Consider the following 57,671-nt stretch of genomic DNA (forward strand, 5'->3'; position numbering starts at 1 on the left):
TATAGAAGAATGTGAAATAAGCAAACTAGAACAAGCCACTCAAATTTGGGCTCATCTTACCCGCGTTGAATCTACGATAAGCACGATTTATTCTGACATTGAAAAAAGTTATCAACAAAAACCTAAAACCCTTCTAGTTACGCCTTTCATAAGAATAAAAACCAAAGAAGGTGTTGAGTACTCTCCAGATGCAGCTATTGAAAGACAAGTCTCATACCTATCTTTAACATTGAGCCTATTATCATATAAAAACAATTGGTTTAAAGATGGTAAAGTGGTTCTACCTAATAGAGTAATCCCAAGCGAAGAAGACTTATTTAAGGCAGGCTCCATTGAACTTCTTGCTCTTTCTTGGAAACAATTAGAAGATAACGCACTGCGTAGCATTCTATTTGGAGGAGATATATTTAGAGATTTTGGTGATGATGTACCAAGCGACGCAAGGGAACATGGAGTAAAAACTGCTTATTACTTTTCAAGAAGTGAGTCAGAGTTTGAGATGTTTGACTCTATAGCATGCGAAAGATTTAGAAAAAGATCATTACAAAATTTCATGGAAATTATGTCCCACAAGGGTATTAAGCCAACAATTTCAAATGACTTAATCAGTGTAGGAAAATTGAGTGAAAGAAGCTTTATTAGTGAAGATGAGATACATGCATGTGGTAATCTACAAGATGTTTTCTGCACCAATGTATTTGAAGATGACACAGATTACAATGGGCTAACGCTTCGAGACTGGATAAGAGGTTACTTTACTTTAAGATATTTATCTGACCAAGTCATGTCAGGAGAGAAACTACCTATATTTTCATTTAGCGACATGCTCAAGTCGTTGTTAGATTCAGGCCTAACAGAAGTAAATGCATTGACTTTCATTGAGTTGGCAAGTTTTGGAAAAAACTCAAGAGACCTATTCGATTGCCCTCTGATTAAATTAGAGGATAGCAACTTATATCTCGCCTACCATTGCACGGTCAATTCAAGTGTTCCAAATTTAATACTCTCTCGATTTTCATCACTAGAATCAGAGTCAGGAAAGAAAGGTTATCGTTTTGAAAAGGAAGTAATAGAGGTGTTTACAAAACATCTCTCTCCATGCAAAAGCTTTAAGTTTAAAAGAGAGCTTGAGGAGTATGAGTATGATTGTGTATTTGTTTTAGATAAAAGAATATTTGTTTTTGAGTGTAAAAATAGGTCTCTTTCTTGGTCTAGTGCAGTAAAAGCCTATAGAACAAAAGAGTACTTATCAAAAACTGTTAAACAAGTAAATCGACTTAAAGACGCTTTAATTGAGTATCCCGAGGTTATACGAGAACATTTTGGCGTTGATGTAAATAGTTATGAAGTCATTCCCGTTATATTCAACTGCATGCCATTTTCCTGGTTAGGAAAGTTTGATGATGTCTATATATCTGACTTCTCATCATTAAGCCGATTTGCTAAAAGCTCTAAAATCAACATCATAATGACTAGCAAAGATGGACAGGTCAAACAGAGTTCTAGTAAATCTAAACAGTGGACTGGTAGCACACCAAACTCAGATGACTTAATTAGACATTTAGAAAATCCGATACAATTGAGGCCATTTCTTAACTCAAGAAAGAAAGTCGAACAATGGTGGATCGCAAATACGGAAGTAGCTTTTGTCTCAACAGATTATGAAGTAGACTCTGAAAAATATAAAAAGGCCGAAAAAGCAATGTTTTCTCCGCCGGCTCCAATAAGAAATGAGGCCAATAAAAGAGCTAAGGTAAAAAGAAATATGATTAAATCTTCAAAAAGGAAAAACCGAAATAAAAAATGATGCATAAAGAGCTTGAACAACAGCGGTTCAAGTGATTTCGTTTAGTTTGGTGTCAACTTTAGCTCACCCCACAATCCCCAACACTCTGCGCCGTGACAGTCCATACTTCACGGCCAGGGTGTCGGCCCTACTCCCCTTCCCTCGTATGCTGAAGTACTCAGCCCTCAGCGCCCATCGCCTGCCCTAACCTCAACGCCGCATCCTGACTAATCACTTCCCTCACACCAGCCAAGTTCTTCAAGGTGCAAGTCGCTGGATATTAGACATACCAGCTCTACTGCCTTCTGCAAGCTTCTCTCAACAGGATTAGAAAAGGGGTCAAACTCTGACGCTAAACATCCCTTCCAGCTCCTCATTAGAAGTCTAATAGCCTTTTCTTCCAATAGATTACGGCAAAACTATCGGTATCCTAATAGGTTAGCTCTAGATCAGTCCTTTCATATCCCAAACTGGCAGGAAAAATCCATGCACATTGTCATCATGCTTGTTCTGATCATTGTCGGCTACATGGCCGGTAGTAAAATCAGCTGGTTACTGGGGTTGCCTATTATGGCGCTTGGCGCTTTAGCTGCCACACTCATGGGTTCAACCAGATGGAAACACCAACAAGAGGATGTTTGGATACTTCTGGGCTTACTTTCAACCGTAGCGGTCATAGTGGCGGCGACATTTGGGTTGTGATGATGACAGTCGCCAGAAGACTGCTGCCAAGCCTTGGGTCTTGGTGCGAGCAGCAACTCAATACTAAACTCGATTTGATAACAGCTCGGTAGTGCCAGTCATCAACATTGGGAGGGGCAATGAGGGACCAACTTGTAAAATTAAATTCACTGGTGGGTTGGGACTGCCACTTCTCTTCATTTGATGGGTACAGGTTGGTATTAAGCTCTGGTATCAGTAACGAGTATGCCACTCCTCTTGTCGCATTTTTAGGCGTCTCATATATGCATTGCCCTTTCGAGTTTAGCCACCCTGTATTTAGACTTGGCTCCGAAAAAGAAAGTTTACAGGTTGAACAGCTATCGACAATCGAGGAAGGTGAGAGACTTTTTGTTATAGAAGCAGAGACTCAGGCTACCCTTGATAAGCAGCTGTTTTTCATTGTCGCTGAGGGGCTTGACCTTATTGGCATGGCTTAAAAAGTCACAGCAACTTCACACGTTGGTTTATTCCTGAAGTTGTACGATGAGCTTATCAAAGAAGAAGCGCCGACCCGACACCGTAAATGGAGATGCCCCCAAACTTCAGGTTCCTGCGTCTAAATTGGATGAGGCTCTTTAAGCCCCAGCTTTGGGTGCAGGAATATCAGGCCTGACGGGAATCCCTGATGCGAGCACATCAGAAGCGCAGAGCTTTATCTTTCAAACTGCCTGCCATTGCACACAAAAAAAAAGCGCCGGAAGTTTCCGGCGCTTAAGATGTGTTGGAACTTAAATAATACCGCCATCTCCCTGGAGATATTGATTACATCTAACAGTAATGGATCTGAAGTTACTCCAACCTACGCTGTTCTTCGCACGGGCCTTAAGATTCACGTAGCTGGGGCTGTAATTGAAACTACGGAAGAAGTGTTGACTGGAGCCGGAGTAAATCAATGAGCTTCCCATATAGACTTCATATTGGGTAGGCGCATTGGTAGCGTTGACGGTACCGGAAAGCCACATTCCATCTCGAGGAATCCTCTTTGTATCCAGCTGACTTCCTTTCTGCACATATGGATGTTCACCATCGGAAGAACACTCAGCAACTGCAGAGAAAGAACTGACTACAGGTACTGCAGTAACGCCAGCTACATTCACACTGCGATTGGTCGCTGCGCCATTACGGTGCCTAACAGAAATTTGATAAGTGCCTGAAGAAGAATAGTTATGGCTCAGTGTTCTGGTACCGCTCAGGTTATGAATGCTGGAAGAGCTACCATCCCCCCAATAAACGGTGAAATCCTGATAACCCTGATCTGCAGATTGAATACAGGAGCGCAAGCTAACCGGTAGAGTCACGGTATGGTTGCTTACTGAAGGACGGATAATGGGTGAAAATGCGGTGCTATATGGATTCACCAGATCAGCAAAATAAACATCGGTACGGTAAATCTCCCAGTATCTTTCATTGAAGTACTTAACCTGCGCGACAACCCCGGCTCGGAAGTCGATATCCAGTACACCTGCCGCTACGGTTTCATTACCACTTAGGCCATCACCGTTACCACACATATTGCCGTAGTAACCTGACAGCTTGATCGGCAGTGAAGGTTTGATACCCACCTTAGCCCAGATAAGTCCCCAATAAATCCGCCCCTTAATGGCAACCTCCGCCCAGGGCTCAATAGTGGCTGATGCCAACAATTGATATTGGATGTTATCCATTCTCAGGGTGCCGTTATCATTAAATGAACTGGAAACCTTGGCACAATTGTTTTTGTCACAGGCATATTCATAGTGACCAGTGATATCGAGCATTTTTTCCAGCCCCACATCACCGCTGGCGCTAAGGGTTAGATCACCGGTACCCGCACGGATAGGCAGTTTAACGTCATATTGCACCGGTATAACACCGATCATAAACCAGCCGTTGGCAATATTGGGCTCAGCGATATTCCAGGTGTATCCGGTAAAGGTGTGAGTTGCTTCACCATGGATTTCTATATCACCCGTCACACTATAATCGGCCCGGGCGTTAAGCTTTTTCATACGTACTTTATAAGGCACACAAAAGGCACTCTTATACTTGTAATCCAATGTTGCTTTACCAGAACCCGCCGTCGTTGCATTAATTTCGACCTCAACAAACGCGTTACCACTGCCAAAACGCTTGGACTTATTGAAGGTTTCATTAAATGATTTTTGCCAGTTTTTACTTCTGTGGTTCCAGCCAAAACATCCTTTGGCAGCATAATCGGCCTTACCGAGATCAGCACCTTCAATCTTCAATGAGCGATATTGCTCTTGCTGAATACCACCCCAACCCCGCTTGTCTACCAAAGCTTCCATTTTACTGAAGGTATTGGCGTTGGCAGCATCCCGGTCGACAACAATAACATCGAACTCATCATCAGCTGTTGCGGCCTGAGGGTCCGGAAGGCAAGGCTCCTGTGCTTTGCCACATGGAGTGGGTGAGCTTCCCTCAAACTCAGATACGATATCATTACGCTCGCTAAGTGGGAGCCCAGCATAAAGATACGCATTGTTGGCGCCTTGAGCTGAATAAAGGAAGTAAAAGTCTGACTGCTGTGGAATACCCCGTCCATCGGTATAACTTAGCTGTTTTAACTCATAATCTTCCCCAGCCATTAATACCAGGGTTTGGACGTCGGTTCCTTTCGCCGGGCCATATAAATCCGCAGCGGTCGTATTTGCCAGGCTCATAGGTGAGGCGACCACAAGCCCCGCCAAGCTGACTCGTTTAACAACGTTTATCAAATTCATTGTATTATCCTTATACGAGTTCATCCTCTGCTGGATTTAGCGCCGGGAAATTAAACCTTGTTGTTTATTCATTGTATTTAATTGCATTCAATATCAACAATTGAAGTTACTGAGAAACTCTATCGCTTCTCAACCAACAAACAAACTCAATAACATAACGTCTATATCCCAGACCTTACTTCTAAGATAGAAAGTATATAAACCTTCCAATTACATAAAAACAAAGTCACGCTCACAATTACAAATACGGTCAAACATAAAAACCTGCAGTTATGAATTTCCGCAAGTAGAACGCTCATAAAAAATTGAGAACTGCATTAATTTTACGAGTGTTCATAACGAACTCAGTATTTGAAAGTTAATTAATTGGGTTATAACGCGGTTACTATCTATTTTTGATACTTAGTTCAGGAAACAGGAACATCTGCAGATACCCCCTACCACACGGTTCATTCAAATAAATATCTGCACCTGTTAAATCACCGAAGCTAAGTTGGTGGAGCTTCTATCTTTTCAACTTTGTATTGAGTATTCACAATGAAATCCTCATGAGTTCATTTAAATAAATTTGCAGTTAAGCTTTATCATTTCAGCCTTAAGGTTTCCCTGCCAGCTGAGTGTATTTAGCGGGTGTTAGATTTTTAATAACAGGTTATTTCTGGGGTAGACAGGGGCATTTGGAGGGAAAACACAGCGGTAGCTTTAACATACAAGGTATTGTATTGGATGGACTATTTAACAAACTTCTCCCCAAAACACCCCTGACTTTGAAAGCATTTTGGGCGAGTATTTGAGGAACAGACTGGGATGGTTTTCTACAGTTGGTTCCACACAGGTAGCAACCTTTCAGTTGTCAGGAAACACCCATCAATCTAGAACAGAATCAACGAGGGATTTTAAATCCCTTGTGTCCTTTAATTGACATAACCAGCCTGATACAACCAGTTTTTCTGCCAGGCTATCTCTTAAAGCGGCTTCGACTTAGTGTTGAAACTGACCTAAGAGACAGGCTTTGCTACTCAAGCCAACAAACGCTCAGACAGCCTGAAGATATCGCTTCTTCTCACTGTTAAAGGTTGCTAGTCTCCACTTATCTCCTTCTGACAAGCCCATAAAAATGAATAAGATAAAGCAGAATATCGCGCAAGTAGCCCTGGTCGTCCGTGACTATGACGAGGCAATTAGCTTTTATGTGTCTTCCCTTGGCTTTACCTTGATTGAAGATACAGACCTTGGTGATGGTAAACGCTGGGTGATTGTCTCTCTTACTGGGTCAACCGGCACTGCATTACTGCTGGCCAAAGCGGATGGCGAGGAACAACTGGCTGCTGTCGGGAATCAAGCTGGAGGACGGGTATTTTTGTTCCTGCAAACTGACGACTTCTGGCAGGACTATCACAGTATGGCGGATTAAGGCGTCAGCTTCTGCGAGACACCAAGGGAAGAAGTCTATGGAACAGTGGCTGTATTTGAAGATCTCTACGGCAATAAGTGGGATTTAATCGAGCGTAAAAACGCCTAAGTGAGCTGAAGAAAAGTTGCGTGTGCAGGATTTAGTCCTTGAGATACACAAGCCTCAGGAGTTAACATTTATTAAACAAATCGCAACCAATGTTAGAACAGCAGCTCCGTCCGGTTTTCGGACGTTCCTACAAAAAGGTCGTTGATTGCAAAATATAAAGTTCAATTCCATTTTGTTACAGCTGTCATTGCTGTTTGGGCTTATCGGATACCTGATTAATCTGTATCCCATACCGCTGTTTGCCAATGTCGAGCTGATTGTGGGCAATGTCTGTTTGGTCATAGTCGCCGCTATTGCCGGTCCTTATTATGCCCTGCTGACGGCGTTGATGTGCGCCACAGGCCTTTACGTCAGTTGGGACTCCTTGTATCCGTTCCTTATCTTTATGATGGAAGCTCTCTGGCTGGGGCTAGCTGTTCGCCGCGGCTATTATCTGTTCTACTCCGCTATCGCATTTTGGTTCTTAATCAGCCCTGCGCTGTTTATGCTCTACGCTTCGTTATATACCGAACTCAACGAAGAACACATACTGTTTATCGTCATCAAGCAGGCAATCAATGGCATGCTCTATGCCAGTGTTGCCTGTCTGCTGGTCATGCTGATTCGGCCGCTGTCAAAACTGGCGCTGAAGCAAAATACGCATAAGCGCAGCTTCAAACAGCAACTTAATTACCTGTTTGCACTGCTTATTACTTCAGCCATGCTGATCTCATCCCTGCTGTACAACCATACTTATCTGAGCGACCAGCAAGTGATGGTGCAAAACAACTTGCAGGACTCTATGGGGTCGATGAGCAAGGCTGCTGAACGCTACCTCAAGACCCACCAGCAGGCTATACGCAATGCTGCGCGTTGGCTGAGTCTGGCCAATACCGATAAAGATCACTGGCAGTCGATGTTGACCCGGTTGAATCAAACCTATCCCAACTTCCTGACCATGCTGATCGCCGACCACAAAGGGAATATTCTCCATGCCAGCCCGGCGTCTATGCTGGCCGACAAGCCAGTGCATAAATTGAATGTGAGCGACCGCGATTACTTCCGGGAAGCCCTGTACAACCAGAATGACTATATTTCTGATGTGTTCCTTGGCCGTGGATTCGGTAATGATGTGATAGTGGCCATGAGCTCCCCTGTTTACCTGAATGAGAATTATCAAAGGCCCCAGGCAATTATTGAAGGCTCGCTGGATCTCAGTGGGTTTGCCCAGATAGAACATGGGGCAATGCAAAGAGAATCCATGAGCATTGTGCTGACCGATGCCAAAGGGAATATCATCTACGCCTCTGACAATCTAGGACTTCCGGCCCTTTCCACCTTCCTGTTCAGTCGCAGCGGCAGCTACTACAGCATGTCCATGCCGATGATGAACCTGAAAAATACCGCCAGTGAAGTGCCCGAGTATCTATACAGCCAGCAAGAGCTCAGCAACCAGTGGCAACTTTATCTGCTCAAGCCATTTGTCCCTATGGTCACCATGGCACAGCGTCAGTACCTGACCTCGGTGGCAATGCTGGCGCTGTCATTGCTGGTCACTCTCGGCCTTTCCTCACTGCTTGCAAAGACCCAAACCCGGCCGCTGGAGCTGATTGCACAGCAGTTCAAATACTCAGATAAAGACAGGGCAAGACCCGAGTGGAATGAAGAACAGATATCCACCGAAGTGGAGCAACTTTATGACCAGCTCAAGCTGTCGCAGCAAGAACTGATCCGGCAACAATTGCAGCTTGAGGAGCAGGTAGCCCTGCGCACCTTTGAACTGGAAAAAGCCAATGGTGAACTGCAGAAACTGGCGGAAAGAGACTCTCTGACCAGCCTGTATAATCGCAGATACGCTGAGAACCAGTTCAAACAGGCTCAAACGCTTTGTCAAAGGGGCGAACAGGCAATGGCCGTGGTGCTGCTTGATCTTGACCACTTTAAAATGGTGAATGACGAGTTTGGCCACCTTGGCGGGGATGCCAGCCTCAAAACAGTGGCAGGTTTGCTGTCCAATCATTTCGTGCGGGAGACAGACATAGTTTCCCGATACGGCGGCGAAGAGTTTTTGCTTATTCTGCCTATGTGCAACCCGCTGAAAGTGGAAGCGCACTTGAAGGATTTTACCGCCAAGCTGAGAAACACTAAGATCACCAACCCAGAAGATGGCAGGCTGTTTTCACTGTCTGTGAGCATAGGGGCGGTTATCGCCAATGCAGGTTATTCCAGCAGGATAGATACCTGGATAAAACGGGCCGATGACAACCTTTACCGCGCCAAGAGTGCCGGGCGGGATAAGGTGATTGCCACCATTATTGAGGATATCTGAAGCTTCCCCAGCTCTGAGGGGTCAGAGGTACAGGCTGTGGAACTTCAGTTGTTGACCGATAAAGCTGGCCACAAAACCAGTAGAGGCTGTGTATTCCCGTAATCCTACCAATTCTAGAGGATAGCCCCGCGCTTTAGCGGCTTCCAGTACCTGTTTTTGTCCTGCCGCCAGCGCCGGAGTCAGCGCAATTTCTGCCTGATGTAAAAGCACCGGAAGTTGCGAGATCCCCAGAGTCAACAACTCAGCAATATCGTACTGACGCCTGGCATCCTGACTCTCCCCCATCAACAGCTCCAGCATAGCGGCCACATGGGTATCAGCCTGAGGCGCAAACTCAGGATTAAAGCCGGATATGCTGGCATATTTCTGCGGCTGGCTCAGGGCCAGTACCATGGCACCATGAGCCCCCAGCCCGAGACCACTGATTGCTTTGCGATCACTTACCGGAAAGTGGGATTCAATTAAGGCCGGCAATTCAGACTGCAGATAGTCGAACATTCTGAAATGACGTTGCCATGGCATACAGGTGGCATTGAGATATAAAGAAGGGACAGTGTCACAGCCAAGGCGGGATGCCAGATCCGGTACATATTCCCCTCTGGGCAGCACATCCGGACAGATTAACGCGAGTCCCAGTGATGCCGCATGGGATTGAGCCACGTATGCATCAAACAAACTGGTATCTGTCTGCCCTGAGTCCCCAAGCCAATACACAGCAGGAACAGACTCAAGATCAGCCTGTGGAGGCAAATACAGGCTGAAGGACATATCACAATTCAATACTGAGGAGCGGTGGGAAAAACGCTTAACCCATCCTCCGAAACACTTCTCGGCAGACAGCTTGGCAGTAATCATTATCCCTCCATCCTTGAACTACGACTCTATTGGCAAGTATAGCCAGACTGGTGTCCGGTTTTCAGCCCGCTTTCAATAAACTGGACATCAAAGCCCTCAGCGCTGCCGGTTTCACCATTTTCGCCATATAGTGATAGCCACGTTGCTGAACATCTTCTATCAGGGTTTTACGGGTATTGGCGGTAATTAAAATACCCGGGATATGTTCCCCGTAAAGGCTGCGGATCCCGTCCATAGCATCTACACCATTCTGACCATCATCCAATTGATAATCTGCCAGCACTATGTCCGGAGCCATTCCCTTGAGGCCCAGCTTAATACGGGCGTCAGCCAAATCCTTTGCACAGACGACTTCGCAGTGCCATCGACTGAGCAGACTTTCCAATCCTGCCAGAATTGCTTCTTCATTGTCGATACAAAGCACCTTGACGCCGGACAGAGGCTGCAAGTTACCGGGACGACTGCGCTGGGCAATATAGGCCTGCTTTTCGCCCAGGGGTACCCGTACTGAGAATACCGACCCTTTGCCCAATACTGAGCTGACACCAATAGGATGATGCAGCACCCGACTTATTCTGTCGGCAATGGCAAGCCCCAGTCCCAGGCCTCCCGCCTCTTTTGAGCTGGGGGTATCAAGGCGACGAAACTCTTTGAAAATCTCCTGAGTTTGCTTTTCATCGATACCACATCCGGTATCCAATACCTGGATCTCCAACTCTTTACCCCGGCGACGACAGCCCAGCAGCACATTCCCGCCTTTGGCGTAACGATAGGCATTGGTCAGGAAGTTCTGCAGCACTCTGCGCAGCAATGAAGGATCGGTATACAGGGTGGCACCGCACTGCTGATAGCGGAAACTGATTTTGTGATCCTCGGCCATGGCGTCAAACTCGACCGCCAGACTGTCCAGCACTTCAGATACTGCCACCTGCCTGAGGTTGACATCCACCATACCGGAATCCAGCTTGGATATATCCAGTAAGTCCGTCAGTAGTTCACCGGCCGTTTTCAGCGAACTGTTGATATGGGAAAGCGTGGTTTGAGACTCATTGTCCAGCGCCGGATATTGGGACAGCGAGGCGGTAAACAGGCGCGCCGCGTTCAGGGGTTGCATCAAGTCATGCCCCACGGCCGCCAGAAAGCGACTCTTGGAGGCGTTGGCCATCTCCTCCTGCGCCTTGGCCTCCAGCAGTTCGCTGTTTAACTTGGCCAACTCAAAGGTACGCTCTTTAACCCGGGTTTCCAGCATCTCATTGGCTTCCCGCAGCGCCTGCTCCTGCTGCCGATACTGGGTAATATCGGTAAAGGTCATCACAAAGCCGCCGCCGGGCATGGGGTTGCCCTGAATCTTGATCACCTTGTCATCATGACGATAACGCTCCGACACATGCGGGGTTCCCCGGCGCATATGTTCCAGACGGCGGCTGACCTTCTCTTCCACCTCGCCGTCACCGCAATAACCCCGTTTGGCATTAAAGCGAATCACATCAGCAATAGGCATACCCGGCTGCAGGAAGTTATCAGGGTACTGGTAAAGCTCGATATAGCGGTTATTCCAGGCCACCAGATTCAGATCCTGATCCACCACACTCATGCCCTCATAGGCGTGTTCAATGGCTGCTCTCAACATATCCTGGCTGAGAATAATCTTGGATGAGGCCTCATCCACCAAAGAGAACACTTCATCCAGCGCCAGATCCCTGCCCCGCAGCACTGAGTCCATTACCAGTGCTGCACTGGACGCTCCCAATACACCTGCCAACAAGTGCTCGGTATGGGCAACCAGTTCCGGCGTCGCCGCCCGGTTGCGGTTATCCGCGCCCACCGCTTCAGGCATAAAGCGGCTGAAACTTTCGTAAGCGCGTCCGGGAGACACGAAGCGACTGGCCAGAATTAAAAGGTCTTGCTGACTCACACCGCCGGTTTTACGGTTGCTGTTATCCTTAAGGTCGCCCGGGCTGACAAAGCTGCTGGCCTGAATACGCTCTGCCACGCCCGCCCTGAACCAAAGTGAGCCCAACACATAACAAAGACTGTTCACCAACAACGCCAGCAGGGCATCGTTCACATCGGGATTGATAAACTCCAGCACCATCACGCCATCAGGAAGCAGTCGTCCGCTGGCCATCACATCCTGCGCCAGAATGTAGCACCAGAGCCCAAAACCGACTACAAGTCCCAGGTATACCCCGCCCCGGTTGCCATGCTTCCAGTAAAGACCACCCACCAGCGCGGGAGCCAACTGGGCAAAAGCCCCAAAAGACAACATGCCCAGATGGGCCAGTGAGTCGCTGTCAGCAAAGATCAGATAACTTAAATAACCCAGCCCGAGAATAATGACGATGGACAGTCGTCGGGCATTGAGCAGGAAATTGGAAAACTGATTGAAGTTCTTACGGCGTATTTTGCCTGAGCGCAGCAATACAGGTACCAGCCACTCATTACTCACCATAATACTGATGGTCACCACGGCGACTATGACCATACCTGTGGCCGCCGACAAGGTTCCCAGCAGGGCAATGACCGCCACCACAGGCATATCCAACATCAGCGGCATGTTAATGACATAGGTATCTGCCGGGACTGTATCACCCAGCATGAGTCTGCCCGCCTGCCCCAGGGGGACAACAAATAGCGTAAACAGTGCCAGATAGATGGGCAGCATCCAGCGCCCTTTGCGCAATGTCTTCTCATCGGCGCACTCCACCACCATCACGTGGAACTGCCTTGGCATACACAAAAAGGCGGCAATACCTACAATCAACTCAGGCAGCAGTGACGCCCACCTGAGCTCAGCCCCCTGAATCAAATCCGCCTGCTGCGCCTTTGACCAGATATCACCAAAGCCATCATATACGCCGAAGCTGATCACCAAGCCCACCAGCAAAAATGCCCCTATCTTCACCAAAGATTCGAAAGCAATGGCCACCATCATGCCGGGATTATGTTCAGTGGCATCCAGCTTACGGGTACCAAACAGAATGGCGAACACCGCCAGAATACAGCTGATAAGAAGAGGAAGTGTGGTATCGCCAAGGGAGCTTTCAGGTGTTTCAAACAGCCCAAGGGCCATCACCATGGCTTTTAGCTGCAGTGCGATATAGGGCATGATGCCAAACAGGGCGATCAGGGTAACCAATGCGGCCAATAGCTGGGACTTGCCGTAGCGGGCAGCAATAAAGTCAGCCACAGAGGTGATGTTCTGACTCTTGGACACCACCACCATTTTGCGCAGCATGCCAAAGCCCAGAGTAAATATCAGTATGGGGCCAACAAATATCGGCAGATAGGACCAGAGATCGGTAGAGGATTGACCGACCGTTCCCAGAAAACTCCATGATGAGCAGTAAACCGCCAGACTCAGGCCATAAATGATCACTTGCAGGCCCGGCTTGATACGGCTGACATAACGTTCAGCTCCCCAGGCAAGCAGAAACAGCAAAAACACATAGCCGATGGCAATCACAGCCACCAAAAGGGTCAGATTCATGAAGGTTCCGATTTTTTGATTTTATTGTGCGTTATTTCGGCAATATGATCCAGCCTAGATAACTTGTGCAACCCATTAATCCATAAAGCAATTTATGACATATACCAAGGTCTAATGGAGGCAAGTGGCTTTTCCCACGCATACTCATGCAACGCATTGTAATTATTTTCAAAGAAAGGGAAGCCACCCATGAGCACGCAGTCTCTCTATAAAGTATCGGATTCCATCGCTGCCGATGCCCATATCAATAATGAAAAGTACAAGCGCATGTATCAGGAGTCCATCGTTAATCCCGAGGGTTTCTGGCGTGAACATGCACAGTGCATCGACTGGATGACGCCTTTCACCAAGGTTAAAGACACCTCTTTTGATGACCACAATCTGTATATCAAGTGGTTCTACGACGGCACTCTCAATGCCTCAGCCAACTGTCTCGACCGCCACCTGGAAATCCGCGGCGACAAGCCTGCCATTATCTGGGAAGGTGATGATGCCAGTGAGCAGCGTACCCTCACCTACGCTGAGCTGCACAAAGAAGTGTGTCAGTTTGCCAATGCCCTGAAGAGCCAGGGCGTGCGCCGCGGTGATGTAGTCACACTGTATATGCCTATGGTGCCTGAAGCCGCCGTCGCCATGCTGGCCTGTGCCCGTATCGGAGCCGTCCACTCAGTGGTGTTTGGTGGTTTCTCCCCCGACTCCATTGCATCGCGCATTATCGATGGTAAATCCAAGGTGGTAATTACTGCCGATGAAGGTGTTCGCGGCGGACGTATCATTCCACTTAAGGACAACATAGATCAGGCCCTGAATAACCCCAATGTAACCACGGTTGAGCGGGTTATCGTACTCAAGCGCACCGGTGGTGATATCAAGTGGGAAGATAACCGTGATGTTTGGTGGCACGATGTTGCTGCCACTGCCTCCGAGCACTGCGTGGCCGAAGAGATGAACGCGGAAGATCCACTCTTCCTGCTGTATACCTCAGGTTCTACCGGCAACCCTAAAGGTGTGTTGCACACAACCGGCGGTTATATGGTGTACGCCTCCATGACCCATGAGTATGTGTTCGACTACAAAGAAGATGAAATTTACTGGTGTACTGCCGATGTAGGTTGGATTACCGGTCACTCCTATATGGTTTATGGCCCTCTGGCCAATGGTGCCACCATTCTGGTACATGAAGGTGTTCCAAACTATCCAAGCCCTGCCCGCCTGGGCGAGATGATCGACCGCCATAAAGTCAACATCCTTTATACCGCTCCGACTCTTATCCGCGCCCTGATGGCAGAAGGTAAAGAGCAGTTTGAAGGTTTTGATGGCAGCTCCCTGCGTGTGATGGGTTCTGTGGGTGAACCAATCAACCCTGAAGCATGGCGTTGGTACCATGAGGTGATCGGTCATGAAAACTGCCCGATTGTCGATACCTGGTGGCAAACCGAAACCGGCGGCATTCTGATTACCCCACTGCCGGGCGCGACAGATACCAAACCCGGCTCTGCCACCCGTCCATTCTTTGGTGTTCAGCCGGCTCTGGTGGACAACATGGGCAATATTCTGGAAGGTGCCACCGAAGGTAATCTGGTGATGCTGGACTCCTGGCCCGGACAGATGCGCAGCGTATATGGCGACCATGAACGCTTTGTGCTGACCTACTTTAAAACCTTCCGTGGCATGTACTTTACCGGTGACGGTGCCCGCCGTGACGAGGATGGCTACTATTGGATTACTGGGCGTGTGGATGACGTCATCAATGTGTCTGGCCACAGACTCGGCACAGCAGAAGTAGAGAGTGCACTGGTTGCCCATGATCTGGTTGCTGAAGCCGCTGTGGTGGGCTATCCCCATGACATCAAGGGTCAGGGTATCTATGCTTACGTCACTCTGACCAAAGATGCCCAGCAGTCTGAAGAACTTCGTCAGGAACTGCGTCAGTGGGTTCGTAAAGAGATTGGCGCACTGGCAACGCCGGATCTTATCCAGTTCGCCGGAGGCCTGCCCAAGACACGTTCCGGCAAGATTATGCGCCGCTTCCTGCGTAAGATTGCTGCCAACGAGATCACCAATCTGGGTGATGCCTCTACCCTGGCAGATCCTGCGGTTATCGATGTGCTGATTGAAAGCCGTCTGAACCGCAGCTAACTGTAACCTGCTTCCCAGCCGAGGGGATAACACCGACAAGTGTTATCCCCTTTTTTCTGACTGAATCCCCAAATAAAGTTGCGAATGACTGACGACTCTCAACCTCTGGACTGAATCTGGCTAAATCCAACCAATGGACCATTGGACCGGACCATTAACCCGGTAGAGTGGAATGTGGAAGCCGGGTTATACCTGCCACGTTGACCGGCCTCCTAAGAGTTAGAACTACAAGTCTCTTATGTTTCAATGTTTTGGCCTTAGGACAGGGATGCAGTCCTCCCGGGTTCAACCCCACCCTGTCCGGGGCCGTTTTCTTATATGCTTTCTGGTACACTCCCCGCAATAGATTTCCCCGTCATTCAAACCACAGTGACCAAAATACAGCTTAGAGATTATCAACAGCAGGCAGTCGATGCCGCGGTCAGCCACTTTCGCCAATCCAGCGAATCTGCCGTACTTGTGCTGCCTACAGGAGCAGGAAAGAGTCTGGTTATTGCTGAACTTGCGCGGGTTGCAAGGGGGCGGGTATTGGTGCTGACCCATGTCAAAGAGCTGGTTGCCCAAAACGCGGAAAAGGTTGGGCTGCTCACTGAACAAGCAGGTATTTACTCTGCCGGGCTTGGACAGAAAGCCACTGATGACAAAACCCTGGTAGCCAGTATCCAATCGGCGGCCAGAGCACCAGAAAAATTCGACAAGCCTTTCTCACTGGTGGTCATCGATGAGTGCCACAGGGTCAGTAATGAGACCGCGAGTCAGTATCAGCAACTGCTGTCACACTTGAAGAGCATCAACCCCGGAATCAAAGTGCTGGGGCTGACAGCGACGCCCTACCGGCTGGGGACAGGTTGGATATTCAGAACTCACTACCATGGCAAGGTGGGTAACACTGAAAAGCCTGTGTTTGATAAATGTATTTTTGAGCTGCCGTTGAGGCCGCTTATCCGCAGAGGTTACCTGACTGAGCCAAGGCTTTATGATGGTTTGGCGGCGCAGTATGACTTTGACCTTCTCAGCCGCGACGCGTCCGGCCACATCACTGAAGCTCAGATTGACTCCCTGCTGTCCCAATCCGGCCGGGCCACCAAATCGATTGTCAAACAGATACGTCACCTCGCCGAAACCCGTCAGGGCGTCATTATCTTTGCTGCCACAGTCAGACACGCCAAAGAGATTATGGGTCTGCTGGATGAAGAATCATGTGCCCTTATCACTGCCGATACGCCGGGAGATGAGCGGGACAGTTTAATTGCCGGGTTCAAGGCTCAGCAGATTAAATTTCTGGTGAACGTGGCGGTACTGACCACGGGCTTTGACGCTCCCCATGTGGATTTCATTGCCATATTAAGGCCGACTGAGTCTGTCAGCCTGTATCAGCAAATGGTGGGGCGCGGCCTGCGTCTGGCTGAAGGTAAGACCGAATGTCTGGTGATTGACTATGCAGCCAACGGCTTTGACCTCTACTACCCTGAAGTGGGCCACCCCAAGCCCAACTCAAAGTCAGTACCGGTACAGGTGCATTGTCCAGTCTGTGACTTTGCCAATATTTTCTGGGGCCTGACCGATGAAGATGGCGACATTATTGAGCACTTTGGCCGCCGCTGTCAGGGCCTTGATGAACATAACCAGCAGTGCAGCTTTCGCTTTCGTGCCCGTCTGTGTCCAGATTGTGGCGCTGAAAATGATATTGCCGCCAGAGTCTGCCAAAGTTGCAGTTCGACTCTGGTCGACCCTGACACCCGGCTAAAGCAAGTGCTCAAGCAGCAACACCATCACCTGTTCCGCTGTCAGGATATGCTGCTGACGGTGGACAAAGGCATGCTGAAAGTCAGCTATCTGGATATTGAAGGCAACGACTATGTTCAGCGTTTCCGTATGGACACCCAGGCGCAAATTCGGGCTTTGTATGCCCTGTTTATCCATACCCACAGCAAAACGCCCGGATTAAAGTTGCCAAAAATCAACAAAGCTGAGGATATATTGGCCATCGCAGACCACTTCCGGCATCCGGAGCTCATCTTGCTTAAGAAGGGAAAAAAGGGCTGGGATATGGTGCAGCAATTCTTCGACTATCAAGGCCGATATCAGACTGATAATCGTGAGTATGTTTCTTAGAAAGTGTGTGGTATAACATCGGCCATGCCAACGTAAAGGAGCAATTATGCACGTAGTAATTTTTGGCCGTCCTGGCTGTCCATATTGTGTTCGCGCCGTACAACTATCAGAACAACTTGCGGAAAAGCGCGACGATTTCAAATTCAAGTATGTGGACATTCATGCTGAAGGCATCAGCAAGGCAGATCTGGAAAAAACCGTCGGTAAGCCGGTTGAAACTGTTCCTCAGATCTTCGTAGACAAAGCCCACGTAGGCGGCTGCACTGAGTTTGAACAGTACGTTCGTGATAACGAGCTGCTGGGTTAATTCCAATTCAAAATCAGACTTATCAAGACTGATTTGGGATTAGAAATGAAAAGGCTGCCATTGGCAGCCTTTTCTTATTGCGATACAAACGCTCAGTCATAAATGGTCGGTATTGCCTGACGCTTATGCTGGGTAGCCAGATAGATGCTCACCAGACGCTTTTCAACTTCAGGCGCCACATCTTTACCTTCCAGGAAATCATCAATCTGGTCATAGGTCAGCCCCAATGCCACTTCATCTTCCAGTTGAGGCTTATCATCTTCGAGATCTGCCGTCGGCGCTTTATGCACCAGAACTTCCGGCGCGCCCAGGTGTGAAGCCAGCTGTCTGACCTGACGCTTGTTGAGACCAAACAGGGGTGCCAAATCACAGGCTCCATCACCCCACTTGGTGTAAAAACCGGTAATGTTTTCAGCACTGTGGTCGGTTCCCACTACCAGGCCACCGACCAATCCACCAATCTCATACTGGGCAACCATACGCATACGGGCCTTAACATTGCCTTTGACGAAGTCGACATTGGCGTTGGCCGCCAGATCAACTCCGGCATCTGCCAGCGCATTCAGAGTTTCAAAGTGAATGCCATCCACTCCGGCATGAACGTTCACGGTCACCTGACGGCTGGGTTGGATAAAGCGACAGGCCAGCTGGGCTTCATCTTCATCTTTCTGCACGTCATAAGGCAGACGTACCGCAATAAACTGGTACTCTGTGGTTTGCTGCTCACTGTTGAGTTCATCCACGGCCAATTGGCACAGTTTACCCGTTACCGAAGAGTCAACACCGCCGCTGATCCCCAGCACCAGTGACTTACAGTTTGCCTGCTGTAATTTACTCTTGATAAAACTCACCCGACGTTGCACCTCCAGCTGAGGGTCTATTGTCGGCTGTACCTTCATTTCACTGAGAATATGTCCTTTCACGGGCAAAGCTCCAAAGTGGTTTCCGCTAATATTCGCTGAGGCTATTATGGGATAAAAGCCGATGAAACATAAGTCTTTATCGAGCATTACCGGCATGCTGTTACGTTTTGCTCAATTCAAAGGCGATTAATTTGTTAATGTGATAATTCAGCACGGTGCAACCATTTACTGGTCGCAGAATAATGAATCACAGTAACATTTGACCCAGGTTCAGATTATAAGGAAAACAGCTTGGCGATACAGGAGAGCATGGAATACAGACATCTGCCGCAACTGCCGGATGTTGAACTTAGTCTGGGGAAGTTTAAACACTTCAGCTTTGCGCCTCATGTGCACCTGGATTTCCACATAGGAGTGGTCACCCGGGGTGCCCAGCGCTTTGCGCACAAGGGCGAACAGTTGCTGCTGACCCCGGGCTCACTGGCCACCATGAATCCGGATATGGTGCACACAGGTCAAAGTGCTGATGCGTCGGACTATGTCACCCGGGTCTTATCTGTGCCTGTAACCCTGGTTGAAGAGCTGGCAAATAATCATGGACACAGTGAATGGTTCTTCGGCTCGGGCCTGTTGCAGGATGTGCAGGTATTCAAGGATTTCGTTCAGTTGCACCAGCAACTGAGTCAGCCCGGGACTGCCACGCTGGATGGTGAATCGGCACTGCTGGGATTTGTCGACACCCTGATGCAACAGCACGGCGAGCGTTGCACTCAGCCAAAAGAGTACCGGCTCTGTTCTGACGCGCTGGGCAGGATACACGAGCTTTTCCATCATGCGCCCGGCGACGATTACAGCCTGCAAACCCTGGCGGATCTTGTTGGACTGGGGAAATACCAATTGCTGAGACAGTTTAAACAGGCCACAGGTATGCCGCCATTCGCCTATCTGCAGCGTATCCGACTTGAGTATGCCAAGAAGGCACTGCACAACGGACATAGGTTGTGCGATCTGGCCTGCTCACTGGGCTTTTTTGACGAAGCCCACCTTAATAAAGCCTTTAAGCAGGCTTATACTCTGTCGCCCTCTGCCTATCGGCAGACGCTGGCCAGCTAACTCCCATCTTCCAACAATAAAAAGAGACTATGGAAACTCAGTTATTTATTACACTTGCGGGTATCCACCTGCTCGCCCTGATGAGCCCAGGACCAGACTTCGCGCTAATGCTGACCAAAGCCACAGGGCCAAGGGCTACCGCAGTGGCGGCTGCAGCCGGGATCAGTGCTGCAATCCTGGTGCATACCCTGCTCAGCCTCAGTGGTATCAGTTTGTTGATCCAGAGCAGTCCAGCCCTGTTTACTTTGGTCAAAGTCGCAGGCTCCCTTTATCTGGGCTGGATGGGGATCAGTATGATCAGGGCCGGGATGACACCGTCTGCAGCAACCACAGACGACCCGGCTCCCGCCGCCGAGATATCGGGTGGCAGCGGCTTTATGCAGGGCTTTTATACCAATATGCTTAACCCCAAGGCACTGGTGTTCTTCCTGACCCTGTTCTCCTCACTGGTCAGCGTCGATGCCGGTTGGGGCGATAAGCTGATTATCTGCATTATCATGTTCGGCCTGTCGTTTGCCTGGTTTGGATTGCTGGCGTTTGGGCTTACCAGTGGCGGCCTGCATACCTGGCTTAAACGCAAAGCCTGCTGGCTCAACAACCTGTCGGGTATCCTCTTTGTGGTTGTCGCCATCAGCATACTCGCCAATCTTCTTTATTACTGATTTACAGAAATGTGAACTTGCAAACTAAATGCTGCTTTAAGCTTTGTTAATCTGCCGCCATATAACAAAGGAGACAGATTTATGTGGTGGCGAGTCATTTTGACGGTTTTGGCATTCTGGCTGATTGGAGCCCACTTCCTGCGATATGGTGACACCCTGCTGTGCGCAGCTGCGGCCGCGCTGCCATTGCTTATGTTGTTCAAGCACTCAATGGCACTGAGGTTTTTACAACTGGCTCTGGTCATTTCGGCTATTGGAGTATGGGGGATCAGTGGCTTCGATTATGTGCAGATGCGTTTGGCAGTCGATGCCCCCTGGATGCGACTGGCAGCCATTATGACAGGTGTCGCCCTTTACACTCTGGCAGCCGCTTACTGGGTTGAAGGCATAGGCCGTCGTCGTAAGCTGTTTGCATAAATGGATATCAGCAAAATGCCCCGAGTGATTCCGGGGCATTTTTTATGGTGACAAGCTAGAACGGTGAAGCCGTCAACTACACCAAAGCATGCTTCTCCAGTCGATACAGGAACGCCTTATAACTCATACCCAGCCATTTGGCAGCCTGGGTTCGGTTGGAATCACACCTTTGCATTGCCTGCTGTAAGCATTGCTTTTCAAATTCGTCCCAATTCACCCCTGCATCCGGTAACTGCAATTGACCCGATACTGCCAGCGTCGATTGCGCCGACAATTTAAGTTCGTGAAGCAGTTCCTGCTCATCTCCCAGCAATACAAAACGTTCGATGCGATTTGACAGCTCCCTGACATTGCCTGGCCAGTGAAAATCCAACAGCTGTTTCATTACTGGCTTGTCCAGAACCGGAACCTCAAGGGAATAGGCTCTGGAGTGTAGCTTAAGGAAATACTCAATCAGCCTGCCGATATCCTCCCGACGCTCTCTTAAGGCCGGCATTCTCAAGGGAACAACATTCAGTCTGTAGTAAAGATCCTCTCTGAATCTGCCTTCCGCCACTTCAAGCTGCAGGTCCTTGTGAGTCGCCGCAATCACCCTGACATCAACAGACATTTCACCATGCTGACCCAGTCGGCTAATCACGCCTTCCTGCAAAAACCTGAGCAACTTGGTCTGTTGCAGCTGAGGTAATTCAGCGACCTCATCCAAAAACAGCGTACCGCCATTGGCGGCTTCGAGCTTGCCGATTTTTAAACTGGTGGCGCCGGTAAAGGCCCCTTTCTCAGCACCAAAAAGTTCAGCCTCAGCCAAAGACTCGGGAATTGCCCCACAGTTAATGGCAATAAAAGGTTGCTCATGTCTGTCTGACAACTGATGCAGGGCTCTGGCTGCCAGCTCTTTACCTGTACCGCTCTCGCCGCCAATCAGCACGGTCACATCAGTGGCGCTGACCCGCTTAATTCTTTCATAGACCTTCTGCATGCAGGGCGCCTTACCCACCAGCCCCACCAACTCCCTTTGTTCACTCAAAGCACTGGACAAAGCTTTGTTCTGCCGCCTCAGCTCCTGAGTTTTAGCCACCTTGTCTATCGCCAACAGCAGCGCCTGTCTTTGGTAAGGCTTGGCCAGATAGTCATCAGCACCGGCCCTTATTGCCTCAACAGCATGACTGATGGTGCCGTAGGCCGTTGCAATAATAAACCCAATATCTCCCTGCTCCCGCCGCACATAATTGAGCAGATCCATACCTGATAACTGTCCCAGCTTCCAATCTGAAAAAATCAGATCCGGCTTCGATTGCTTGATAGCCAAAATCGCCTCTTCCACACTGCCACAGTCCGACACCTGATAGCCTTCACCGGAAAGCATGGCGCAAATCAACTCCCGCTGTTCCTGTTCGTCCTCCACCACCAAAATGTGGGGCATCCGTTCCTGTTGCGGGGATTTCACCGACGTTTTACTCACTGACTTTCCTCCCTGAACTTGATAATTGCCACTGTGCCGCCTTCCGGGTTATCTGCGAACTCTATCTCTCCGCCATAGTGGGTTTCCAGCAAACGCAGTGCGATATATAGCCCCATACCTGTGCCTTCAGCCTTGGTGGTAAAGTGCGGCTCTCCCAGGTGTTGTTTCTGTTCGGCTGTCAGGCCCTTGCCCCAGTCCGTTACCCTAAGTTCCAACCCGGTGCTTGTCCGCATGCCCTCCACTTTTATCCGGGTGTTATCCTCAGGGCTCGCCTCACAGGCGTTGACTATCACGGCGTGGAGAATACTGCGAAGTTCTGACTCGGCACCGGTCAGAGTCAACCCGGTCTCCAGTTCAAGTTCTGATGAGACTTTTTGCCCGGTCACCGACAGCTCCAGCAAGATATCCTGCACTATCGCCTGTACAGGTAAGGCATCGGTGCGAGACAACCCATTGGCAGAGAGCGTCAACAGGGATTGGATCTGCTTATCCATCATCTCGATTTTTTTGCGCATCTTCTCCATTAGCCTGGCTTTGTCCTGCTGAGTGTCACATTGCTCAACCGAGTCAGACAGCATTCCCAGGGTCTGCAATGGATTCCGCAGGCTGTGAGCGATCCCCCGGGTGATTTGCCCAAGCTCAGCGAGATGCTGCTGCCCTGCCATCAGTTGCTCTTTCTGGCTCAACTCAGCCAGTTTGCGACTCATATTGTTGAACCCTGCCAACATACGTTTGAGCTCTCTGACACCCTGCTCACGGATCTGAACCCCCAGATTGCCATCCCCCAATTGTTTATGACCATCAGCCAACTCCGTCAGCGGCCGACTGACCCAGGTGATCACCCATGAGGCAAGCAAGATAGCGCCAACACCTGTGACTGAGATCAGTACCAACATCCACTCAACATAACGACTGAGCAGATCATCAGTATGGCGGCTGGTCAAATCGACCTGATGCACCACCCCGGGTGAAGCAATAAACTCAACCCGGCCTTTGCTCATATTGACCTCCTCCAGGCGCGCCAGCACTTCATCGGCTTTTTCGCGGTAACGCTCGGCTGTAGCCCTTTGTACCTCTTCCGCCCAAAGCTGTTGTAACTCCTCCAGCTCCCGCTCTTTCTTCCTGAGCGTGTCCACCTGAGAGGACCTTGCCTGCAGCAGCGCTTCCTCTATCTCCTTTTGAGCCTGGGCGATCGCCGCTTTTTGCTCAGCCAACGCCTTGGTACTGGCATCTGCTGAATCAAGATTAATTGAATACTGATCGCCTCCCGCGCCCTGAACTATGGTGAACACTTCACTGAGCTCACCATATTGCTCCCCCAGCTTTTCCAGCTCCATCACCAAAGCACGGTTCTCCTCTCGTGCTATCCACTCCAGTTCGGGAGCCGGTGGCGGACCGAACTCAACTGTGGAGTCAAACACCACACTCACCAGTTCCCGCGATAATGCTCTGGAGTCAGCCTGTACCTCCTGCTCCAGCTGCCCCTTAAAAAACCAGGCCAGGAACAGCTGGCTGATGCTCAACAGAACAATCACTGCACTGAGCAGTAAAAACAGGTATCTCCTGATCGACATTGATTTCCCTCAATTCCACACTTGGACTCCTGCATTGACCAATTCAATTTTCAGGCCACAAATCAATTACCGCCATCAAACCAAATAACAAGGAGTTAGCCCCAATCACAGGCAACATTTCATTAACCTTCAACGCTAAGCGGCAGATCTGTCAAGGGAATTTCCGCATATGGGGAATCCCGACTGCTGATTTCAGTAAGGCATTGTGGAACACCACCAGGTACAACCAACCAAACCATTACATTTCAAGCATTTAGATTGTTGGCACGCTTCTGGCTCTACCCTGGTTGACCTACAACTCGATGATAAGGAAACCACAATGAAAAATTTAGCTATGGCCATGGGCCTGACTGTCGCAACCGCATTAAGCATGGGATCTGCTACAGCCGTCGATGTTCGCACCCTGCATATTCAGTCGCTGGCTGATGAGCAAAGCGGTGGGACTACCAGGGTGAAGGTTAGTCATGACGGAATTGAGGTGGACGAGAAGTTTACCGAAGAGGAGCTGAAAGACAGGGACCTGCTTGAAAATCGTCTGGCGGCACTGCCTGAAGATAAGCGCAATAAAATCATTGATATGCTCCAAAGAGCCAGCGACGGCAATTTAATGTTTAACTTCGATTTTGACCCCGAGCTCCACAAAGAGATGATTTTCCTCACGGATGAATTTCACCGTGAACATGCCGACAAGCTACGCGACATGGATGTGCTGACTGAAGAGATGGAAGCCAGAACCGAAGAGATGGAGCTCAGGGCCAAAGAGCTGGAAGAAAAAGCCCGTGAAATGGCAGGTAAAATTGAGCAGCACGTGGAATTTGTTACTGCCGGGGTCGACGATGGCTTCATTATAGAAATGAATCAAGATGATGATGGCAAAGTAATGATTATAAAAGAGATTGAAACGCCTTCCATGTCCAATCACATTGTCAGAATGCTGGAAAACAGCAAACTGACCGATGAGGAAAAACAGGCGATACAGGACGCTCTGGACAAAGCGGACGAAAAGTAACAGCCAGGTAAAGTTCTTTCTGTCAGCAGTGTAAAGACTTGTCGGTTCGGGTAAGGAACGCCCTGCCGACAGCATCCACCACAATATTCAGGGCCGCCACAGCCAGTAAGAGTATCAGGGCATTTCCATACCTGAGTTCTGAAAACGCGCTGTCGACATAAAAGCCCAGTGTTGCGACACCAATAATGCCAAGGATGGCGCTCTCCCTGAGTATCACTTCAAAGCGATAAAACAATAGTGCCATGGTATTGGGATAAATCGCTGGCAGCACTCTGAAATGCCAGTCATCCATTGCCTTCTTCTGAGTCACCTCTGCTGGCAAGGTATCGGCCTGACGGGATGAAAGAAATACCAACAGGGCTGCATTGTGCAGGGCCAGCGCCAAAATTCCGGGCAGCATTGACGGCCCAAACAGCAGCACGAAAATAAATGCCAACAGGTATTCAGGCGTCGATCTCAGCACCAGAGACATTCCGCGACCAACAAACCAAAGTCGCCAAAAACGGCGACAGGCTAAAGGCAACCACAGCAAAGTGAGCAAATGGGTCAACACCAAAGCCGCCAATGCCAGCAATAGAGTTGCCATTAACCCGGGCCAAATCTGTTCAGTAAACAAGGGCAACAGCCAGGTTTGCAGCGCACTCAACACCCCATCTCCCCCGCTGGCATTCACTACCGCCGAAGGCACCAGATCTGAGATAAAACCGGCAAGTAATGTCAGACTGTCCAGTTGCGGGGCCTGGGGCAACCAGATCAACGCCAGTAACAGCATCAGCGGAACAAGCATGCGGCGGCACCAGTATTTCAAGGTACCAATCAGCAGAATAAACATCAGCAATAAGGCGCCACCAAGATGATAGTGCCCCTGGGAATAAGCAGACTCAAGATAGAAGCCCAGCGTAGGCAGGCCAATAAATCCCAGCACGGCGCTGCTTCTGAGAGCACACTCAAACCGGTACCGGATATAACTTTCCATTTGCGGCCACACATTGGCCATCCGGCCATAAACGTAGCGGCTAAGTCTGTCACCAGGGATAGACTGCTCCAGTGATGAGGAGGTCAGCCTTAACATGTCATGAAAAACCCGGGCAAAGGTCGCGGCAAAAGGCAGGGTTATCGCCAAAATTCCGGTTAATGGAGATAAGCCAAAAACCTGCATCAACAACAGCGCCCAGAAGAGCTCATGTATGGCGCGAACAAAAGCACACACAGCCGCAACCAAAGGGTGATGGTAAACCAGCGCCAGAGGTAAACCGATAAACAGGGAAAGGGCCACACCCAGCAGCGCAAAAGCCACTGTCTGCCAAATCGCCGTCAGCAGATACTCCATTTTGCCAAGCTCGGGTGTCAACAACCCCGCCGCCATCAACTTCAGTTCGTGCCAGGGATCGATGGCAAGCACGGCAATATCCGCCAGCCACCAGGCAAGCATGCCAATCAGATAGAGCCACATTGCCTGCTTTTGCCAAAAGCCGGGGCGCCATCCGGCGGGTTTGACGGTCTCAGCCATTAAGACGCTCTGAGCTGTTTTCCTGTTTATACAGCCTGGCCAGCACAGACTCGTTCACCTCAGCGGCCGGCAGATCAAACACAACCCTTCCCTGAGCTATCCCCACTACCCGGTCAAACGCCTCACGGGCCAGGTTGGCATCATGCATCACCACGATTTGTGTTGAAAATGACGCTTTGAGCGTAGCCAACAGGCGCCGACTCATCTCACCGTCAAGAGCTGAAAAAGGTTCATCGGCCAGCAGAACCGGCGCCTTTTGATAAAGGGCTCTGCCGATGGCGACACGCTGACGCTGGCCGCCGGAAAGCTGGGTGACGGGTTTATGGAGCGGAAGGTCCAGCTCCAATTCCTGACACAGCAGGTTGATTGCGGAACCTTGTTTGGGGAGTGGCCAAACCAGATTAAGCAGGTTGTAAAGCCATAGATGGCGGTCCAGTGCGCCCATATAGATGTTATGAAACACACTCAGATTATCTACCAGCGCTTTGGATTGAACACACTGTGCGGTGCTGCTTTTGGGCAGACTTTGATAAATGTGGTGCAGCAATGTGGTTTTACCGCCACCGGAAGGTCCAAGGATAGCCAGCCTCTCTCCCTGTCTGAGCTTAAGGTTAACGCCTGTCACTACAGGCGTATCACCATAACTCAGCTTAAGATCAACCAGCTCAAGCATTAATCCAGCAGGCCTATGCTCTGGGCCAGCTCTTCGATGGGCAGGTAGTCCTGATTAACTGCGGGGACAAATGATTTGCGCGGGAAACTGGCCAACAGCTCAGGATCATTCATATCCAACAGGGTTTGAGTCAGTCTGGTTTTAAAACCGTCACCATAAACATCATTAACGCCGGCCCTGACTGTCCACTGATAATCCGGGTAGGAAGGGGTTTCCCATACAATCTCCACCTTGCTGGTATCGACTTTGCCTTTGGCTACTGCGGTTTCCCATACCTTATAGTTCACGGCCCCAACCTGATAAACACCAGACTGCACCAAAGCGATAGTGCGGCTGTGATCACCGGAAAAACCGATACGACTGAATATCTCTTTCGGCCTTTTACCCAGATTACGCTCGATATAAAACTGCGGCATCAGGCGACCTGAAGTTGAATCTTTGGAGCCAAAAGTGAAAGTTAGCCCACTCATACCGGGGAAACCCGTGGTTGGCGTAAGTCCTGCACTTTTGTGGGCGATAAAGTAGCTTTTAAAGAACTGATCTTCGAAACCCTGAGCAATCGCGTCGGAACCCGGCACCAAACGTCTGGCCTGCACGCCGGACAATCCCCCGAACCAGGCAAGTTGCACCTGATTATTACGAAACGCAGTGACAGCTGCAGAGTAGGATTTCACCGGGAGATACTTAACCTCAACCCCGAGTTCCTTTTCCAGATAACGTGCCACCTTTTCAAAACGCAGTTTCAGCTGTGTTTCGTCCTCATCCGGAATGGCAGTAAAGGTAAACACCTCTCCCCGGGCGATTGAAGCAAAGGCAATCAAAGCTATAAAAAGACAGCGTTTAAACAGTTTCATCACATGTTGACCGTATAATTTTTTACGCAACTTTAACCACCACGCCATCAAACTCAAGCAATTTTTTCTCAACTTGGCTGTTTATTCTCGATTCAGCCCGGGTTCAGCCCTTGTACATTAAGCTAACAACTTGTTTTTACAGCGTCTTGTTCAAGATGTAAGATGACGGCTAACTAGAAGGCGTGGAGTATGACAATGAGAATCCTGGTAGTAGAAGACGATCCTATTTTGTCTCATCATCTGAAGGTGCAGCTCAGTGAATTGGGCAATCAGGTTCAGGTTGCGCCAACAGCCACAGAAGGCCTGTATCAGGCATCCGATTACCCCATAGATGTCGCTATTGTCGATCTTGGCCTGCCTGACGGCGATGGCGTGCAGCTTATTCAACAGATGCGGGCTCAGGGAGTTAAAGCGCCTGTGCTGGTATTGACCGCCAGGGTTAACTGGCAGGATAAGGTGACCGCCCTTAACGCGGGTGCCGACGATTATCTGGTTAAGCCTTTCCAGAAAGAGGAGCTGGTCGCCAGACTCGATGCCCTGGTGCGCAGAAGCTCCGGTTTTGTTCGCCCGGTTATTATCAGTGGCGCGATAAAGTTGGATCTGGCAGCCAAACAGGTGTTCTGGCAAGAAGATGAACTGGAAGTCACCGCCTTTGAGTATCAGATCCTGGAATACCTGATGCGCCACCATGGCGAAGTGGTGGCCAAGCAGCGTCTGCTGGATGTCCTGTATGGCGACAAAGAAGGTGATCCCAACACCATTGAAGTGATGATAAGCCGCCTGCGTAAAAAGCTGACCCGGGATGACATTGAATGCCCTATCGTCACCATACGTGGACAGGGCTACCGATTCACTCAAGCCGTTGAGTAAACTCCTGCCATTGAAGCGACAGCCACTATGCCATTGAAAATGAAAAAGCGCCTGATGGCGCGTATGTTCTTCACCTCTTTAACCATCATCGCTTTGGTTGGCCTTGGCCTGGCTGTCCTTATTAATGTGCTCCATGAGCAGAATGCCTATAACGAAGAGACAGCCGAGCTGATTGCCGAGATCCCCTCAGTGGCGGCAGAACTGAGAGAGAGCAAACAACTCCCCCCCAATGTGGATTGGCTGGAGCGAAACCGGTTACCAAAACGCTATGTTATGGCAGCCTGTGGGCCTGACTTTTCTCAACTTTGGACGTCAGCCAAAGCCACAGAATTAAAGCTTTTTGATGCCTGCGAGAAGTTTGACGAAATACGGGGTGACTCTCCCCCCTACTTTATCGAACCGGCCGGTGGCAAGGGCTACTACGCCTATCTATTGGCTGTCGAGCTGGGTGGTAAGAAATACAGTCTGCTGGTGATGAAAGACGCCGCCAAGATCCAGCAGGAGAATCGGGAGTTCAGTGAACGCACCTATTGGCGACTGGCGCTGGTTATGGGGGCTGCTTTTATCCTGCTGGCCAGCGCTGGCTATTGGGGGCTTCGACCTCTGGTCACCATGCGCAATGAACTACTGGCCATTAACCAGGGCAAATCCAGCGAACTGTCAGCGGACTACCCTACCGAGCTGGAGGGGGTCAGTGCAGCCCTGAACCAGCTGCTCAGGCAATCAAGCGATCAGCAGCAACGGGTTGAACATTCCATGAATGATCTGGCCCACAGCCTTAAAACACGGTTGGCAGCTGTGCATGCGATTACCGATGATAAAAGCCTCTCCCGTGAGGAAGCCAATGACAGGATTATGGCGCAAATTGGCCAGATGGATCAGTTGGTGAAGTATCAGTTAAAGCGGGCCACCATGGGCCGCAAAGGTCTCAAGCAGGAGTCGGTTCTCCTGACGCCTATGCTGTCTCAAATCACCATGATGCTGGACAAGGTCTACCGTGAGAAGCAGGTAAAGCTGACCAGCTGTGTGAGCGAGGATGTGATGTTTCCCGGTGGACAGGAGGATTTGATGGAGCTGCTGGGCAACTTGATGGAAAACGCCTATCGTCTTTGTATCAGTGAAGTCAGAGTCAGCGCAGTCAGCCGTGATGGTCAGTTTGAACTCGTGGTCGAAGATGATGGCCCCGGCATTGAAGAGAGCCTGAGAGATAAGGTACTGCAGCGAGGTGTCAGGGCTGACAGTCGCTCACCGGGCCAGGGCATTGGGTTGGCGGTGTGTGATGAGATTGTCTCCAGCTACCAGGGCACTCTGACCATCGAAAATTCGGTACTGGAAGGTGCCCAGTTCAGAGTCAGACTACCGGTATAACCCCACTACTTGCCTGGCTGACCATATAACTGCTCAGCCCGGTTAAACATAATCCAGGAGGTGGCAATATACTTGTCACCGCTCAAGGGCTTGTTACCTCTGTGGGAGTGGGTAAATGCCGCAGGGGCAATCACCATGGTGCCTTTGGTGGGACGTACTTTACGGCCCTGATAAAAAAACTCGGTCTCGCCGCCCTCTTCCACATCATTGAGATAGAACATATAGAGCACCACTCTGTGCAGGGCTTCGTTGTGGCCTGCCTGGGGAAACTGCTCTGAATGCCAGTGAGGGTAACCGCCCTTTGCCTGCTCATACTTCTGAATATTAATGGTGCCACTGCGATACAGGTAACGGATTAGCGCTTCAGTTCTGGGTCGTCCCAACTGTTCAAAGTTATCCGGCGTGAGGGTCACTGGCTTTCCAGCTTCATCCGCGACCTGAACCGCCACAGCTCCCATCATGGCCAGCGGATATTTATTGAAATAATCTACTGATGTGGCAAGGGTATATTGCAGCAGCTCGTTTCGAACACCATCCAGCTCACGGTGCGCATCCAACATCAGATCCATACTGAGTTTCTTTTCCGGATCGACGCCGTGCCCCGTATGTCCTGGCGTCACCCCCTGATGCTTGTCAAAGGTCTCAATCAAGCGGTCACAAAATTCATCCGGCAGCGCGTTGGGGTAAACTTCAATAAAATCCATGGTGTTACCTGTTTGTTATAGTCCCTGTCTGGCTCCACTATAAAGAGACAACCCCACAGCTGCAATCTCAGCTCAGCAACCACAACCAAAAACTGACGCTCACAACGGCCAGCGTGCTTGACAGTACCACAGCACCGGCGATCTCTTTCTCATGCTGTTTGACCTGGACCGCTATCAAATAAGCATTCACTCCCAATGGACTGGCGGCCAACAGCACGGTAACTGCCCGCTCAAGCGAACTCAGTTCAAGGCTACTGCCAAGCCAATAGACCATAGCGGGCAACAGCAGCAACTTAACCAAAGACAGCGACACAACAGAAGTCATGGCACCGGACAATCGATATTGATTCAGATTGGCGCCGAGCACAAACAGGGCACAGGGAATGGCTGGCTTGGCGAGCATCTCGAGGGCGGCATCCAGAGTGACGGGTAAGCTCAGTCCCAACACATTGCCAAGTAAGCCCAACCCTATGCTGGACACTACAGGGTTAAACACCAGGCTTTTAATCAGCTCCAGCGGCTTGCCAAAGCCACTGATCACAAAAGTCAGCCCAAACAGCACTGCGCTGTGAAACGGGATAATCAGGAAGACATTGGCCATTTGCGCCTCGCCGTATGCGGCGATAATCACGGGCAAACCTACGAGCAGTGTGTTGGAATAACTGCCCCCCAACCCCAGCACTGCACTGTGTTTAACGCCCCTTGTGCCAATCAGCGCAGCGACCGCAAGAGTCAGCAGAAACACGCTGACCACAGGCAGATAAAACGCCATCAACACAGCGGGATTGAGGCTGGACTCAAGTGGCACCTTGAGCATGGCAGAAAATAACAGCGCAGGAATACAGATATAAAAGGCCAGTACACTGACACCTTTGACCATCTCAGCAGAAAACCAGCGACTGCGGGACGCGCCATATCCGCAGGCAGCCACCAGCAGTAAGGGAAGAATTATCTCGACTATCGACATAGGCCTAAAAATCCCACAAAAAAGGCGCTCATCACAGAGCGCCTTTCTCTACTCCGGTTGGATTACCAACCAGTCTTTTCACGCAGTGCGCGACCAATGTCAGCCAAAGAGCGAACAGTGGTTACACCGGCAGCTTCCAGCGCAGCAAACTTCTCGTCTGCAGTACCTTTACCACCAGCAATGATGGCACCGGCGTGGCCCATACGCTTACCGGCTGGCGCAGTAACACCCGCGATATAAGATACCACTGGCTTGGTTACGTTAGCCTTGATGTACTCGGCTGCTTCTTCTTCAGCAGTACCACCGATTTCACCAATCATTACGATAGCTTCAGTCAGTGGGTCGTTCTGGAACATTTCCAGTACATCGATAAAGTTGGTACCTGGAATTGGATCACCACCAATACCGACACAGGTAGACTGACCGAAACCTTCGTCAGTGGTCTGCTTAACCGCTTCATAGGTCAGAGTGCCTGAGCGGGAAACAATGCCCACTTTACCTGGCTTGTGAATGTGACCTGGCATAATACCAATCTTACATTCGCCTGGCGTGATAACACCCGGGCAGTTAGGGCCAATCATGCGTACGCCGGTTTCTTCCAGCTTAACCTTCACGTCCAGCATATCCAGCGTTGGAATACCTTCGGTGATACATACGATCAGCTCAATACCACCGTCGATAGCTTCGAAGATGGCATCTTTACAGAAAGGTGCAGGCACATAGATAACAGTGGCAGTTGCACCAGTCGCTGCAACAGCTTCTTTTACTGTGTTGAATACAGGCAGGTCCAGATGAGTCTGACCACCTTTACCCGGAGAAACGCCACCAACCATTTGAGTACCGTAAGCAATCGCCTGCTCAGAATGGAAAGTACCCTGTCCGCCGGTGAAACCCTGACAGATGACTTTGGTATCTTTGTTGATTAATACAGACATTATTTGCCCTCCGCAGCTTTTACAACTTGCTCGGCCGCGTCAGTCAGACTGGTTGCCGCAATGATATCAAGACCTGAATTAGCCAATACTTCACGACCCAGCTCAGCGTTAGTACCTTCCAGACGAACAACAACTGGAACGTTCACACCAACTTCTTTCACTGCACCGATAATGCCTTCAGCAATCATGTCACAACGCACGATACCACCGAAGATGTTAACCAAAACCGCCTTCACATTGTCATCAGACAGAATGATCTTAAACGCTTCAGCAACACGCTCTTTAGTTGCACCACCACCAACGTCAAGGAAGTTGGCTGGCTTGCCGCCATGCAGGTTAACAATGTCCATGGTACCCATGGCCAGACCCGCACCGTTCACCATACAACCAACGTTACCGTCCAGCGCAACATAGTTCAGTTCGAACTTGGCAGCATGGGCTTCGCGTGGGTCATCCTGAGAAGGGTCGTGCATTTCTTTGATTTTAGGCTGACGGAACAGAGCGTTACCATCAACACCAATTTTGCCGTCCAGACAGTGCAGGTTACCTTCGTCGGTAATCACCAGAGGGTTAATCTCCAGCAGTGCAAAGTCATAGGCGTTAAACATGTTCGCCAGACCCATGAAGATTTTGGTGAACTGCTTCATTTGAACTGGGTTCAGGCCCAGTTTGAAGCCAAGGTCACGAGCCTGGTATGGCTGAGGGCCGACCAGTGGATCAATAACGGCTTTGTGGATCAGCTCAGGTGTCTCTTCAGCCACCTTTTCAATCTCTACACCGCCTTCGGTGGAAGCCATAAATACAACGCGGCGAGTACCACGGTCAACGACCGCACCCAGGTACAGCTCATTGGCAATGTCCGTGCAGCTTTCTACCAGGATCTTGGCAACAGGCTGACCATTCTCATCTGTCTGGTATGTCACCAGGTTCTTGCCCAGCCAATGCTCGGCAAATGCTCTGATCTCTTCCTTGTCGCCAGTCACTTTCACACCACCAGCCTTACCACGGCCACCGGCATGAACCTGACACTTAACAACCCACATATTTCCGCCAATCCGGCCCGCTGCTTCTACCGCTTCTTGAGGGGTATCACAGGCGAAACCTTCTGACACAGGTAATCCATATTCGGCAAACAGGGCTTTTGCCTGATACTCATGCAAATTCATGATGATCTATCCATATACTACTTTGTCAGTTCCAACTGGCCCTGGGGACCAATCACGAGGGGTGGCCCGCCGCTTACGGCAGGCCTTGTCGGCTTGCTTAGAGGTCAAGCAGCAGACGGGTTGGGTCTTCCAGGAATTCCTTAATGGTTACCAGGAAGCCCACAGACTCACGACCATCGATAATGCGGTGGTCGTAGGAAAGTGCCAGGTACATCATAGGCAGGATTTCTACCTGGCCATTTACTGCCATAGGACGGTCCTTGATGGCGTGCATGCCAAGGATCGCACTTTGGGGCAAATTCAAAATTGGGGTGGACATCAGCGAGCCAAAAACGCCGCCGTTGGTCACGGTGAAGTTACCGCCAGTCATATCATCAACAGTCAGCTTGCCGTCACGGCCTTTAATCGCCAGTTCACGGACTGCTTTTTCGATTTCAGCCAGAGTCATGGTATCAGTATCACGCAAAACCGGAGTCACCAGGCCACGCGGAGTCGATACAGCGATGCTCACATCGAAGTAGTTGTGATAAACCAGATCGTCGCCGTCGATTGACGCGTTAACTTCCGGGAAGCGCTTCAGAGCTTCGGTCACAGCCTTCACGTAGAAAGACATAAAGCCCAGACGGATACCGTGCTTCTTCTCGAACTCTTCCTGATACTGCTTGCGGATATTCATAATCGGCTTCATGTTCACCTCGTTAAAGGTGGTGAGCATGGCAGTCGAGTTCTTGGCTTCCAGCAGGCGGTTAGCGATGGTCTTACGCAGACGCGTCATAGGCACACGCTTCTGACTGCGCTCACCCAGAGGCGCAACCGCTGGAGCGGCCGCGGGTGCAGCACCTTTGTTCTTCACAAAGCTTTCTACATCTTCTTTGGTAATGCGACCACCTACACCTGTACCCTTGATCTGGCTGGCGTCAACGCCGTGTTCGGCGATCAGACGACGTACAGACGGGCTCAGAGCGTCATTACTTTCATCGCTTGCAGCTTCTTCAGCAGCTGGCGCCGGTGCGGCAGCCTGAGCTTCGGCTTTGGTCACTTCCTGACCGGCAACGGCACCTGGCGCAAAGGCAGCAATCACTTGCTCCGCCAGTACTGTGTCACCTTCCTGGGCCAGGAATTCTGTGATTTGGCCATCTTCAGGGGCAACCACTTCCAGAACTACTTTGTCAGTTTCAATATCAACCAGGTTTTGATCACGGGAAACCTGCTCGCCGGGCTGTACATGCCAGGTTGCGATGGTGGCATCGGCAACAGATTCTGGCAGGACGGGTACCTTAATTTCGATACTCATGGATCAATATCCTTTTTTATAAATGTCTATTACTTTAGATTCAGTGCGTCATTGACGAGCTGCTGCTGTTGCATATTGTGCAGCTCAGGGTAACCACAGGCCGGGGCGGCAGAGGCTTCACGCCCTGCATAGGTCAAAGTTGCGCCCTTGGGAATGGCTGTCCAGAAATGGTGCTGACTACAGTACCAGGCGCCCTGATTTTGAGGCTCCTCCTGACACCAGACGAACTCCTTCACGTGCTGGTATTTCTCCAGCTCGGCGTCCATTTCTGCATGTGGGAATGGATATAACTGCTCCACCCTGACAATGGCGATATTATTCAGACCTTCCTTGCGGCGACGTTCCAGCAGTTCGAAATAAACCTTACCGCTACAGAACACCACACGATCCACTTTGCTCGGATCTTGCTCATCAATCTCGCTGATCACATTCTGGAAGGTACCGTTTGCCAGTTCTTCCATGCTGGATACCGCCAACGGGTGACGCAGCAGAGACTTTGGTGACATCACAATCAGTGGACGACGCATAGGACGCACCACCTGACGACGCAGCATGTGGTACACCTGCGCCGGCGTAGACGGCACACACACCTGCATGTTGTGGTCGGCACACAGCTGCAGGAAGCGCTCGAGACGGGCACTGGAGTGCTCTGGTCCCTGACCTTCATAGCCGTGTGGCAGCAGCATGGTCAGACCACACAAACGGCCCCACTTCTGCTCGCCTGATGAAACAAACTGATCGATAACAACCTGAGCACAGTTTACAAAGTCACCGAACTGAGCTTCCCAGATAGTCAGACCACCTGGCTCTGCAGTGGCATAACCATATTCAAACGCCAGGACAGAAGCTTCAGACAACACAGAGTCGGTAATGTCGATTGGCCCCTGCTCGTCCGCCACATTACGCAGAGGCAAATAGGTAGTGCCATCATTCTGGTTATGCAGCACAGCGTGACGATGGAAAAAGGTGCCACGGCCGGAATCCTGACCGGTAATACGAACCCGCTTTTTATCTTCCAGAATAGTGGCGTAGGCGAGTGTCTCGGCAAAACCCCAGTCCAACAGCTTTTCGCCACTCGCCATGGCAGAACGGTCTTTGTACAACTTGGCTACACGGGACTGCAGCTTGTGGCTTTCAGGCACGTCGGTCAAACGACTGGCCAGACTCTGCAGGCGCTCCATCGGCAACGTAGGCTCGTAGGCCACATCCCAGTCATGACCGATAAAGGGAGACCAGTCCACTGAGTGCAGCGTCATGGGACGCCACTCTTTGACCACGCACTCTCCCTGATCCAGGGCTTCACGATAGTCATTAATCATGCCGGTAACGTCATCTGCGCCCAGGGAGCCTTCAGCGATTAACTGATCCGCATACAGCTTACGCGGGGTTGGGTGCTTTTTAATCTTGGCATACATCAACGGCTGGGTGGCACTTGGCTCATCAGCTTCGTTGTGACCGTGACGACGGTAACACACCAGGTCAATCACTACGTCGCGACGGAAAGTATTGCGATAATCCACAGCCAGACGTGATACAAAGGCAACCGCTTCAGGGTCGTCTGCATTCACGTGGAAAATAGGCGCCTGTACCATCTTGGCAATATCGGTACAGTACTCAGTAGAGCGAACATCCTGATGCAATGAAGTGGTAAAGCCCACCTGGTTGTTCACCACGATGCGGATGCTGCCACCAATTTTAAAGCCACGGGTCTGAGACATGTTGAATGTCTCCTGCACAATACCCTGACCGGTAATCGCGCTGTCACCATGGATGGTGATCGGCATCACCTGCAGTCCCGTATCACACTGACGACGGTCCTGACGGGCACGTACAGATCCCATAACAACCGGGTTCACAATTTCCAGATGCGATGGGTTAAAGGCCAGCGCCAGATGCAGGTTGCCACCGGGTGTTTCAAAATCTGATGAGAAGCCCTGATGATACTTAACATCACCTGAGCCCAGTTCTGCTTTGTGTTTACCGGCAAATTCATCAAACAGTTCGCCCGGACGCTTACCCAGTACGTTAACCAGGAGATTCAGACGTCCACGGTGAGCCATACCGATAACAATTTCTTTGGTGCCGGCTTCGCCAGCCTGATACAGGATTTCCCGCATCATAGGCACAAGCGCATCACCACCTTCCAGCGAGAAACGCTTGGCACCAGGGAACTTGGCACCCAGGTACTTTTCCATACCTTCAGCGGCGTTCAGACCTTCAAGAATACGGGTCTTCTCTTCTTTGGAAAGTTGGGCTTTGCCCATGGTCGGCTCGAGACGTTGCTGAATCCAACGCTTCTCTTCCGTATCTGTGATATGCATGTACTCGGCGCCGATGGAGCCGCAGTAGGTCGCCTTCAGAGCGTTAATCAGCTCGGAAAGCTTCATGGTCTCGCCGCCGTGAGCGAATGAGCCCGTGTTGAATTCACGGTCCATATCGTCGGCGTCAAGGCCGTGGAATGCTGGATTCAATTCTTTGACAGGTTCACGCTTCCACAGGCCCAGGGGGTCAAGGTTAGCGTTCTGGTGACCACGGAAACGGTGTGCATTGATCATCTGCAGCACCTTAACCTGTTTGGCATCCAATTCTGGATCCGATACCCGGCTTGCGCCGCCTCGGCGAGTATCCAGTGCCAAACTACGGAAGTAGTCGCGAACTTTGGAATGTGCGGCTTCCGGGGCATCTATAGCTGACCCGTTAACCACTGGGAGATTATCGAATACCGCCCGCCAGTCGTCAGTGACCGATGAGGGATCGTCCTGATAGGCCTCATACATCTCTTCGACATAGGTCGAATTAGCACCACTCAGGTGAGATGAATCGAGCCAGGCTTTCATAGTGCCTTGGTGCATTGCTATTCCTTTCAAACTTGATACACGTGCTTAGCTTTTTGGCCCAGCGTAATACTATATTCTGCCGCCCCGGAATCCCATCCAATGGCGCGTGTCATCCCTGACACAAAAGAGTCACTTTCCCATAATGAGGAAAGTGACTCTCAATGAGCTACCTGATTATAGGTTGTTGCTCAGTATCTTGCATCTATACCGCCCGGTTTAACAGCATGGATTTGATATGACCAATCGCTTTGGTAGGGTTCAGACCCTTTGGACATACATCCACACAGTTCATGATGCTGTGACAGCGGAACACACTGTAGGCATCATCCAGATCAGCCAGACGCTCATCAGTTGCAGTATCACGGCTGTCGATCAGGAAGCGGTATGCGTGCAGCAAACCACTCGGCCCCACGAACTTGTCCGGATTCCACCAGAAGGATGGACAGGCAGTAGAACAGCAGGCACACATGATGCACTCGTACAGTCCATCAAGATGTGCACGCTCTTCAGGGCTTTGCAGGTGCTCACGGGCAGGCTTCTTCTCATCGTTAATCAGGTACGGCTTAATACGCTCGTACTGCTGATAGAACTGAGACAGGTCAACTACCAGGTCACGCACTACCGGCATACCGGGCAGTGGGCGAATCACCACCTTCTTACCTTTGAAGGTAGAGATAGGCGTAATACAAGCCAGACCGTTCTTGCCGTTCATGTTCATGCCATCAGAGCCACAAACCCCTTCACGACAGGAGCGACGGAAAACCAGGCTGGTATCCTGCTCTTTCAGCAGTAACAGAGCATCCAGCACCATCATATCGACGCCTTCGTCCACTTCCAGGGTGTAGTCCTGCATACGTGGCTTGGTATCTACATCCGGGTTGTAACGATAGATAGAAAATTCGAGTTTCATCGTTTCATCCCCTCCTTAGTAGGTGCGCTTCTTGGGTGGGAAGGCTTCGCGGGTCTTGGGTGACATGTTCACACTGCGGCGATCCATATCTTCGCTGACAGGGTCAAACAAAGAGTGGCACAGCCAGTTGTCATCATCACGCTCAGGGAAGTCTTCACGGGAGTGAGCACCACGGCTTTCAGTACGGAAGTTAGCCGCATAAGCAGTGGCAATCGCTGTTGCCATCAGGTTGTCCAGCTCCAGACACTCAATACGCTGAGTGTTGAATTCGCGGGAGTTGTCAGACAACTTGGCGTTATTCAGACGCTCACGGATCTTCTGCAGCTCCTGCAAACCTTCCTTCATGGCGTCACCGCTACGGAACACAGAGAAGTTCAGCTGCATACACATCTGCAGATCTTTACGGATAACCGCCGGGTCTTCACCGTCTTTGTTGCTTTCCCAACGCTTAAGGCGCTCAAGAGATTTTTCAACTTCTTCAGTGGAAGCGGCTTTCGGGTCTGGTGTCTCATCCAGCGCCTTACCCAGGTGCTGACCGGCCGCACGACCGAATACCACCAAATCCAGCAGAGAGTTACCGCCAAGACGGTTGGCACCGTGTACTGACACACAGGCAATCTCGCCCACTGCAAACAGGCCAACGACATCAGATTCACTGCCGTCGTTATTCTTACGAACAACCTGACCGCTGACTTTGGCTGGCAGACCGCCCATCATATAGTGACAGGTTGGGATAACCGGGATTGGGCCATCGGCTGGGTCAATGTGAGCAAAGGTACGGGACAGCTCGCATACGCCTGGCAGACGTGCTTCCAGGGTTTCTTTACCCAGATGGTCCAGCTTCAGCTTGATGTGTGGCCCCATAGGACCATCACAGCCGCGACCTTCACGAATTTCAGTCATCATTGAGCGAGCAACCACGTCACGACCGGCCAAATCTTTGGCATTCGGTGCATAACGCTCCATAAAGCGCTCGCCATCTTTATTCAGCAGATAACCACCCTCACCACGGCAACCTTCAGTTACCAGTACACCGGCGCCTGCAATACCTGTTGGGTGGAACTGCCACATTTCCATGTCCTGCAGCTGCACACCGGCACGGGCCGCCATACCAACACCGTCACCGGTATTGATGTGAGCATTGGTGGTCGAAGCGTAAATACGGCCTGCACCACCTGTGGCCAGTACAGTCGCTTTCGCTTTGAAGTAAACAATTTCACCGGTTTCGATATCGATAGCAGTACAACCTACGATGGCACCGTCTTCGTTCTTTACCAGATCCAGGGCGTACCACTCAGAGAACACCTGGGTTTTGTTTTTAACGTTTTGCTGGTACAGACAGTGCAGCAGTGCGTGGCCCGTACGGTCAGCGGCCGCAGCGGTACGGGCCGCCTGCTCGCCACCAAAGTTTTTGGACTGACCACCGAATGGACGCTGATAGATAGTGCCATTATCAAAACGGGAGAATGGCAGGCCCATGTTTTCCAGCTCGATGATGGCCTCAGGGCCGGTCTGGCACATGTACTCGATGGCGTCCTGGTCACCGATAAAGTCGGAACCTTTTACCGTGTCATACATGTGGTATTCCCAGTTGTCTTCGTGGGCATTGCCCAGTGCAACTGTGATACCACCCTGTGCAGACACGGTGTGAGAACGGGTTGGGAATACTTTGGACAGGAGCGCGCAGCTCTTGCCTTCCTTGGAGATTTGCAGTGCAGCGCGCATACCCGCACCACCTGCGCCGATTACCACGGCATCAAATTCGCGAACTGGAATACTCACTTAAACACCCCACACGATAATCAAGCCTGCAGCCAGGTAAGAAAGGGCTGCTACAACAAAGGCGAATTGCAATACGCCGCGCAGTGCAATGTTCTTTACGTAATCGGTGAGCACTTGCCAGATACCGATCCAGGCGTGGATCAGCAAGGCAACCAAAGCTACCAGGGTGTAAATCTTCATTGGCAGCGAGGCAAACAGACCACTCCAGACTTCATAAGTCAGCGGAGAGCTCAGTGCAATAAAAGCAACCAGAAAGATGGCGTAGGAAGCCAGCACCACAGCACTGGCACGTATCAGAATAAAATCATGGACGCCGCTGCGACCAAAGCTTGCTGCATTCGTTACCATACCCAGATCCCCACGATAACTGAGAATACAATCGCCAGAACCATAGCGGCTTTGGCACTTGCTGCACCCGAGTCCAGCTCTTCCCAACGACCAGTGTCCATCACGATATGACGGAGACCCGCCAGAATGTGATAGCCCAGTGCGGTGAGAATACCCCAGACGATGAACTTCACCAGCAGAGTATCAAACAGCGCCTGCACCTCGGCGAATCCCTGAGGGGATGACAAGGATGTGTTAAGCAACCAGATAAGGATGCCTACAGCAAACAACATGATGACACCGGAGATACGGTGAAGGATGGATGCGATTGCAGTCGCAGGGAAACGAATAGTCTGCAGATCTAAATGGACAGGTCTTTGCTTTTTCACGTTCTGCTCACTCAGCTCCATTGAGCACTATTTTTGTTATTTGAATCGTTAGTAAAACTACTTTCCATGACGAACGTCACGAACACTGGCTTTAGATACGATGTTTTTAAACAAACGGTTTACCAATCGGAATATCATCGCCTTCGCTTGTAAAAAAAATGATATTCAGATAAGTGCGTTTGCAACCCTAGATGGGCGCTCAAAGTATACAAGTGCTAAATGTCAAATACAAACATCACATTATCGAAATATTGTTTTTTTTGAGGCATTAACCCGTTAAGTCTAGACTGGGTATAGTAATCCTCAAGCTTTCAGACCAAGGTCTAATCAATTTAAACGCTTATTTAAATTGAAATGTGATCTGTGTTACCTGTAAAGTATGGCTGGTTTGATATGCCGCACTCACATAAGAATGAAGTAAGGAGAACGGGGTATGGCTGATTTGAAAGCCAAATTGGAATTGCCTGAAAATGGCTCAATTGAACTACCGGTAAAACAAGGGACCGCTGGACACGATGTCATTGATATCAGCAAGTTAGGAAGCTCAGGTTACTTCACTTTTGACCCAGGCTTTTTAGCGACAGCATCCTGTGAATCAGCAATTACCTACATTGACGGCGACAAGGGTGTACTGTTACACCGAGGTTATCCGATTGACCAACTGGCTGAAGAGTCCAACTATCTGGACCTTTGTTATTTGCTGTTTTACGGCGAACTGCCTAATAAAGAGCAATATGCCCAGTTTGTCGAAACGGTAAAGACCCACACCATGGTCCACGAGCAGTTGGCATTTTTCTTCCGTGGCTTCCGTCGTGACGCTCACCCAATGGCCATGCTTTGTGGCGTAACGGGAGCACTGTCTGCTTTCTACCAGGATTCGCTGGATGTAAATGATCCCAAGCACCGCCGTATTGCTGCTTTCCGTCTGGTATCCAAGATGCCGACCATTGCGGCCATGTGCTACAAGTACTCTCAGGGTCAACCCTTTATCTATCCGCGTAACGAGCTCAGCTATGCAGGTAACTTCCTGCAGATGATGTTTGCTGTGCCATGCGAGGACTACAAGGTTAACCCAATCGTTGAACGTGCTATGGACCGCATCTTTGTATTGCATGCGGACCATGAGCAGAACGCATCAACGTCTACTGTTCGTTTGGCCGGCTCTTCCGGCGCCAACCCATTTGCCTGTATCGCAGCAGGTATTGCGTCCCTGTGGGGACCTGCACATGGTGGTGCCAACGAAGCCTGTCTGAACATGCTGGAAGAGATTGGTACTGTTGATCGCATTCCTGAGTTTATCGAACGCGCCAAAGACAAGGATGATCCTTTCCGTCTGATGGGCTTCGGTCACAGGGTTTATAAGAACTTCGACCCACGCGCCAAAGTGATGCGTGAAACCTGTCATGAAGTTCTGGAAGAGCTGAAAATTGATGATCCTCTGCTGGATGTTGCTATGGAGCTGGAGCGTATCGCGCTGAATGATGAGTACTTCATCTCCAAGAAGCTGTATCCAAACGTAGATTTCTACTCTGGCATCATCATGAAGGCCATTGGTATCCCAACCAGTATGTTTACCGTAATCTTTGCCCTGGCACGTACCTCGGGCTGGATTGCACACTGGAAAGAGATGCTGGATCAGCCTGGTCACAAGATCAGTCGTCCACGTCAGCTCTACACAGGTAAAGACTCCCGTAACTTTGTTGAACTGAAAGACAGAGATTAATCCGGGGTTGAACCTTAACGAAAAGCGCCTTCGGGCGCTTTTTTATTGCCTTTTCTCAGGCTAACCACCACCAATACAAACAGTTACATTTATTACATTTAAGAAACATGGCAATTTGGTAAGTTCGGATAAATTTAATTCTAATAGCCGGATACCAGCATGCTCAGCATAAAAAACCTCAATAAAACCTATGATAACGGTGTAAAAGCGCTAAACGACGTCAATCTTGAGATCCCCACCGGGCTGTTTGGCCTGCTCGGCCCCAACGGTGCCGGTAAGTCGAGCTTGATGCGGACCATAGCAACGCTTCAATCCGCCGATAGCGGCAGCATCACCTTCGACGGCATTGATGTATTTGCCGATCCCATGGCCATTCGTAAAACTCTCGGTTACCTGCCACAGGATTTCAACGTCTACCCGCGGGTTACCGCTATCGACTTACTTGACCATCTGGCAGTACTCAAAGGCATAAACAACACCAAAGAGCGTAAAGAGATTGTCGAGGGGTTGCTGGCACACACCAACCTCTATCAACACAGATTAAAGTCTGTCAGCGGCTACTCAGGTGGTATGCGCCAAAGGTTCGGTATTGCCCAGGCACTGCTGGGAGACCCCAAGCTGCTTATTGTTGATGAGCCTACTGCGGGTCTGGACCCGGAAGAGCGCAACCGTTTTCACAATCTTCTGGTTAGCCTGGGTGAAGAGCGAGTGGTAATTCTGTCGACTCATATAGTGGATGACGTGGCCGAACTGTGCCCAAATATGGCGGTATTGGCATCCGGCAGCATCTTGCTCCAGGGCAACCCACAACAACTGGTGAGCCAGCTTGAAGGCAAAATCTGGCAACGTACCGTGTCCCAGCAGGATGCGGCAGAACTTGAGAATCAGTTGCCGGTTATCTCAAAACGCCTGTTTGCCGGTCGCACTGTGTTGAATGTGATGGCCGATACCTGCCCGGATCAATTTGAAGCTACCGATGCCGGACTTGAGGATCTTTACTTCTCGACGCTACACAATCATCGTCAACAAGTGGCATAAGGAGCGGCATCATGTTCTTACATACCCTGTCGTTTGAGTGGCGTTACTATCTGCGTCAGCCCTCATTCTATGTCGTTGGCCTGCTGCTGTTTCTGGTGTGCTTCTTTGCGACAGCATCAGATACAGTGCAAATAGGCAGCGGCGGCGAAGTACTGAAAAACAGTCCCTTCGCCATCGGCCAAACCTTGTTGATTACCGGCATCATAGCCATGTTTGCTGTAGTGAATTTTGTCGGCAGCTCCGCCGTGCGTAATCAGCAATCCATGATGGAGGAGCTTCTTTATGTAAAGCCTCTGTCTCCACTGCAATACCAACTTGGACGCTTTTTCGGTAGCTTTCTGGTGGTACTGACTTTGTTCTCTCTGGCCCCCCTGGGGCACCTGCTGGGCTCATTAATGCCCTGGGTTGACTCCAGTCGCTTCGGGGAAATCTCCTTGTGGTTCTATATCAAGCCACTGCTCCTATTGGTTACCCCTACCCTGTTTTTCCTGTCGGTGCTGTTTTATGCCATGGCACAGAAGTTCCGTTCCATGATGGCGCTTTACCTCACCGCAGTCGCTTTGTTTGTGGTCTATGGCTTTGCCGGACAGCTTGCCAGTCAACCTCAATACCGTGAGATTGCCGCGCTGCTGGACCCATTTGGTCTACGAACCTTTGCTCAGGTCGCTCGCTATTGGACCATAGAGGAGAAAAACACCATCAGCATGGGGCTGGAAGGGCTTATGCTGCAAAACCGACTGCTTTGGCTGGGATTGTCTTTGACTGTACTGGCGTTAAGCGGCGTTCACCGCCAACCGGCGATGACACGTAAGACCGAAGCCAAAAAGAGCAGGGCCTACAAAAATCCAACGATGCCGCCATTGCAGGAGCTGGCAAGACAGCCGGTAATCAGCGGCAGCAAACAGTTCTGGACCCGGGTGGGTTTTGAGATCAAACAGGTGTTTTTCAGCGCGCCTTTCTACATTCTTGGGGCTCTCACAGTGATCAACCTGATTGGCCCCATGCTTACCGGAGATTTGGATTGGTATGGCACCAGTAACTGGCCACTGACCCAGGATATGGTAAGCCTGATTGTCGGTTCCACCGGTCTGCTGATGGTCATAGTGCTGGTGTACTATTGTGGTGAAATTGTCTGGCGCGAGCGGAATACCGGGATTGGCGACATCATTGATGCCATGCCTGTGTCCAACAACATCTTTCTCAGCTCAAAATTTGTTGCCCTGAGTCTGGTGATGTTACTCCTGTACCTGTTTGCTATGGCCACCACAATCAGTTTCCAGTTAATCAAAGGGCAGATGGAGCTGGAGTTAACCCAGTACGCTATCAGTCTCGGCTTTTTAATCCTGCTTCCTCTAATGATGTCTGTGGTGCTGGCTTTCTTTCTGCAGGTACTGGCGCCCAACAAATATGCCGGGATGGGGCTGTTCGTTGGCTACTACATCATCAGCCTGGTACTGGCCACCTGGGGTTATGGTCACAGCCTCAATAATTTCGCCGCATCACCCTATATGCCTTACTCAGATATGAATGGCTATGGCTGGCAGCTTGAAACCCATGGACTCTATATGATCTATTGGGGAGCCTTTACTGTCCTCATGTTTGTTATCGCCTATGGTCTGTATCGTCGCGGCCCGGAAGTTGGTCTCAAAGCCAGGCTAAAGCTCCTGGGTTACCAGTTGGGGAATGGTGGCAAATTGCTGGCAATCAGTGCCTCTCTGGTATTTGTCTGCATGGGGGGGTATCTCTTCTACCAAACCACCATACTGAACCATTACCTGACAGATGAAGCCCGATTGGAGCGGCAGGCCAATTACGAGAAACGATATCGCCAGTATCAGGATATGCCCGAGCTGTCTCCCAAGAGTGTCACCGGGTACTTCGATATTTTCCCTGCAGACCGACGGATACAAGCCAGAGTCGAAATGCGTTGGCAGAATAATACCGACGAAAACATTTCCCGTGTGCTGGTCGCCTTACCTGATCATACAGACCCTGAAAGCATCAGCTTTGATATCGCCGGAGCCAGATTCGGCGAGTTGGACCCGGATCTTCCTGTGGGCTGGCTCAGCTTCGATTCGCCCATAGCACCGGGGGCAGAAGTCTCAGGGGAGATCTCTCTGGTCCGGGACTCCAATGGCATAGCGGAAACAGACTTCGACTGGGAAGTTGTCGACAATGGCACCTTTATCAATAACTTCTCGCTGTTGCCCGTATTTGGCTATCAACCAGACTCTGAACTGCTTGACCGTCACGAGCGTGAAAAGCGTGGTCTCGAACCTAAAGACAGAGCCAACAAACTGGAGGATACCCAGTTCCATAATGAGAACTTCTTCGGTGCTCAGGGTACATTTATCGACTTTGAAGCCACAGTCAGTACCGCTGCGGATCAAACAGCCATAGTGCCGGGCTACCTTATCAAGGAGTGGCAACAGGATGGCCGCAACTATTTTCACTACAAAATGGACAGCCCTATGGTGAACTTCTTCTCCATAGTATCGGGCCGGTTCGCAGTGAAAAAAGAGGAGTACAAAGGGATAAACATTGAAGTTTACTACCATGCTGCACATCCCTGGAACGTAGACCGAATGATGGAGTCTGTGCGCGATTCAATCGATTACTTCAGTGAAGCCTTCGGCCCCTATCAGCACCGCCAAATGCGTATCATGGAGTTCCCGGGATACCGCAGCTTTGCCCAAAGCTTCGCCAATACAGTCCCCTACTCCGAGCGTATCGGCTTTATTACCGATCTGCGTGACCCAGACAAAATTGACCCTGTCTACTATGTCACTGCACATGAAGTTGCTCACCAGTGGTGGGGACATCAGGTAGGTGCGGCCAATGTTCAGGGCAGTGCTGTCATTTCAGAATCCCTGTCGCAATACTCGGCCCTGATGGTCATGGAGCGTAAATACGGTGAGCATATGCTGCGCCGCTTCCTGAGGTATGAGCTGGACCGCTACCTCAGTGGTCGCGCGTCAGAGCGAATTGCCGAAATGCCTCTGCTTCGCAGTGAAAACCAGCAATACATTCACTACCAAAAAGGCTCTGTGATCATGATGGCAATTAAAGATGCCATCGGCGAAGCCCGGCTCAATGCTAACCTGGGCGCGTTTGCCGAGCGCTTCCGCTATCGCAGTGCTCCCTTCCCGACCACAATGGATTTGGTGGACTATCTCAAGCGGGGACTGAATGCCGAGCAGAAGGCCTTTATCGATAGTTCATTCAAGGAGATAACCCTTTATGACCTGCGTCTGGAAGATGCAACCCTGACTACTCTGGAGAATGGTAAGGTACGGGTAGATCTGACCATCCACGCAGGCAAGCTGAAGGCTGATGACGAGGGTAAAGAAAAACAAGCCGAGCTCAGCGAGCGGGTTGACATAGGCCTGTTTGCAGCCGACCCGGATACTCTGTCCAATGCGGAGGATGTGCTTGTGCTCGAAAAGCACGTACTGCAAAGTGGTGAGAACAAACTGTCATTCGAGCTGGATAAAGCGCCTACCTACGTTGGTGTAGATCCATTTGTGAAACTGGTCGACCGAGACAGTAAAGACAATATTTTCAAACTCTGAAACCCTGTTGACTCGGGCGCTGACTGACGGCGCCTGAGCTTCACTTCAACCTCTCCAAACTCCGGATTTGTATTGCCGGCCAAACCTTTAAACATGAATTGTTGCAAATACCTCTGCCAACCAACTTGCGTTTTTACGTATAGGGTTATTTAGTCATATTCATCACTTAATCAACATTTGAGCTACATATTTTGCGCAAGCAATATAAACAGCGCTCACGAACAAGCGTCAAGCACATGTATTTGAAGGTTTTTTATATTTGGCACACTACCTGCTAGATGTTACTCAATCGGAACATACAGGTAATCAAGATGGAATTACGAACTATGCGCAAATCACTACTGCCCCTCACCGTTTCATTGGCACTGCTGGGAGGGTTGACAGGATGTCAGCAGGAAGAAGCCAAACAAGAAGAAAAGGAATATGCCATTCCGGTTGAAACAGCTTCTGTCGCCCGTGGTGATATCACCTCTTTTTACAGCACCACAGCTACCCTTGAAGCCCCTGAAGAGGCCAAAGTAGTGACCCGTATTGCTGGCATGATTGAATATCTGCCGGTTGAGGAAGGGATGAAAGTGAAAAAAGGGGACCTGCTCGCTGTGATCGATGCAGACCGCCAGCAGTATTCACTGGACGCAAAAATTGCAGAAGTGTCCATTATTGAGCAGGAATTGGACCGCCTGAAAAAGATCAGTAACAAGAATTTTGTCAGTGCCGAGCAGATAGCTAAGTTGGAGTACAACCTGCAGGCAGCCAAGGCTCAGCGAGATCTGGCCGCACTTCAGGTTGAAGAGAGCCGGGTACTCTCCCCTATTGACGGCACCATTGCTGTTCGCTATGTCAAACAGGGCAATATGGCCAAAGAGTTTGACCCGCTTTTCCACATTGTGAATCAGGAAGAATTGCACGGCATTGTGCACCTGCCTGAAAAGCAGCTGCAAAGCTTAAAACAGGGGCAAACTGCTGACATCTACACCAGCCGCGATCCTAATCGTGCCTATGCCGCCAGTGTCCTGAGGATAAGCCCTGTGGTAGATGCGTCCAGCGGCACCTTTAAAGTGACCCTGAGTGTCCCCAATAGTTCGCGGGAGCTGAAAGCCGGTATGTTTACCCGGGTTGAGCTCAAATATGATACCCATGAAGACGTGATTACCGTGCCCTATCAGGCGGTAATTAATCAGGACAACCGCCAGGCCCTTTATGTAGTGAGTGAAGGGAATGCCGAGCGCCGAGAAGTCGAGCTGGGCTACCGCAATGGCGACACAGTTGAGATCCGCAGTGGACTGGAAGCGGGAGAGCAACTGGTTATCCGTGGTCAACAGAACCTGAAAGACCAATCTTTGGTAGAGATCATTAATCCGCAGGGCATGGCCGCTGTCGCCACTCCTGTTGTTGCCAACAGCGCCGGCAACCAGTAAAGGAGAGGCGGATATGTCAATGATTGAAACGGCTGTAAAAAGACCGGTCGCCGTGTGGATGATGATGTTGGCCATTATGCTGTTCGGCATGGTCAGCTTCTCCCGCCTGGCCATTAAACTGCTGCCGGACCTCAGCTACCCCACCCTCACGATTCGCACCATGTACGACGGTGCCGCACCTGTGGAGGTTGAGCAACTGGTGTCCAAGCCCGTTGAAGAGGCGGTAGGCATAGTTAAGGGACTTCGTAAAATCAGCTCGGTATCCCGCTCCGGGATGTCCGATGTCGTGCTCGAGTTTGAATGGGGCACCAATATGGATATGGCCAGCCTCGATGTACGGGAAAAGCTGGACACCATCATACTGCCCCTGGATATCGATAAACCACTGCTGCTGAGATTCAACCCCAACCTTGACCCCATCATGCGTCTTGCCCTGTCACGGGAGGAAGCGTCAGGTGCTGACCTGAAACAGATGAGAACCTACGCAGATGAGGAACTAAAGCGCCGTTTGGAAGCCCTCACCGGCGTGGCAGCGGTTCGTCTGTCAGGTGGTCTGGAGCAGGAAGTGCATATCTTGCTGGATCAGCAAAAGCTGAGTCAGCTCAATATCAGCGCCGATGACATTAAACAGCGTATCGCCCGGGAAAACGTCAATATCTCTGCAGGTAAAGTGGTGCAGGGTGAGAAAGAGTACCTGGTACGCACCGTCAACCAGTTCAAGACTCTGGATGAGCTGGGTCAGGTGATCGTATACCGGGACAACCAGCGTCAGGTACGACTGTTTGAAGTGGCGTCCATCATAGATGGTTTCAAGGAACGCACGGATATCACCCGCATCGGAGACCGAGAGTCCATTGAGTTAGCGATCTACAAAGAGGGCGACGCCAATACCGTTGCGGTAGCCAAAAAGCTCAAGCAGGCGATCAATCAGCTTAACGAGCGTAATAATGGCGATCAGCTTGAAGTGATTTACGATCAGTCTGAATTTATTGAAAGTGCCGTCAGTGAAGTCACCTCTGCCGCGATTCTCGGCAGCCTGCTGGCAATGCTGGTGATCTACCTGTTCCTGCGAGACATTATCCCAACCCTGATTATCTCTGTGTCTATCCCCTTCTCTGTGATAGCCACCTTTAACATGATGCATTTCTCGGACATCAGTCTGAATATCATGTCCCTGGGGGGCATCGCTCTGGCGGTGGGCCTCCTGGTGGATAATGCCATTGTGGTGCTGGAAAACATCGACAGATGCCGTAAACAGGGGCTGAGTAAGGTTGAAGCTGCCATTCAGGGAAGTAAAGAGGTATCCGGTGCCATTTTCGCCTCGACGCTGACCACTCTGGCGGTGTTTGTCCCACTGATTTTTGTCGATGGTATTGCAGGCGCCCTGTTTGCCGATCAAGCGTTAACCGTCACCTTCGCCTTGCTCTCCTCTTTACTGGTGGCACTGACTGCCATCCCTATGCTGGCCTCCAGAAAAGGCTTTCAGTCTCTGCCGGCACCGACGGCCAGGGCTCCCAAACCCAAGCCGACCACTCTGGGTGGAAAGTTCAAGCGATATGGCGCCACGGTATTCAGCTTCCCCTTTGTATTACTGCTGAACTATATCCCAAGCGCCCTGCTCACTATTGTCGTCACTCTGGGTAAGCTGCTTGCCTGGCTTGCGGGCCTGGTGATGCGTCCCCTCAGCAGTGCCTTTAACTGGGTTTACGCTTTACTGGAAAAGCTCTACCACGGCCTGCTTGAACTGGCACTGGCTCACAAGATGGGCGCACTGATATTGGCAATTGCTGTCAGTGCAGGCAGCGCCAGCTTGCTGCCTCGCCTGGGGATGGAACTGATCCCGCCGATGAATCAGGGTGAGTTCTACACTGAAATCCTGATGCAACCCGGTACAGAGGTATCTGAAACAGACAGAATACTGCAGGCACTGGCTCGCTCTATCAGCGACCGTGAAGATGTGAAGCATGTGTATTCACAGGCAGGCAGTGGTGGCCTGATGACCTCAGATACCAACCGTGGTGGCGAGAACTGGGGCCGTTTGCAAGTCGTGCTGGCCGATGCCAATGCCTACGATGCGGTCACCACAGAGTTGAGGCGCGCCATCAACCGGGTACCTGAACTGGAAGCCAATATCAAACACCCAGAGCTGTTCAGCTTTAAAACCCCTCTGGAGATTGAGCTGTCGGGCTATGACCTTGAAGTACTGAAACGTACCGGCGAGCAATTGGTTAATGCCCTGGATCGCTCAGACCGCTTTACCGACGTTAACACCAGTCTCAAAGATGGTCAGCCTGAGTTGACTATACGTTTTGATAACGCGCGTATCGCCGCGCTGGGACTGGATGCTCCGGCTATTGCCAACCGAATTGCCCAGCGGGTGGGCGGGACTGTTGCCAGTAAATACACAGTTCGTGACCGCAAGATCGACATCCTTATTCGCAGCGAAGAGGATGAACGGGATCAGGTGACTGATATCGAACAGATGATTATCAATCCGGGTAGCAACCAACCTTTGCCACTGCTGGCCATTGCCGATGTGGAACTGGCAACAGGTCCATCTGCCATTAACCGTATCAGTCAGCAGCGTGTGGCTTTGGTTACCGCTAATCTGGGCTGGGGAGATCTGAGTGATGCCGTCGCCGAAGCCAGGCAGATACTGGCTCAGGAACAACTGCCAAGCTCAGTACAGGCACGCTTTGGCGGTCAGAACGAGGAGATGGAAGCCTCCTTCCTGTCCCTGAAAATCGCACTGGCACTGGCTGTCTGTCTGGTATATCTGGTGATGGCCAGTCAGTTTGAGTCCCTGCTGCATCCGCTGTTTATTCTGATAGCTGTGCCTATGGCGATGAGTGGCAGTGTACTGGGCTTGTTCCTGACACAGACCCACCTGAGTGTGGTGGTATTTATCGGCCTGATCATGCTGGCGGGTATTGTGGTCAACAACGCGATTGTGTTGGTGGACAGGATTAATCAACTCAGAGCCGCCGGTGAAGATAAAATCAGTGCAATTCGAGATGCGGCCCATTCCCGTCTGCGCCCCATCATTATGACGACAATGACCACGACTCTGGGCCTGCTACCCATGGCCATTGGAGTGGGAGATGGCAGCGAAGTACGTGCCCCTATGGCAATTACCGTAATTGCGGGTCTGTCGTTGGCCACCCTGTTAACCCTGGTGGTAATCCCTGTGCTTTACGGTCTGTTTGACCGCAAACAGTTTGAGCCGGAAGATCCAGGCTCAAATCACCAGCCACAGGAGGTGACCCAATGAGCCTGACTAAACTGGCTATTAAACGGCCTGTCACCACCAGCATGTTCTTTCTGGCCATAGTGCTGTTTGGCATGGTTTCCAGCCGACTGCTGCCGCTGGAGCTATTTCCCGGGATTGATATCCCCCGGGTGTTTATCGAGGTGCCTTACCCGGGCTCCACCCCTGCAGAAGTAGAGCGCGAAGTCACTGAGGTATTGGAAGAAGCCCTGGCGACCATGAGTGGAATCGATGAAATGCGCTCCAACTCAAGCCAGAATGGCGCCAATGTGCAGCTGCGCATGAAGTGGGGGGAAAATGTTGCTACCAAGGCACTGGAAGCCAGAGAGAAGATAGACTCAGTTCGACATCTGCTGCCGGATGATCTTGAACGTATCTTTATCCGTCAGTTCTCCACCTCTGACATGCCAATATTGACCCTGAGACTGTCCAGTGAGCGGGAACTGTCCGGTGCATTTGATCTGCTGGATAAACAGCTGAAAAAGCCGCTTGAGCGGGTTGCCGGTGTATCTCAGGTTACCCTTTACGGCGTTGACCAAAAGCAGATTGAGATACGTGTCGATGCCAACAAACTGGCTGCCAGTGGCATCACGGCACAGGAGCTAAACCAGTTGATGCGCCGGTCCAATTTTATTGTCAGCGGTGGCACCATGAGAACCGGTGGTACGGTTTATCAGGTTTCTCCCAAGGGAGAATATCGTTCAATCGATGAAGTCGCTGCTCAGGTACTGCGGCCGGGATTGAACCTGGAAGATATTGCAAGCGTGACCTTTGCCCTGCCGGAGCCGGTCGAGGGCAGACATCTGGATCGTAAGTATGCTGTCGGGCTGGATGTCTTCAAGGAATCCGGTGCCAATCTGGTCGAGGTTTCCGAAAGAGTTATGAAGGTGGTTGAGGAGATTAAACAGGACCCTCAGTTTACCGGTATTCGCCTCTATGTAATGGATAACTCGGCAGATGGCGTGAAATCCTCCCTGCAGGACTTGCTGGCAGCGGGACTTATCGGCGCTCTGATGTCATTCGCCGTGCTCTACCTGTTCCTGAGGGATATTCGTATGACCCTGGTGGTGGTTAGCTCAGTGCCTATCGCTATCAGCATGACACTGGCAGCCATGTATCTTCTCGGGTATAGCCTGAATGTACTGTCCATGATGGGACTGCTGCTCGCCGTAGGTATGCTGATTGATAATGCCGTGGTAGTGACAGAAAGCGTGTTGCAGGAAAAGCAAAAGCCCCATGCCCATGACACTGAAAGCGAGAAAGATGCGGTAATCAAAGGCGTGGATAAGGTGTCACTGGCCGTGCTGGCCGGAACCCTGACCACAGCCATAGTGTTCCTGCCCAATATTTTTGGGGTTAAGGTTCAGCTGACCATCTTCCTTGAACATGTGGCCATAGCTATCTGTATTTCGTTGCTGGCGTCACTTCTGGTGGCTAAAACCCTGATCCCTTTGATGCTGAGCAGGCTTAATATTCAGCCCAAGGCCAGCGCCGAATATCCAAAACTCATCGCCTTTTATCGTAAAACTCTGGGATGGATCCTTTACCACCCCTGGAAAAGTGCAATTGGTGCCGTGGTCATTCTTGCTTCCACAGCCTTCCCGCTGAGTAATGTCAAAGAAGACCAAAATGAGGGTCAGTCGGACAATCGCCTGTTTATCAATTATCAAATTGAAGGACGTCATACTGTTGCCACAACAGAAGCGATGATCGACAGAATGGAGGAGTATCTGTATGCCAACAAAGACGCCTTTTACATAGACTCTGTTTACAGCTATTACAGCCCGGATGATGGTCAATCAACTCTGATCCTGCAAAAGGACCTCCCAGTCAGCATGACTGAGCTGAAAGAGAAAATACGTGAGGGCTTTCCGAAGTTTGCCTATGCCAAGCCGCAGTTTGGCTGGGGGAATGATGACAATGGCGTTCGTATCACCCTGATTGGACGCTCCACCTCAGAGCTGATCCGTATCAGTGAGCAAGTATTGCCACTGCTGGAAACCATCGAAGGGCTTGAAGATGTGCGCTCTGAATATAACGGTGGGCAGCAGGAGGTGATTGTCAGACTGGATCCCCAACTGGCTTCCCGCCTTGGGATAGATACTCAAACTCTGGCGAGCACCATTTCACTGGCCTTACGGGGAAATGCTCTGCGCTCGTTCCGTCATGATCCCAACGGTGAACTGAGAATCGAGCTGGGCTATGACAAGCTGTGGCGTGAATCCCTTGAGCAGCTTAAAGCCTTACCGGTTATCAGGTTCGATGACAGGGTGTACAGTCTGGAAAGCCTGGCAGATATCTCCATTCAGCCAAGATTCGACACCATACGTCACTATGACAGACAAACCTCATTGCAGATTGGTGCCAACCTCAATGAGCTGACCACAGAAGAAGCCCGGGAACAGATCACCGAGGTGATGGATGCAGTCTCCTTTCCTCCCGGATATCGCTACTCTCTGACCGGTGGTTTCCAACGCCAGGATCAGGAGCAGCAGATTATGATAACCAATATGATTCTGGCCATTGCCATGATCTACATAGTGATGGCGGCCCTGTTTGAATCCCTGCTGTTGCCAAGTGCCATTATCACTTCAATTCTGTTCGCTATTACAGGCGTATTCTGGGCGCTGCTGTTCACAGGCACCCCAATGGAAGTGATGGCGATGATCGGCATACTGGTACTGATGGGGGTTGTTGTGAACAACGGAATTGTGCTTGTGGATCAGATCAACCAGATGACCCCCGAGCTGGACCAGTTGTCAGACACCATTCTGGAGGTCTGTCTGACCCGCCTGCGTCCGGTGCTGATGACAGTGGGCACAACAGTATTGGGGCTTATCCCACTGGCCATGGGTGAAACTCAGATAGGAGGCGGCGGTCCACAGTACGCGCCAATGGCAATTGCCATTATTGGTGGCCTCACCTTCTCGACTGTGACCAGTCTGTATCTGGTCCCACTCTGCTATCAGGGGCTTTTCCATATGCGCCACGCCAGTGCAGTGAGGCTTGGTCAGGCAGAGCGCTTCTCAAGACGTGCCCTGCCCTGGATAAGCTGACAAAGACGAAAAAGGCGTCATCCGGCGCCTTTTTTATTCAGTCCTTGCTAATCAGGCAAAGCCCAACACATGACCGCCAATCACCATCACACTGGAGCCCGCCACCAACATCAGCATAAAGCGCCAGATAAACTTCACCCAGTCGCCCCAGTCAACGCGGCACACACCCAGAGTCGCCATCAAAGAGGCAGAGGTTGGTACCAGAATATTGGTAAAACCATCACCCAGCTGGAATGCCAGTACAGCCACCTGACGGCTAACACCCACGATATCGGCCAGTGGCGCCATCAATGGCATAGTCAGTGCGGCCTGGCCGGTGCCTGAGGTCACAAAGAAGTTAAATACTGACTGGAACAGATACATAAACCAGGCTGAAACCACATCCGGCAACTGACCAATCCCCTGACCGGCAGCGTTCAATATGGTGTTCAGCACACTTGGTTCTGTCGCCTTGCCGCCACCGAGCAACAGCAAAATACCGGATGCACAGCCAACCAGCACGGCAGGTTCAATCATGGTTGCTGCGCCCTGCTTAAAACTGCGGGCGATGGTATTCATGTTCATTCCATTTAAGCGGAATACCACACCGATAATACCGACGATAATACCCATGGTGAAAAACTGGCTGGCGATTTCAGGGATAAACCAGGCATGGGCCACCACTCCCCAAACCACCCAGAAAATGGTTCCGGCAATTGCCGCCAGTACCAACCAATCACCCAGATTAAAGCGGCTTTCCAGGCTGGAATTGGATTGTTGCTCTCTGAAATGCGCATCGGAGTGATAGCTGTATGACAGCTCAGGAGTTTTCTGGATCCTGGATGCATAACGCATAGTGAAAAGAATACCCATCAGGGTGAATCCCATCCACATAGGCAGACGCACTTCGGTACCTGACAGAACAGGTACACCGGCAATCCCCTGCGCGATAGCCACGCCAAAAGGGTTCATCCAGCTACTGGCAAAACCAACCTGGGTTGCGACATAGGTCACCATCACTGTGGTCATGCCGTCATAGCCCATACGTATCATCAAAGGGCAGATAATAATGGCAAAAGCGATGGCTTCTTCGCCCATCCCGAAGACGGCGCCCCCAAGAGAGAACAGGGTAAACAAGGCGGGAATAAACAGCTTCTCGTTGCCGCGGGTTTTGTCAATCAAACGCAAAATGCCGTTGTCTATGGTACCTGTGGCCATCACCACACCGAAGGAACCACCAATCACCAACATAAACATAATTACGCCGATGGCGCTGCCCCACTTGGAGCCGGAGGTCAGGCCTTCAAACGCAAAGTTAAGAAAGCCAACGCCGCCACCGCCCTCGAACAAGCCTACAGGCTGCGTCAGCGGTTCCCCGGCGTCATCGAGGGCAAATTGGAAGGAGCCCGGGTTAACCACATCCCGGCTTTTCTCGACACCATCGACCACATAGGTGATCTCCTGAGTCTGAAATGACCCGATGGGAACAAAATAGGTCAGCAGTGCAGCGGCAAAAGCCACAAAAAAGATAATCACCAGAGTATCTGGCATTTGCCATCCGCGGGATGGCGCCTGACTCGGGGCAGCAGTTTGTTGATGCAAGGACATTTATATTGCCGATTATTATTTTAAAAAACGGCAATATAAACCAAAGCTGCGGCCCCGCCCAGAGTGAAAGGTACAATTCTTTGACTTTCTGCGCATAAACAATCAAAGAATGTGCATAGTCTACAGCGAAGCTGCGCGACGGGTTCGTCTGCGCTCTATCCAGACAACCGATATCATGGCCATGGCAGACAGTAAAAGCGCAGGCACGATCGGGTGAACCTTGGCTGGCAATGGCACCAACTGCAACATCGCCAGATACCCCACCAAACCCGTGACCATGGCGGCAAAGGCAGCATTACCCGATACATTTTTGATAAAGAGTCCGGCAATGACCGGCCACAGGAATACCGCCTGC

General features: G+C 50.6%; 40 protein-coding genes and 1 pseudogene (2 of these 41 cut by a window edge). 20 read left to right on the plus strand and 21 right to left on the minus strand.

The features are described from left to right. The 3 genes from L2725_RS10975 to L2725_RS10985 all read left to right on the plus strand — a co-directional run. Nucleotides 1-1,807 carry the 3' portion of an NERD domain-containing protein gene (locus L2725_RS10975; protein WP_249249002.1) on the plus strand. It extends 281 nt beyond the left edge of the window, so 1,807 of the gene's 2,088 nt are visible here — the last part of the coding sequence; its start codon lies beyond the left edge, outside the window; its stop codon occupies nt 1,805-1,807. A 465-nt stretch (nt 1,808-2,272) separates the two neighbouring features. Beyond that, nucleotides 2,273-2,488, plus strand: a complete 216-nt coding sequence (locus tag L2725_RS10980; protein ID WP_115138513.1) for a hypothetical protein — start codon at nt 2,273-2,275, stop codon at nt 2,486-2,488. Nucleotides 2,489-2,607: 119 nt separating this feature from the next. Further along, nucleotides 2,608-2,946 carry a hypothetical protein gene (locus L2725_RS10985; RefSeq protein WP_249249004.1) on the plus strand — a complete coding sequence of 113 codons (339 nt, stop codon included), beginning with the start codon at nt 2,608-2,610 and terminating at the stop codon, nt 2,944-2,946. 291 nt (nt 2,947-3,237) lie between these two features. Here L2725_RS10985 and L2725_RS10990 read toward each other — a convergent pair whose 3' ends face one another. Beyond that, nucleotides 3,238-5,232 carry a PKD domain-containing protein gene (locus L2725_RS10990; RefSeq protein WP_249249006.1) on the minus strand — a complete coding sequence of 665 codons (1,995 nt, stop codon included), beginning with the start codon at nt 5,230-5,232 and terminating at the stop codon, nt 3,238-3,240. A 1,117-nt stretch (nt 5,233-6,349) separates the two neighbouring features. Here L2725_RS10990 and L2725_RS10995 point away from each other — a divergent pair. Both L2725_RS10995 and L2725_RS11000 read left to right on the plus strand, forming a co-directional pair. Then, nucleotides 6,350-6,754 (plus strand): annotated as a pseudogene (locus tag L2725_RS10995) (VOC family protein). A 145-nt stretch (nt 6,755-6,899) separates the two neighbouring features. Then, a complete protein-coding gene (locus L2725_RS11000) occupies nt 6,900-9,062 on the plus strand; it encodes a sensor domain-containing diguanylate cyclase (RefSeq protein ID WP_249249007.1) in 2,163 nt (720 codons plus the stop codon). A gap of 21 nt (nt 9,063-9,083) precedes the next feature. On the opposite strand, the gene L2725_RS11005 is transcribed toward L2725_RS11000, so the two are convergent. Next, a complete protein-coding gene (locus L2725_RS11005; protein WP_115138518.1) occupies nt 9,084-9,917 on the minus strand; it encodes an alpha/beta hydrolase-fold protein in 834 nt (277 codons plus the stop codon). A 61-nt stretch (nt 9,918-9,978) separates the two neighbouring features. Continuing rightward, on the minus strand, nt 9,979-13,407 hold the full coding sequence (locus tag L2725_RS11010; RefSeq protein ID WP_249249008.1) for a hybrid sensor histidine kinase/response regulator: 3,429 nt from the start codon (nt 13,405-13,407) through the stop codon (nt 9,979-9,981). A 189-nt stretch (nt 13,408-13,596) separates the two neighbouring features. On the opposite strand from L2725_RS11010, the gene acs reads away from it, so the two are divergent. The 3 genes from acs to L2725_RS11025 all read left to right on the plus strand — a co-directional run bounded on the left by acs (nt 13,597) and on the right by L2725_RS11025 (nt 17,968). Then, a complete protein-coding gene (gene acs, locus L2725_RS11015; protein ID WP_249249009.1) occupies nt 13,597-15,546 on the plus strand; it encodes an acetate--CoA ligase in 1,950 nt (649 codons plus the stop codon). 318 nt (nt 15,547-15,864) lie between these two features. Continuing rightward, on the plus strand, nt 15,865-17,661 hold the full coding sequence (gene radD, locus L2725_RS11020) for a DNA repair helicase RadD (RefSeq protein ID WP_249249010.1): 1,797 nt from the start codon (nt 15,865-15,867) through the stop codon (nt 17,659-17,661). Between the two features lie 46 nt (nt 17,662-17,707). Further along, the gene (locus L2725_RS11025; RefSeq protein ID WP_115138522.1) at nt 17,708-17,968 is read left to right on the plus strand and encodes a GrxA family glutaredoxin; all 261 of its coding nucleotides are present in this window, start codon (nt 17,708-17,710) and stop codon (nt 17,966-17,968) included. 92 nt (nt 17,969-18,060) lie between these two features. Here the strand turns inward: L2725_RS11025 and nadE are convergent, their stop codons facing one another. Continuing rightward, nucleotides 18,061-18,891: an NAD(+) synthase gene (gene nadE, locus L2725_RS11030; protein ID WP_115138523.1), complete on the minus strand. Its 831-nt coding sequence runs from the start codon at nt 18,889-18,891 to the stop codon at nt 18,061-18,063. Between the two features lie 249 nt (nt 18,892-19,140). Between nadE and L2725_RS11035 the strand changes: the two genes are divergently transcribed. The 3 genes from L2725_RS11035 (at nt 19,141) to L2725_RS11045 (ending at nt 21,023) form a co-directional block, all read left to right on the plus strand. After that, nucleotides 19,141-19,944 (plus strand): AraC family transcriptional regulator, encoded by an 804-nt coding sequence (locus tag L2725_RS11035; RefSeq protein ID WP_249249011.1) that lies wholly within the window; start codon nt 19,141-19,143, stop codon nt 19,942-19,944. Nucleotides 19,945-19,973: 29 nt separating this feature from the next. Further along, nucleotides 19,974-20,606 carry a LysE family translocator gene (locus L2725_RS11040; RefSeq protein ID WP_249249012.1) on the plus strand — a complete coding sequence of 211 codons (633 nt, stop codon included), beginning with the start codon at nt 19,974-19,976 and terminating at the stop codon, nt 20,604-20,606. 81 nt (nt 20,607-20,687) lie between these two features. Further along, a complete protein-coding gene (locus L2725_RS11045; RefSeq protein WP_248935741.1) occupies nt 20,688-21,023 on the plus strand; it encodes a hypothetical protein in 336 nt (111 codons plus the stop codon). A gap of 76 nt (nt 21,024-21,099) precedes the next feature. On the opposite strand, the gene L2725_RS11050 is transcribed toward L2725_RS11045, so the two are convergent. Together L2725_RS11050 and L2725_RS11055 are read right to left on the minus strand one after the other, a co-directional pair. Then, nucleotides 21,100-22,446, minus strand: a complete 1,347-nt coding sequence (locus L2725_RS11050; RefSeq protein WP_249249013.1) for a sigma-54-dependent transcriptional regulator — start codon at nt 22,444-22,446, stop codon at nt 21,100-21,102. A gap of 35 nt (nt 22,447-22,481) precedes the next feature. Further along, nucleotides 22,482-24,059, minus strand: a complete 1,578-nt coding sequence (locus L2725_RS11055; RefSeq protein WP_249249015.1) for a sensor histidine kinase — start codon at nt 24,057-24,059, stop codon at nt 22,482-22,484. 319 nt (nt 24,060-24,378) lie between these two features. On the opposite strand from L2725_RS11055, the gene L2725_RS11060 reads away from it, so the two are divergent. Further along, nucleotides 24,379-25,068, plus strand: a complete 690-nt coding sequence (locus L2725_RS11060; RefSeq protein WP_249249016.1) for a hypothetical protein — start codon at nt 24,379-24,381, stop codon at nt 25,066-25,068. A 22-nt stretch (nt 25,069-25,090) separates the two neighbouring features. Here the strand turns inward: L2725_RS11060 and L2725_RS11065 are convergent, their stop codons facing one another. From L2725_RS11065 to L2725_RS11075, 3 genes are read right to left on the minus strand one after another with little or no spacing between them, the layout of a single operon-like run. Beyond that, nucleotides 25,091-26,578: an ABC transporter permease subunit gene (locus tag L2725_RS11065; protein WP_249249017.1), complete on the minus strand. Its 1,488-nt coding sequence runs from the start codon at nt 26,576-26,578 to the stop codon at nt 25,091-25,093. Beyond that, nucleotides 26,571-27,251 (minus strand): ATP-binding cassette domain-containing protein, encoded by a 681-nt coding sequence (locus L2725_RS11070; RefSeq protein WP_249249018.1) that lies wholly within the window; start codon nt 27,249-27,251, stop codon nt 26,571-26,573. The genes L2725_RS11065 and L2725_RS11070 overlap by 8 nt, the downstream gene beginning before the upstream one ends. Then, nucleotides 27,251-28,105 carry a putative selenate ABC transporter substrate-binding protein gene (locus tag L2725_RS11075; protein ID WP_249249019.1) on the minus strand — a complete coding sequence of 285 codons (855 nt, stop codon included), beginning with the start codon at nt 28,103-28,105 and terminating at the stop codon, nt 27,251-27,253. The genes L2725_RS11070 and L2725_RS11075 overlap by 1 nt, the downstream gene beginning before the upstream one ends. 195 nt (nt 28,106-28,300) lie before the next feature. On the opposite strand from L2725_RS11075, the gene L2725_RS11080 reads away from it, so the two are divergent. Beyond that, nucleotides 28,301-28,975 carry a response regulator gene (locus tag L2725_RS11080; protein ID WP_249249079.1) on the plus strand — a complete coding sequence of 225 codons (675 nt, stop codon included), beginning with the start codon at nt 28,301-28,303 and terminating at the stop codon, nt 28,973-28,975. Nucleotides 28,976-29,002: 27 nt separating this feature from the next. Then, the gene (locus L2725_RS11085; protein WP_249249020.1) at nt 29,003-30,343 is read left to right on the plus strand and encodes an ATP-binding protein; all 1,341 of its coding nucleotides are present in this window, start codon (nt 29,003-29,005) and stop codon (nt 30,341-30,343) included. A 5-nt stretch (nt 30,344-30,348) separates the two neighbouring features. On the opposite strand, the gene L2725_RS11090 is transcribed toward L2725_RS11085, so the two are convergent. The 10 genes from L2725_RS11090 to sdhC form a co-directional block, all read right to left on the minus strand. Beyond that, nucleotides 30,349-31,047 carry a 2OG-Fe(II) oxygenase gene (locus L2725_RS11090; RefSeq protein WP_249249021.1) on the minus strand — a complete coding sequence of 233 codons (699 nt, stop codon included), beginning with the start codon at nt 31,045-31,047 and terminating at the stop codon, nt 30,349-30,351. A gap of 67 nt (nt 31,048-31,114) precedes the next feature. Then, nucleotides 31,115-32,014 carry an AEC family transporter gene (locus tag L2725_RS11095; protein WP_249249022.1) on the minus strand — a complete coding sequence of 300 codons (900 nt, stop codon included), beginning with the start codon at nt 32,012-32,014 and terminating at the stop codon, nt 31,115-31,117. A 62-nt stretch (nt 32,015-32,076) separates the two neighbouring features. Further along, the gene (gene sucD / locus L2725_RS11100) at nt 32,077-32,949 is read right to left on the minus strand and encodes a succinate--CoA ligase subunit alpha (RefSeq protein WP_115138536.1); all 873 of its coding nucleotides are present in this window, start codon (nt 32,947-32,949) and stop codon (nt 32,077-32,079) included. Further along, nucleotides 32,949-34,115: an ADP-forming succinate--CoA ligase subunit beta gene (gene sucC / locus L2725_RS11105; RefSeq protein ID WP_249249023.1), complete on the minus strand. Its 1,167-nt coding sequence runs from the start codon at nt 34,113-34,115 to the stop codon at nt 32,949-32,951. The genes sucD and sucC overlap by 1 nt, the downstream gene beginning before the upstream one ends. Nucleotides 34,116-34,212: 97 nt before the next feature. Then, nucleotides 34,213-35,409, minus strand: a complete 1,197-nt coding sequence (gene odhB, locus L2725_RS11110) for a 2-oxoglutarate dehydrogenase complex dihydrolipoyllysine-residue succinyltransferase (protein ID WP_115138538.1) — start codon at nt 35,407-35,409, stop codon at nt 34,213-34,215. 29 nt (nt 35,410-35,438) lie between these two features. After that, a complete protein-coding gene (sucA, locus tag L2725_RS11115) occupies nt 35,439-38,261 on the minus strand; it encodes a 2-oxoglutarate dehydrogenase E1 component (RefSeq protein ID WP_249249024.1) in 2,823 nt (940 codons plus the stop codon). A 187-nt stretch (nt 38,262-38,448) separates the two neighbouring features. After that, nucleotides 38,449-39,156 (minus strand): succinate dehydrogenase iron-sulfur subunit, encoded by a 708-nt coding sequence (locus tag L2725_RS11120; RefSeq protein ID WP_115138540.1) that lies wholly within the window; start codon nt 39,154-39,156, stop codon nt 38,449-38,451. A 15-nt stretch (nt 39,157-39,171) separates the two neighbouring features. Continuing rightward, on the minus strand, nt 39,172-40,938 hold the full coding sequence (gene sdhA, locus L2725_RS11125) for a succinate dehydrogenase flavoprotein subunit (protein ID WP_249249025.1): 1,767 nt from the start codon (nt 40,936-40,938) through the stop codon (nt 39,172-39,174). Then, the gene (sdhD, locus tag L2725_RS11130) at nt 40,939-41,286 is read right to left on the minus strand and encodes a succinate dehydrogenase, hydrophobic membrane anchor protein (RefSeq protein ID WP_115138542.1); all 348 of its coding nucleotides are present in this window, start codon (nt 41,284-41,286) and stop codon (nt 40,939-40,941) included. Next, the gene (gene sdhC / locus L2725_RS11135) at nt 41,280-41,675 is read right to left on the minus strand and encodes a succinate dehydrogenase cytochrome b556 subunit (RefSeq protein ID WP_115138543.1); all 396 of its coding nucleotides are present in this window, start codon (nt 41,673-41,675) and stop codon (nt 41,280-41,282) included. Before sdhC ends, sdhD begins: the two co-directional genes overlap by 7 nt. A 412-nt stretch (nt 41,676-42,087) precedes the next feature. Here sdhC and L2725_RS11140 point away from each other — a divergent pair, with 412 nt between their 5' ends. The 6 genes from L2725_RS11140 to L2725_RS11165 all read left to right on the plus strand — a co-directional run bounded on the left by L2725_RS11140 (nt 42,088) and on the right by L2725_RS11165 (nt 55,729). Continuing rightward, nucleotides 42,088-43,377, plus strand: coding sequence for a citrate synthase (locus tag L2725_RS11140; protein ID WP_115138544.1), 1,290 nt, complete (start codon nt 42,088-42,090; stop codon nt 43,375-43,377). Nucleotides 43,378-43,536: 159 nt separating this feature from the next. Continuing rightward, the gene (locus L2725_RS11145; RefSeq protein ID WP_248935755.1) at nt 43,537-44,415 is read left to right on the plus strand and encodes an ABC transporter ATP-binding protein; all 879 of its coding nucleotides are present in this window, start codon (nt 43,537-43,539) and stop codon (nt 44,413-44,415) included. An 11-nt stretch (nt 44,416-44,426) separates the two neighbouring features. Continuing rightward, a complete protein-coding gene (locus L2725_RS11150; RefSeq protein ID WP_249249026.1) occupies nt 44,427-47,987 on the plus strand; it encodes an ABC transporter permease/M1 family aminopeptidase in 3,561 nt (1,186 codons plus the stop codon). A 311-nt stretch (nt 47,988-48,298) separates the two neighbouring features. Continuing rightward, nucleotides 48,299-49,405 carry an efflux RND transporter periplasmic adaptor subunit gene (locus tag L2725_RS11155; RefSeq protein WP_249249027.1) on the plus strand — a complete coding sequence of 369 codons (1,107 nt, stop codon included), beginning with the start codon at nt 48,299-48,301 and terminating at the stop codon, nt 49,403-49,405. 13 nt (nt 49,406-49,418) lie between these two features. After that, complete coding sequence (locus L2725_RS11160) at nt 49,419-52,676, plus strand: efflux RND transporter permease subunit (RefSeq protein WP_249249028.1); 3,258 nt, start codon at nt 49,419-49,421, stop codon at nt 52,674-52,676. Next, entirely contained in the window at nt 52,673-55,729 is a 3,057-nt protein-coding gene (locus L2725_RS11165; protein ID WP_249249029.1) for an efflux RND transporter permease subunit, read from the plus strand. The genes L2725_RS11160 and L2725_RS11165 overlap by 4 nt, the downstream gene beginning before the upstream one ends. A gap of 51 nt (nt 55,730-55,780) precedes the next feature. On the opposite strand, the gene yfcC is transcribed toward L2725_RS11165, so the two are convergent. Further along, entirely contained in the window at nt 55,781-57,316 is a 1,536-nt protein-coding gene (gene yfcC / locus L2725_RS11170; RefSeq protein ID WP_249249030.1) for a putative basic amino acid antiporter YfcC, read from the minus strand. Nucleotides 57,317-57,436: 120 nt separating this feature from the next. Beyond that, nucleotides 57,437-57,671, minus strand: partial view of a sodium/pantothenate symporter gene (gene panF / locus L2725_RS11175; RefSeq protein WP_249249031.1) — the 3' portion only. 1,211 nt of this gene lie beyond the right edge of the window; 235 of the gene's 1,446 nt are visible here — the last part of the coding sequence; the start codon falls outside the window, past its right edge; the stop codon is at nt 57,437-57,439.

This window comes from Shewanella corallii, assembly GCF_023349125.1.
Lineage (GTDB): Bacteria > Pseudomonadota > Gammaproteobacteria > Enterobacterales > Shewanellaceae > Shewanella > Shewanella corallii.

What these genes read in the sequence shown, in the direction of transcription:
- L2725_RS10980 (WP_115138513.1), top strand. Translation starts at nt 2,273, where the DNA reads ATGCACATTGTCATCATGCTTGTTCTGATCATTGTCGGCTACATGGCC.
- L2725_RS10985 (WP_249249004.1), top strand. Translation starts at nt 2,608, where the DNA reads ATGAGGGACCAACTTGTAAAATTAAATTCACTGGTGGGTTGGGACTGC.
- L2725_RS10990 (WP_249249006.1), bottom strand. Translation starts at nt 5,232, where the DNA reads ATGAATTTGATAAACGTTGTTAAACGAGTCAGCTTGGCGGGGCTTGTG.
- L2725_RS11005 (WP_115138518.1), bottom strand. Translation starts at nt 9,917, where the DNA reads ATGATTACTGCCAAGCTGTCTGCCGAGAAGTGTTTCGGAGGATGGGTT.
- L2725_RS11010 (WP_249249008.1), bottom strand. Translation starts at nt 13,407, where the DNA reads ATGAATCTGACCCTTTTGGTGGCTGTGATTGCCATCGGCTATGTGTTT.
- acs (WP_249249009.1), top strand. Translation starts at nt 13,597, where the DNA reads ATGAGCACGCAGTCTCTCTATAAAGTATCGGATTCCATCGCTGCCGAT.
- radD (WP_249249010.1), top strand. Translation starts at nt 15,865, where the DNA reads ATGCTTTCTGGTACACTCCCCGCAATAGATTTCCCCGTCATTCAAACC.
- L2725_RS11025 (WP_115138522.1), top strand. Translation starts at nt 17,708, where the DNA reads ATGCACGTAGTAATTTTTGGCCGTCCTGGCTGTCCATATTGTGTTCGC.
- L2725_RS11035 (WP_249249011.1), top strand. Translation starts at nt 19,141, where the DNA reads ATGGAATACAGACATCTGCCGCAACTGCCGGATGTTGAACTTAGTCTG.
- L2725_RS11040 (WP_249249012.1), top strand. Translation starts at nt 19,974, where the DNA reads ATGGAAACTCAGTTATTTATTACACTTGCGGGTATCCACCTGCTCGCC.
- L2725_RS11045 (WP_248935741.1), top strand. Translation starts at nt 20,688, where the DNA reads ATGTGGTGGCGAGTCATTTTGACGGTTTTGGCATTCTGGCTGATTGGA.
- L2725_RS11050 (WP_249249013.1), bottom strand. Translation starts at nt 22,446, where the DNA reads ATGCCCCACATTTTGGTGGTGGAGGACGAACAGGAACAGCGGGAGTTG.
- L2725_RS11055 (WP_249249015.1), bottom strand. Translation starts at nt 24,059, where the DNA reads ATGTCGATCAGGAGATACCTGTTTTTACTGCTCAGTGCAGTGATTGTT.
- L2725_RS11060 (WP_249249016.1), top strand. Translation starts at nt 24,379, where the DNA reads ATGAAAAATTTAGCTATGGCCATGGGCCTGACTGTCGCAACCGCATTA.
- L2725_RS11065 (WP_249249017.1), bottom strand. Translation starts at nt 26,578, where the DNA reads ATGGCTGAGACCGTCAAACCCGCCGGATGGCGCCCCGGCTTTTGGCAA.
- L2725_RS11070 (WP_249249018.1), bottom strand. Translation starts at nt 27,251, where the DNA reads ATGCTTGAGCTGGTTGATCTTAAGCTGAGTTATGGTGATACGCCTGTA.
- L2725_RS11075 (WP_249249019.1), bottom strand. Translation starts at nt 28,105, where the DNA reads ATGAAACTGTTTAAACGCTGTCTTTTTATAGCTTTGATTGCCTTTGCT.
- L2725_RS11080 (WP_249249079.1), top strand. Translation starts at nt 28,301, where the DNA reads ATGAGAATCCTGGTAGTAGAAGACGATCCTATTTTGTCTCATCATCTG.
- L2725_RS11085 (WP_249249020.1), top strand. Translation starts at nt 29,003, where the DNA reads ATGCCATTGAAAATGAAAAAGCGCCTGATGGCGCGTATGTTCTTCACC.
- L2725_RS11090 (WP_249249021.1), bottom strand. Translation starts at nt 31,047, where the DNA reads ATGGATTTTATTGAAGTTTACCCCAACGCGCTGCCGGATGAATTTTGT.
- L2725_RS11095 (WP_249249022.1), bottom strand. Translation starts at nt 32,014, where the DNA reads ATGTCGATAGTCGAGATAATTCTTCCCTTACTGCTGGTGGCTGCCTGC.
- sucD (WP_115138536.1), bottom strand. Translation starts at nt 32,949, where the DNA reads ATGTCTGTATTAATCAACAAAGATACCAAAGTCATCTGTCAGGGTTTC.
- sucC (WP_249249023.1), bottom strand. Translation starts at nt 34,115, where the DNA reads ATGAATTTGCATGAGTATCAGGCAAAAGCCCTGTTTGCCGAATATGGA.
- odhB (WP_115138538.1), bottom strand. Translation starts at nt 35,409, where the DNA reads ATGAGTATCGAAATTAAGGTACCCGTCCTGCCAGAATCTGTTGCCGAT.
- sucA (WP_249249024.1), bottom strand. Translation starts at nt 38,261, where the DNA reads ATGCACCAAGGCACTATGAAAGCCTGGCTCGATTCATCTCACCTGAGT.
- L2725_RS11120 (WP_115138540.1), bottom strand. Translation starts at nt 39,156, where the DNA reads ATGAAACTCGAATTTTCTATCTATCGTTACAACCCGGATGTAGATACC.
- sdhD (WP_115138542.1), bottom strand. Translation starts at nt 41,286, where the DNA reads ATGGTAACGAATGCAGCAAGCTTTGGTCGCAGCGGCGTCCATGATTTT.
- sdhC (WP_115138543.1), bottom strand. Translation starts at nt 41,675, where the DNA reads ATGGAGCTGAGTGAGCAGAACGTGAAAAAGCAAAGACCTGTCCATTTA.
- L2725_RS11140 (WP_115138544.1), top strand. Translation starts at nt 42,088, where the DNA reads ATGGCTGATTTGAAAGCCAAATTGGAATTGCCTGAAAATGGCTCAATT.
- L2725_RS11145 (WP_248935755.1), top strand. Translation starts at nt 43,537, where the DNA reads ATGCTCAGCATAAAAAACCTCAATAAAACCTATGATAACGGTGTAAAA.
- L2725_RS11150 (WP_249249026.1), top strand. Translation starts at nt 44,427, where the DNA reads ATGTTCTTACATACCCTGTCGTTTGAGTGGCGTTACTATCTGCGTCAG.
- L2725_RS11155 (WP_249249027.1), top strand. Translation starts at nt 48,299, where the DNA reads ATGGAATTACGAACTATGCGCAAATCACTACTGCCCCTCACCGTTTCA.
- L2725_RS11160 (WP_249249028.1), top strand. Translation starts at nt 49,419, where the DNA reads ATGTCAATGATTGAAACGGCTGTAAAAAGACCGGTCGCCGTGTGGATG.
- L2725_RS11165 (WP_249249029.1), top strand. Translation starts at nt 52,673, where the DNA reads ATGAGCCTGACTAAACTGGCTATTAAACGGCCTGTCACCACCAGCATG.
- yfcC (WP_249249030.1), bottom strand. Translation starts at nt 57,316, where the DNA reads ATGTCCTTGCATCAACAAACTGCTGCCCCGAGTCAGGCGCCATCCCGC.